Consider the following 55,548-nt stretch of genomic DNA (forward strand, 5'->3'; position numbering starts at 1 on the left):
CAGCCACGCGTCGGCGGTTCAATGCCACGGCCCCGGTTTGATCAGAGGACCCGTAACCGCAGTTCAACCCGGCGAAAATACCTGATGAGGCACCGCCACGTCGACAGAAGAACCCATGTCGGATGGGTGACAGCATGTCCGAAGTCAGAATTTCCAATGTCATGGCTCGAGTCCCGGTGGTGGCGCTGCATGTGACGGGTAGAGGCCCAGCACTTTGAACAGGTTTCCCATTTCATCGGGATGCGTCAACCGGCGATGTGCGGCGATCAGGTCTTCAAGCTCGGAACCGCTCAGAGACTTGGTCAATGCATGAGCCCGCGCGGTGATTCCCAGCCGCTCCAGAAACACACCCTGCTGTGTCAGACGTGTATGGGCGCATCCCGCTGCCCGGGTGGCGATTGCCAGAGGCTCAAAGTCCACATGCGCGGTTAAGTCAGCCTGACCCGGCGCTTCCAGCGGGCCAGAGCGCTCATGCGCCCGCAAGGCTTGGAACGTATCGCCCAACGAATGCCAGTCGCCGTAATCCACGATCAAAGCGGCCCCGCCGTGGGTGGCAATCCGCCCGGCAATGACCGTCAGAATTGGAATTGCTGCCGCGCACAGCTCGACCATGTCGTCATCTTTTGTGTCTGCCAGCCTGTCCTGTAGCGCGACTTGTGATGTATTTGGCCCTAGGCCAAAGGTCAGCGCTTGGCCTCCGTCGCCGATCAACCGCTCACGCCACCCGTCGCCATCTCGCAGGAACTGGCGAATGGGGAGGGCATCAAAGAACTCGTTGGCCACCAGAAACAACGGCAACTCGGGCAAGTCGGTCACGCTGTCGATCCATTGCGGGATGTGTCCGCTCAGGGCTTCGGCCTGTATCCCCTTCAATGCGGGTGATGCCTCCAGCAGGAAAATCTGTGCGGCATCATGAAACCCGGGAATGGTGTGCGTTGCGCGCAGCATGTCCGCCATCAACGTCCCACGCCCCGGCCCAAGCTCGGCCAAGGCAATCTGCGTAGGTCGTCCTTGAGTTATCCAGCTTTGCGCCAAGCATAGGCCGATCAACTCGCCGAACATCTGGCTGATTTCCGGGGCGGTGATGAAGTCCCCCTGCGCCCCAAGCGGGTCGCGGGTTGTGTAATACCCCAGCTTTGGGTGCAGCAGGCATTCGGTCATGTAATCAGCCACGCTCATCGGACCATCCTGACGGATGCGAGCAAGCAGGTGATCCCGCAGGTTCATGTCGCGCGCCGCGCGCGGACTGCAAACCAAAGACCAAGCGCAATCATGGGGAGTGACAGCAACTGTCCCATTGTCAGGCCATAACCGCCCATATGCCATGCCAGCCCCAACGGATTTCCGGGCGAGACGAACTGTGCGTCTGGCTGGCGGAAGAATTCAACGATAAACCGCGATGCGCCATAGCCCGCCAGAAACAGGCCCATGATCAAGCCCGGTGTACGAAAGGCCCTGCGGCGATAGACCAACCACAGCAGCAAGGTGCCGAGCAACACGCCTTCCAGTGCCGCCTCGTAGAGCTGCGAAGGGTGCCGCGCGCACATGCCCGCAACAACTCCGGGACAATCCTGCGCCGCCATGCCAGGGAAGATGACAGCCCAAGGCAGCTCGCTGGGTCTGCCCCACAGCTCGGCGTTCACGAAATTTGCCAACCGTCCCAGCAGCAAGCCGGGCGGGACGGTGTATGCAACCAGATCACCCAGCGACAGGGCAGGGATGTTGTGGCGTCTGGCAAACAGGTATGAGGCGAAAATGACGCCCAGTAGGCCACCGTGAAAGGCCATACCGCCTTGCCAGACTTTGATGACTTCCAACGGATGCGAAAGATAATAGGCAGGTTGATAGAACAGCACGAACCCCAATCGCCCACCCAGAATGACGCCCAGAATAATCCAGGTGACCAGATCCTCTAGTTGATCGGGCTTCATTGGGGGCGAATCGCCTGGCCACAAAACCGGACGCCGCAGCGCCATCGTGGCCAGTCGCCAGGCAATCAGGATACCGACGATATAGGCCAGCGCATACCACCTTAGGGCGAAATCCATCCCAAACAGTGAGATCGAGAATAAATCGGGCGACAGATCGGGGAAATTTAGAACAGCCTGCATGTGCGTCTCATTGCCCGGGGTTTGCGAGACAAGTCAACCTTGAGCCCGGGCCATTCTTTACCCATATAGAGACCAACCGCTATACCGGAGTAAAGACATGCAAACGCGTAACAAGATCCTGGATGACGTTTCCCAGTTGATGACCAACGCCATGGGCGTAGCGCAGGGCGCGAAAGACGAGGCCGAAAACGCGATGAAGTCGATGATCGACCGTTGGCTGGCCGACCGTGATTTTGTCACGCGTGAAGAGTTTGATGCCGTTCGTGCCATGGCGCAGAAAGCGCGGGAAGAAAACACAGCGCTTGAGGGCCGTATCGCGGCGCTTGAAGCTAAGTTGGACAAGTAACGCCTAGGCGTTTCGTGAAGATCCAATTTTTCAGGACAAGAGTAGCCGCCGCGCAATCCTGCGTGGGATTGTGCGTGCGGTGTAGTTTGACGCATCACAAAATTTAATCAAGACAAAGCTGCGCCTAGCGTCAATATTTTGGTCGTCGTTGCCATCTGTCCACAACTTATTGCTGTTATCCCCAAGAATAGGGGTTGCCACATCCTCACCCACACCGCACCATATTTAGTACAAGCCTACGGGGGAAGCCCGGCTTGTAGAGCAGGCAACTAGCGCTGGGGCGCTGTCAGCCCCAAAATGCTAGAGATTAGTGAGGTGGTACAATGGCCCTTTCCGAGCAGTTTCTCGAAGAAGACCTTCATCCAATCGATATTGTTGAACATCTGGCCGAACATCACGACTGGGACTTTGATCGTATTGGCGACGATCAGATCGCCATGGCCGTCGAAGGGCAATGGCGCACCTACTCGATCACTTTGGCCTGGTCCAATTATGACGAAACACTGCGGATGGTTTGCTCGTTTGAGATGGAGCCGCCAGCAGATCGCGAAACCGTGCTGTATGAACTTCTCAACAAAATGAACGACCAGTGCTGGGCCGGTGCTTTCACGTATTGGGCCAACCAAAAGCTGATGGTTTATCGCTATGGTCTGGTTCTCACAGGCGGTCAAATGGCCAGCCCGGAACAGATCGATACGATGATCACCGCGGCGGTTCTGAGCGCCGAGCGGTATTACCCCGCTATCCAGCTGGTAACTTGGGGCAACCGTACCCCCGAGAACGCAATGCAAGTCGCCATTGCAGAGGCCTACGGCCGGGCGTAAAGCTTTGCCTCGAACCGTTACGTCAGGGGAGGGGCAAACATGGATATGTCGCGTGTCGCCGAACAGGGGCTGGTGCTTCTGGGTTGTGGCAAAATGGGATCCGCGATGCTGGCCGGTTGGTTGGATCACGGCCTGCCCGCCGCCTCGGTTTGGGTGATTGATCCATACCCTTCAGACTGGCTCAAGGCGCAAGGCGTCAATATCAATACACCAGTGCCTGAGGCACCCGCCGTCGTGTTGGTGGCCGTCAAGCCGCAGATGATGGGCGCAGCCCTGCCTGCAATTCAGGCGCTGGGCGGGGGCGGTAGTCTGTTCATTTCTGTCGCTGCGGGCACTTCAATTGCAACATTCGAAGACGTTCTGGGTGCCGGCACTCCGATCGTGCGCGCCATGCCAAACACGCCTGCGGCCATCCGGCAGGGTATAACGGCGGTGATCGGGAACAGCCACACTTCGGATATCAATCTTGAATTGGCCGAGAATCTTCTGACGGCCATTGGCGAGACTGTTCGCTTGGAATCGGAATCCCAAATGGACGCAGTAACCGGTCTCAGTGGTTCGGGTCCGGCCTATGTCTTTCATTTGATCGAAACCCTTGCAGCCGCAGGTGAGGCACAGGGCTTGCCGCACGAACTTGCCATGAGGTTGGCCAAATCAACTGTGGCTGGGGCCGGAGCGTTGGCCATGGCTGCGGATGAAGACCCGTCGCAACTGCGCGTCAACGTGACCTCTCCCAATGGCACCACTCAGGCCGCGCTTGAGGTTCTGATGCATGCGGAGGAAGGCTTTCCCGACTTGCTACACCGCGCTGTCAAAGCTGCAGCTGATCGATCCAAGGAGTTGTCTCGTGAGTGAGATTACATTTGATGAGTTTCTCAAAGTTGATATCCGCGTGGGCGAAGTGACCCGCGCCGAACCTTATCCCGAGGCCCGCAAGCCTGCGATCAAGATGTGGATCGATTTTGGAGATGAGATTGGTGAACGAAGAACTTCCGCTCAGGCTACTGCGCATTACGATCCGTCCTCGCTGGTGGGGAAGCAGGTGATGGCGGTGGTCAACTTTCCGCCGCGCCAGATCGGCAAGTTCATGTCCGAAGTGCTGGTTCTCGGCCTGCCTGACGAAAACAACGAAATCGTGCTGATCGGACCTGATGGTAAAGTGCCACTAGGTGGGCGGATGCACTGATGAAGCTTTGGATCACCCGACCAATGACATCAGAGGTTGAGGCGCGCGCCCATGCGGATTTCGATGCTGAGATCCGCACGTCTACTTTACCGTTGAATTCTGGTGAACTCAGGCGCGCTCTGACCGACTTTGATCTGGTGGTTCCGACACTCGGGGATCAATTCTCGGCGCAGGTTCTTGCGGATGTGCCGATACCGCGCTGCAAATTGCTGGCCAATTTTGGTGTCGGCTACAACCACATCGATGTGCGCGCTGCGCAGGCGGCAGGGTTGCAGGTGACCAACACACCCGGGGCTGTCACAGACGCAACCGCAGACATTGCCATGACCCTGCTGCTGTCCACAGCCCGCCGCGCGGGAGAGGGCGAGCGTCTGGTTCGCGCAGGCAACTGGGAAGGATGGCACCCGACGCAGATGCTGGGGCATCACGTCACCGGAAAACGGGTCGGCATCGTGGGGATGGGGCGGATCGGTCAGGCGATAGCCGGGCGCTGTCACTTTGGATTTGGGATGCAGGTCGCCTATCTGGCGCGCGGCGCCAAACAGCTCGACTTTGACGCGGAGTATGTTCCGGATCTTCTGACCCTGGCGGCGGCCGTGGATTTTCTTGTTCTGGCTGTTCCCGGCGGGGCCGAGACCCGCCACCTCATCGACGCTCGGGTGCTGGGCGCGATGAAATCGTCGGCCATCTTGGTGAATATCGCGCGTGGTGAGGTCGTAGACGAAGCCGCGTTGATTGCTGGTTTGCAGGCCGGGGAAATTGCAGGGGCCGGGCTGGACGTCTATGAATTCGAGCCGACCGTGCCACATGTGCTGTGCGATATGGAAAACGTCACACTGTTCCCTCATCTGGGCACAGCGACCGAAGAAGTTCGAGCCAGCATGGGCCATATGGCACTGGATAATGTCGCAGCCTTTGTTGCGGGCCGTGCGGTGCCGAACCCGGTCTAGCCCCCGACAGCTTCGCGCCAATGCCTACGACAGAGTGAGACATACGTTTCGTTCCCGCCAATCTGGACCTGAGCGCCCTCGGTAATGGTTTGCCCCTTCTCATCCCGGCGAATCACCATGGTTGCCTTGCGACCGCATTCGCAGATTGTACGCACTTCGCGCATTTCATCCGCCAAGGCCAGAAGTGCGGCAGAACCGGGAAACAGTTTGCCCCGAAAGTCCACCCGCAAGCCGTAGGCCAACACCGGAACCTTCAGATCATCGACGGCACGGGCCAGTTGCCAGGCCTGATCTTCGGAAAGAAACTGCGCTTCGTCCACGAACACACAGGCGATTGTGCTGTTGGCCAACCGCTGTTCTATCATCGAATATACATCGTCATCAGGACGAAACGTATCCGCCGGTTCCGAAATCCCAATACGCGATGCGATCCGCCCGACACCTGCACGCCCGTCCATGGCCGCAGTCATCAGATAAGTCTCCATGCCCCGCTCGCGATAGTTGTGCGAGGCCTGTAGCAACACGGTCGATTTTCCCGCGTTCATGGTGGAATAATTGAAATACAGCTTTGCCATGGCGTGGGTCTAAAACGCTTCGACAAAACGAACAAGTCATCAATAGTCTGCAGGAAAGCGACGTCGCCATTGCAGTTGCAGAGGCCGAGCGCATGCTCTTTGGGGATGGAACCCCCACACTCACAACAGCGACGCCGTCGGCCATCATGTGGCCAAAACGTTGCGAGGCCAAAAAATAACGCCTCACGATCACTCATTACCGGCATGAACTGCCGCCACTCACTCACAAAATCCCCCGCATATCTGAGGGATAGCCAATGTATGGCATTTCAATTATGACTCGAGTATGGGAAATTTCCCCACCCTTTCCCCTAATCTGACAAGCGGGAGCGGGTGAGCAGGTAACAAAGGTAAGAAAATGGCAGATATCGGGGCCTATCTGAAGAAGCATACCGAAGCATTGGTTAAGGATGTCGGAATCGAAGCCGCGTGTGACATAACAGGAAAATCCAAGGCCACGCTGGGGCGATATTATTCCGACAATGCCGAGCATTGTGATCGGTTCATGCCGGTGGACGCGGTTGCCCGTCTTGAGAAGGCTGCGTCCTATCCGCACGTGACTTCGGCGTTGGCTGATCTGAAGAACATTACGTTGTCCTATGATGGCCGCAACACGGATACTCCGCGCACAGGTGGGGTGAATTCGGATGTCATCGCGCTCAGCCAGCGGTTTGCCATGTTGATGACCGAATACCAGGCCGCTATCGAAGACGGAATTATCACAATGAACGAGGCCAAGCGGCTGTTGAAGGAAACCAGCCTTCTGCAGCAGGTCCTAATCGAGATGAAGCTGCATCTGGAAGAGGAAAGTGTAAGCTGACGAACGTCACACCTGCGACAGTGATGGCCAGGCCGGATACGCCGCGAATTATGTGCGACATCCGATAATCACCAGACAATTTGGCTCGGCTAGAGGGTGGTGCATAAACCCACGCTGCTTTCTGAGTATGGTGCCTGACTTGTTGCAAGGTTCAAAAATAAGACAGCTGAGGGCAGGAAAAAATGCAAAGATTGCAGGGGTCGTACAGCATCCTGGCTGACAGGTTTGTATGCCGGTTGTTTGTAGCTGCGTTCTTGGTGCTTATCGCTCTGATCATGCTTGGCGGTTATGTCGAAGGTCCGGATGATACCATGCGATGGGTCACCGTAACGGACCTGCAAGAAGGGCAGGGGTGGTTTGATTCGTACCAGCACCGCCTGGGGCCGGGCGACGGAACTTTGATGCACTGGTCGCGTCTGGTTGATGCGCCGATATCTGCGATTCATTGGTTAAGCAGTGTGGTCCTGCCGCCAAAGACCGCGCTCGGGGTGACAGCATTTGTTTGGCCAATCTTGCTGGCGGGACTTACTCTATGGGCTTTTGCCGTCACCGGCGGTGGGCTGGGGGGGCGCGAAGGGGCGATCTCGGCTCTGGTCATTGGGGTATTTGCCCTAAAGAACTCGGGTAATTACGACCAGTACTCTTTCGATCACCATGGGCTGCAGATCATGTTATTTGCATCCGCCCTAAGTTTCTTTGTTCTTCGCAAGGACAGGGCGCATGCCGGGTGGTGGATGGGCGTGTGTCTTGCGGTGTCAGTGTCCATTGGTACGGAATCGCTGGTACAGATTGCCTTGATCGGGATCTTTTTCGCCCTGGATTGGATATTGTCTGGAAGCGGCAGCCGTCGCCGCACATTGGAATTCAGCGCCGCGATTTTTGTGACTTTGGTGTTGACGACCCTGGCAACGACAAGCCGCGATAGTTTCCTTTACCCCGGATGTGATGCCTTAACCATCAGCGTGGCCATGCCCACCGGGTTGGCCGCGCTCGGGCTATTTGGCGCTGCCTTTCTGGCCTCTGGCTGGTCCGTTTGGGCTCGTGCGGGTTGCTTTCTGGTCGTAGGGGCAATTGTTCTGGGGCTGGCGCACACCTATGCCCCATACTGTTTGGAAAATCCGATTGACCAAATGCCTGCTGCGATGCGCGCATTCTGGCTGAGTCAAATAACCGAAGCTCAGAATGTTACAGTGGTTATTCAAAGGCATACAGGCGAGGTTATCGCGCTGATTGGCATTGCTGTTTTTACGATACTTGCAGCGTCCGTGTTCCTCTGTGCCTCAGATAAAAAGGTAGAGTATCTGCTGCTTCTGTTGCTGGTAGCGGTAGGCCTGATCCTGTTTTTGTACCAATCCCGGATGAGGATATTCCTGAGTATGTCCATGGTGGCGGTGCAGGCTCAGGTATTGCGGGTGATGTTTCAAAAATACAAGGCTAACGGTAGCAGTCTGATGGGCGTTCTCATGATCGTGTTTGTCGCTCTTGTGTCACCGAAAACAGGTGCCAGTATCGAGAAGCGATATACCGCTCTGACCGCGCCCAAAGGCGGAAACGCTGCAAGCGAAACGCAAGAGCCGCGCCGTATAACTTCCTGTAATGCAGAGAATTCCTTTGAGCCGCTTCGTAATCTGGCTCCGGGAATGGTTGTCGTTGGTTTCGACTATGCACCCGACGTACTTCGTCACACGGATCACTCGGTTCTGGCTGGAAATTACCATCGAAACGAATCCGGGCTTCTGGCTCAGATTGATTTGTTCAGATCAGATGCGTCAGAAATAGGCCCGCGTCTTGCAGAGCTGGGTGTGGACTATATCGCGATCTGCAAGTTCAATCCCAGGTCCGAGTATTGGTCGTCTGTATCTGACGGCAAGGGGCTACCTGCCGAGCTTATTGCAGGGCCACTGCCAGAGTTTCTCGAAGAAATCGAAGGCGACGAAGACGCTGCGTTCCACATCTTTCGTGTCAGGAACGGTTAGACTGAATTGTGTATGCGGTTGAACATTTGAGCGCCTCAGGACTGTCGCTTTACGATGACCGAGCCGACTGAGTAGCCCGCTCCAAACGAACAGATCAGGCCGACATCACCGTCCTGCAGGTCGTCGGAGTATTTGGAAAACGCAATGATGGATCCGGCCGATGAGGTGTTGGCATAATCCTGCAGAATGTTGGGTTGCTCGCCGGTCTCGGGCTCTCGGCCCAGAACCTTCTTGCCGATGAAGTCATTCATCGTTTTGTTGGCCTGATGCAGCCACAGGCGCTTCAGATCGCTGGCTTCGACCCCTTCGGTATCCATGTGATCGCTGATATGTTTGCTGACCATCGGCAACACTTCCTTGAACACTTTCCGACCGTTTTGCATGAACTGCATGTCGCGCCGGTCAGTCACTCCGTCAGGGCGCGAGCGGCGCAGGAAGCCATTATTGTTGCGGATGTTGTTGGAAAATGCGGTAGCACAGCGTGTTGATAGAATTTCAAAATGAGGGCCCTGAGCGTCTTCAACACGCTCGATCAAAGTTGCAGTCGCCACATCCCCGAAGATAAAATGGCAATCGCGGTCGCGCCATTCCAGATGGCCCGAGCAGATTTCGGGGTTCACGACCAGTGCTGCCCGAACCGACCCCGACCGCACCATATCCGCCGCCGCCTGAATGCCGAACGTGGCCGAGGAACAAGCGACGTTCATGTCAAACCCGAACCCGTCGATGCCCAAAGCCTGCTGAATTTCGATGGCAATTGCCGGATAAGCGCGTTCATGATTTGAGGCCGCGCAGATCACCAGATCGACATCTGCCGCCGTGCGCCCGGCTTGCGCCAGCGCTGTGTTGCACGCATCCACTGCCATCTCGGTCATGATACCCGGTTCATCATCGCTGCGTTGACGAAGGGACGGATGCATGACGTCAGGATCTAAAACACCATCTTTGTCCATCACGAACCGGTTTTGGATACCAGATGCCTTGAGGATGAACTCTTCAGACGAGTGTTGCAGTGACTCCATCTGCCCAGCCGCAATCGCTTCGGCATTCTTTGCGTTCATCTTGTCGGCATAAGCATTGAAGGCCTGAACAAGTTCGGCATTCGTAATGACGTTCTTGGGCGTGAAAACACCGGTACCGGTGATGGCGGGCGTATACATGGCGGGTCCTGAGTGTTTTGGGTCTGCTCAAAATGCAGTCACAACAGGATTTGATCAAGTGATGTTGACCCAAGGGAATGCAGCGCGTCTGAATGGATTCAGCTTCATATCTTGAATAGTTCGGAAATTGAAGTATATGACCTCTCAGATTGGCGCGGAGAATCCAGATGCCTGACGACATCAGTACCCGGCTTGGTCGCCTCAGCCCCGAGATTCAGGCGATCATGGGCGTCTATGCCCTTTATTGGAAACTGGAAGAGACCTTTGACAGCATTGAAACAGATCTGAGTCATCAGGAATGCCACATGTTGATCAAGCTTGATCAACCCAAACGTATGGGCGTTTTGGCGGCTGACATGCTGAGCGTCCCCTCGACGATCACCGCGACGGCGGATGCATTGGAAAAGGCAGGGTATCTGATCCGTGAACGCGACCCCGAAGATCGTCGCGCCTGGCTGTTGGTTCTGACCACGCAGGGCCAGGACGCCCGCAACATGTTGGTGGCCGAAGCCGGTGATCTGTTTCACCGCGCCTCAGGTTTGAACACCGAGGAAACTGCCGAATTCGCGCGGATGGCGCGCAAGATTCGTGACAACATTCTAAAAACGGGAATTCCCGAGGGACTGAAAACATGCGACTCCTGACTTCTCTGGGCCTTGCTCTGGCCCTTCTGGCAACGCCGATGGCTGCGCAACACGCCCCCAAGCCGGTGAAATTGATGCAGGTGCACGAAACAGCGCCGGGGTTTTCACGCCAGTTCTTCGGACGTGTCGCTGCACGCCAGACTGTTGACCTGGCCTTTCAGGTGGCGGGACAGATTGTCGAGATGCCGGTAACCGAAGGGTTTGTCCTGCCCAAGGATGGGTTGATCGCCCGTCTCGATCAGGAGCCGTTCGAATTACGTCTAAGCCGGGCGCAATTGCAAAAGGAACAAGCCGACCGCACGGTAGCCCGCCTGTCGCGTCTGCGGGGTACAAGTGCCAGTCAAGTGACCGTAGACGACGCGGAAACCGAAGCCCAACTGGCCGCCATCGCGCTGCGGGATGCGGAATACGAATTGGAACATGCCACTCTGACCGCTCCGTTCGACGCGCTGGTTTCCAGCCGTGCGGTCGAGGCATTTACCACTGTCTCGGCTGGAACTCCCATTGTGCGGATTCACGACATGTCCGAACTGCGGATCGAGGTCGATGTGCCCGAAATCCTGTTCCAGCGGTCGGGGCAAAACGACGATATTACGATCACCGCCAAGTTCCCTGTCAGTGACGAGGTCTTTCCATTGGAAATCCGTGAATTTGACGCGGAAACTTCAAGCGTGGGTCAAACCTTTCGTATCCAGTTCGGTTTGACTCCGCCCGAGGGGGTGCAAATCCTTCCGGGATCGTCCGTCACCGTCAATGTTCAGGTACAGGATGAGCGTACGGGCATCGTTGTTCCTGCGACTGCCATCGTTGCGGATGCAAGCGGGGATCTTGGCATTATGGTCTTTTCACCGGTCGGCGCCGACGAAGGTGTTGTACGCCGTGTTGCTGTAACGATCGAGCCAACTCAAACCGGTGAGGTTCGTGTGCTGACCGGGTTGTCTGATGGCGATGAGATCGTCGTGGCGGGTGGTACTGCGCTGACCGATGGTCAGGATGTGCGCCGCTTCGCCGGTTTTGCGAACTGAGGCGCGGACAAATGAACATCGCACGCGCTTCAATCGACCGGCCGCTTTATACGTGGCTCATTATTCTGATCGCCCTGTTTGGTGGCGTTTGGGGGTTTCTATCGCTTGGGCGGCTTGAAGACCCGGCATTCACGATCAAAAACGCGGTCATCATCACCCAATACCCCGGTGCAACGGCAGAGCAGGTTGCACTGGAAGTCTCGGAGCCGCTTGAGTCTGCCATCCAGCAGATGGGTGAGGTGGACACGATTACTTCGGTCAACCAGCCAGGCCAGTCGCTGATCGAAGTGGAAATCAAATCCACTTACGATGGCAATGAACTGCCCGATATCTGGACCCGCCTGCGAGCCAAAATTGGCGATGCGGCCCGTGGTCTCCCGTCTGGCGTCAGTCAACCTTATGTCAATGACGGGTTCGGCGACGTATTCGGCCTGTTTTACGCCGTGGCGGCGGAGGGGTTCTCGGATGCGGAAAAACATGAATTGGCAACGTTCTTGCGTCGCGAATTGTTGACCGTTGACGGAATCGCCGATGTCGAGGTGCAGGGTCTGCCCGACGAGGCGATCTTTATCGAACCCGATCTTGCGATATCGGTGAATCAAAATGTGCCATTTCAGGCCATCAACGAGGCAATTGCCAATGCCGACTCGGTCAATTCCTCGGGGTCTGTGCGCTCGGATAATGATCGGACCACCATCCTGACTGCCGAAGGGTCTGACAGTGTCTCGGCTATCGCCGGACTGTCGGTCGGCTCACAAGGGCAGGTCATCAACCTCTTTGATATGTCCGATGTCTACCGCGCCCGGCAAACCGATCCTGATATCATAATCCGCTTCAATGGAGGCGAGGCCTTTACGCTGGGAATTGCCGGCCTTGCGACCGAAAATATTGTCGAAGTCGGCAAGCGGGCTGACGCAAAATTCGCTGAATTGGATGCAGACATCCCCTATGGTGTCGAAATCCTGCCCATTTATCAGCAACATGTGGTGGTCGAGCAGGCATCGAACGATTTCCTTGTGAATCTAGCGATGTCGGTGGCCATCGTGGTCACAGTTCTTGCGATCTTCATGGGGTGGCGTGCGGCAATTGTTGTGGGCTCCACTCTGCTGTTGACGGTTGTTGGGACGCTTTTGTTCATGTCGTTGTTTTCGATCGAGATGGAGCGGATCTCGCTTGGGGCATTGATCATCGCAATGGGCATGCTCGTGGACAATGCAATCGTGGTGGCAGAGGGCATGCAGATTTCCATGTTGCGTGGAAAACCTTCGCGCGATGCCGCCGAAGAGGTTGCGTCAAAAACGCAAACACCGCTGCTGGGTGCGACGGTGATCGGTATCATGGCGTTCGCCGGAATTGGTCTCAGCCCGGATGCAACAGGCGAATTCCTGTTTTCGCTCTTTGCGGTCATTGGTATTTCGCTGCTGCTCAGCTGGATTTTGGCAATTACGGTGACGCCGATGCTGGGGCACTATTTCTTCAAGCAGGGCAAGGAAGGTGAAGCGGATGCCTATAGCGGCACCCTTTTCCGGATCTACGGCGCCATCTTGAACTGGGCTTTGCGTTTCCGCTGGTTGGTCGTGGTCGGGTTGGTCGGGATCACGGTGGTTTGCTACGCGGGCTTCGGATTGATGAAGCAGCAGTTCTTCCCAGATTCGAACACACCATTGTTCTTCGTCCACTACAAACTGCCGCAAGGCACCCCCATCGCTAGAACAGGCGAAGACATGGCCGTGTTCGAGGACTGGTTGACCGCCCGTGATGATGTGGTTTCCGTGACCACTTTTGTAGGGCAGGGGGCGACCCGCTTCATGCTGACCTATTCGGCCGAAGATCCGAACCCAAGCTATGGGCACATGATTATCCGTACAGAGACCCTGGACGATATCCCAGCTTTGCAAGCCGATCTGGAAGCGTTTGGCTCTGCCCAATTCCCCGAAGGCGAGTTTCGAACAAAGCGTCTGGTGTTTGGTCCGGGTGGGGGCGATCCGATCCAGGCACGTTTTTCTGGCAGCGACCCGGTTGTGTTGCGACAGCTCGCCGATGAAGCGGTGCTGCGAATGGCAGAGGCGTCGCCAAACGTTTTGCAAGTTCATCATGACTGGCGTGAAAAGGAATTGGCGGTCCAGCCGATCTATGCCACCGAGCGGGCGCAAACTGCCGGAATCGCGCGCGAAGACATCGCGGCCACCCTTCAGTTTTCGACCGACGGTATCAACGCGGGCGTGTTGCGGGAGCGCGACCGTCTGATCCCCATCATCTTGCGACGCCCAGCAGATGGGGACTACTCGATCGTCGATCAGGTGGTGTATTCCGATCAATCCGAGCGGTTTGTCCCTATCGAGCAAATGGTGGACAGGTTTGAATACCAATCCCTCAACACGCTCGTTCACCGCCGCAATCGGGTTCTGACCATCACGGTTGGCGCTGATATTCCCCCGGGGCTGACCGCGGCGCAGGTTCACGCAGAGGTTCGTGAGGCGGTCGAAGCGATCGACCTGCCACCGGGTTACAAGATGGAATGGGGAGGAGAGTTTGAGAACTCGCGCGACGCCCAGGAAAGTCTGGGCAAGCAGCTACCGTTGAGTTTGCTGATCATGGTTCTGATTTCGGTGCTGTTGTTCAATGCTATCCGTCAGCCGATCATCATCTGGCTGTTGGTGCCGATGTCAGTGAATGGCGTGGTGATCGGCCTGCTGGGAACCGGTCTGCCGTTTACCTTTACGGCGCTTCTGGGGCTACTCAGCCTGTCGGGGATGTTGATCAAGAACGGCATCGTTCTGGTCGAGGAAATCGACCTCGTGCGTGCCACCGGCAAACCCCTGCGCGAGGCTATCGTCGAGGCCTCGGTCTCACGCTTGCGTCCGGTAATGCTGGCCGCGATCACGACGATCCTTGGTATGGCACCGCTGTTGACGGATGCATTTTTTGTCTCGATGGCGGTAACCATCATGGGCGGGTTGGCCTTTGCCACCGTCCTGACAATGGTCGCTGCACCGGTTTTCTATCTGATTTTCTTCGCGCGAGAAGAACAGAAGAAAGGTATTGCAGCTTAACCAAGGCAAATTCTAGCGTTTGTCTCATCCGGTGTTTCCTTGAGGCCGCACGGGTCTCAAGGAATATTGCGCAGTTTTCAGTCGAGTTAGATACTTTTGAATGCGCGCTTGAGCAGCTTTGCGCATCTCGGAGAGAGATGTCTGAGACTGCATCGACCAAAAGACCACGCGGTTCAGAAAGACGGCGAGAGCATATCCTTCAGGACCATGTTGGCTGTTTCTACGCTTTGCCCGCCAGTTACCGCAAAGAACTGTCGGGTAGGCAGGATAGGTGTCGTAGGTGGAGAAAAGCGGGCATCTGACCAGTCAAAATACTCTTCAATCCAGTCGCGCATTTCGTCTGAAATAATTGGTTGGGAAAAGATAACATGCTATTATAGCATGGAAATTCGGCCTTACTCGCGAAAATAAATAATCTGAAGAGCGTTGCCTTAAAAAGGAAAATTAAAAAGCCCCGCACCAATGTCGGGGCTTTCTTAATTGGTAAAGGGGAGAACGCTTACCCCTGCAGCGATTTCACCTCGACATCCCCTTCGGCCTGCGCCTTGATCGCCAGCGCAGCAGCATGGCTGGCAGCAGCGGTGGTGAAATAGGGGATTTTATCATACAACGCGATTGAGCGGATGGCCTTGCTGTCCTCAACCGCCTGCGCGCCTTCGGTGGTGTTCATCACCAGCTGCACCTGACCGTCTTTCAACATGTCCACCACATCCGGGCGACCCTCATAGACCTTGTTGACCAGATCACAGGCCACGCCCTGCTCTGCCAACCACGTCTGCGTACCCCGGGTTGCGACCAGCGTGAATCCCTGTCCGGCCAGTACCTGCGCCGCCTCCAGCATGGCGGGTGTCTTGTCGGCATCCTTGATCGAGATGAAGGCACGGCCCGAGGACGGCAGAACCATCCCTGCGCCCATCTGCGCCTTGAGGAAGGCGCGCGGGAAGTCACGGTCCCAGCCCATCACCTCACCGGTCGAGCGCATCTCGGGCCCCAAAATCGTGTCAACACCGGGGAAGCGGGCAAAGGGCAGCACAGCCTCTTTGACCGAGAACCAAGGCATGTCCGGGTCGGCCAGTGTCATCTGATCGGCGATCTTGGTGTCCTGCCCTTCTTGATAGGGAGGGCGCATCGGGAAGTTCGACAGCTTTTCACCGGCCATGACACGCGCGGCGATGGATGCAATCGCACTGTCAGTGGCTTTGGCGACGAAGGGCACGGTACGCGAGGCGCGCGGGTTGACCTCGATCAGATAAATCTCGTCATCCTTGATGGCGAATTGCACGTTCATCAGGCCGACGACATTTAGTGCCTTGGCCAGTTGAAATGCCTGCGCCTTGATCTGTTCGATGATCTCTTTTGACAGCGAATAAGGTGGCAACGAACAGGCGCTGTCACCCGAATGAACGCCTGCTTCTTCGATATGCTGCATGATGCCGGCAACATGCACATCGGTGCCATCGCACAGGGCATCCACGTCCAGCTCAACCGCACCGGCAAGATAGCTGTCCAGCAAAACCGGGCTGTCGCCCGAAACCACCACGGCCTCGTTGATATAGCGTTTTAACTGATCCATATCGCGCACGATCTCCATCGCGCGTCCACCCAGCACGTAAGATGGGCGGATCACCAGCGGGAAGCCGATCGTTTCGGCAATTTCCAGCGCCTGCGCGTCGGTCGAAGCGATTCCGTTCCGGGGCTGTTTAAGGCCCAGCTCGTTAACCAACGCCTGAAAGCGTTCTCGGTCTTCGGCCAGGTCAATCGCGTCCGGCGTGGTGCCAAGGATTGGAATGCCTTCGGCTTCCAATGCGTTGGCCAGCTTCAGCGGCGTCTGACCGCCATACTGAACGATCACACCATGCAGGGTGCCGTTTTCCTGTTCCTTGGTCAGGATTTCCATCACGTGTTCAAAGGTCAACGGCTCGAAATACAACCGGTCCGAGGTGTCGTAATCTGTCGAAACCGTCTCGGGATTGCAGTTGATCATGATGGTTTCATAACCGGCGTCGGTCAGCGCGTAACACGCGTGACAGCAGCAATAATCGAACTCGATCCCTTGCCCGATCCGGTTGGGGCCACCGCCGAGGATCACAACCTTCTTACGATCAGATGGACGTGCCTCGCATTCCACGTCACCCATCATCGGGGCCTCGTAGGTCGAGTACATGTAAGGCGTTTGCGCCTCGAATTCAGCGGCGCAGGTGTCGATGCGTTTGAATACCGCCGAAACGCCCAGATTGCGGCGGGCGCGGCGGACGTTGTTCTCGTCCCGGCCCGTCAGATTGCCCAAACGTGCGTCGGTGAAGCCCAGCATTTTCAGCTTGCGGATACCATCTTCGGTCACCGGCAGGCCGTCATTGCGCACCGTGCGCTCAGCTTCGATGATTTCGCGGATACGGGCGAGGAACCATGGATCGAATTTGGTGACACCAAAGATTTCGTCGTCGCTCAGGCCGTGCCGCATGGCTTGCGCGATAGTGCGCAGACGGTCGGGTGTCTGCTGGCTGATAGCCTTGATCACGGCCGCCTTATCGTCGGTCTCGTCCCAGACGCCTACGTTCAGGCCGGGAATCTCAATCTCATCAAAACCGGTCAGGCCGGATTCCATCGAGGCCAACGCCTTTTGCATCGATTCGTGGATGGTACGACCGATGGACATGGCCTCACCCACCGATTTCATCGCGGTGGTCAGGTAGGGCTCTGCGCCGGGGAACTTCTCAAAGGCGAATTTTGGAATCTTGGTGACGACATAATCGATGGTCGGCTCGAACGAGGCAGGCGTGACCTTGGTGATGTCGTTGTCCAGCTCGTCCAGAGTGTACCCTACCGCCAGTTTGGCCGCGATCTTGGCAATCGGGAAACCGGTCGCCTTGGATGCCAGAGCAGATGAGCGCGACACACGAGGGTTCATCTCGATCACGACCATGCGGCCGTCATCGGGGTTGATCGCCCACTGAACGTTTGACCCACCCGTCTCGACACCGATCTCACGCAGAACGGCAATCGAGCCGTTGCGCATGATCTGATATTCCTTGTCGGTCAGCGTCAGGGCGGGGGCCACGGTGATCGAGTCACCTGTATGCACACCCATCGGATCGATGTTCTCGATCGAACAGACAATGATGGCATTGTCCGCTTTGTCGCGGACAACCTCCATCTCGAACTCTTTCCAGCCCAGCAGCGATTCATCGACCAGGATTTGGTTCACCGGCGATGCGTCCATGCCAGTGCGGCAGAAATGGATGTAGTCCTCGCGGTTATAAGCCACGCCACCACCGGTACCGCCCATGGTGAAGGCGGGGCGAATGATGGCGGGCAGGCCGATATCTTCCAGATCGCCCAACGCGATCTGCACGCCCGCATCCAGATCGGTGCTGCCGTCGTCGCGCTTGGGGGCAGTGACGATTGTGGCCTTTGGGTTTTCGATGCCCAGCCGGTCCATCGCTTCGCGGAACAATTTGCGGTCTTCGGCCATTTCGATGGCGTCGCGGGTTGCACCGATCATCTCGACGCCGAATTCCTCCAGCACGCCCATCTCTTCCAGCGCCAACGAGGTGTTCAGGCCGGTCTGCCCGCCCATCGTGGGTAGCAGCGCGTCGGGGCGTTCCTTTGCGATGATCTTGGCGACAACCTCGGGCGTTATTGGTTCAATATAGGTGGCATCCGCCAGACCGGGGTCGGTCATAATCGTTGCCGGATTTGAATTTACAAGGATAACCCGGTACCCTTCCTCGCGCAGCGCCTTGCAGGCTTGTGCACCGGAGTAGTCAAATTCGCAGGCCTGACCGATGACAATGGGACCCGCCCCGATGATCATGATCGACTGGATGTCGGTTCTTCTCGGCATGGCCTTGTTCCTTTGATTGTCTGCGAGCCAGGGCACCGCCCAAGTGCCCAAATTGTTCTGCGTTATAGGGACCGCGCGAAAAGGTTCAAGAGGTATCGGAAACGGGGATGAAATTGCCGCTTTCCCCTCTTTCCCTTACCGCCGTATTCTCTATACCGCGCAGCACGGCAAATGAGGATGCAAGTGCGTATTCGTTTTGATCAGGGGCCTGCCGGGCCAGGGACCCACTTTGACCGGCCATCCCAGATGATCCGCGCTGACAGGGCGGAGGACGTGCCCCAGGCCTTGGCGGCGCTGGATGACGCGCGCGCACAGGGTGCCTGGCTGGCGGGGTATGCCAGTTACGAACTTGGTTACGTGCTGGAACCACGCCTGCTTGAGCGTTTGCCGAAGGACCGCCGCCTGCCGTTGCTGTGCTTTGGTGTTTACGATCACCCGACGCAAACTGACTTGCCGAAGGCCTCTGGTGGAATTGCTGAATTCCAGCCGCGTTGGGACGAGACGCGCTATGGCCGGGCCTTTAAAACCGTGCATGACGCCATTGGCGCAGGCGACATCTATCAGGCAAACCTGACCTTCCCGATTGACCTGATCTTCAACGGCGATAGCGCATCGCTGTATTCCGCTCTGACCGCTGGGCAGATCGTCGGTCACGGTGCGTTGGTCGAACAGGATGGCTTGCCTGATTTACTCAGCCGGTCGCCTGAATTGTTTTTCAGAACAGACACGTCCGGGCGTATCGAAACCCGCCCGATGAAAGGCACACAGCCACGCAGCGAAGATATGGCTGAGGACGCCCGGCGCCGAAACTTTCTGTCAGCAGATGCCAAGAACCGGGCCGAGAACCTGATGATTGTCGACCTTTTGCGCAACGATATCAGCCGGGTTGCGCTGCCCGGCTCGGTCCAGGTGCCCGAGCTGTTTAAGGTCGAAACCTATGCAACGGTACACCAGATGGTGTCGTTGGTGCGGGCGCAGCTGCAGGTGGGTGCCGGATTGTCGAACATCCTGACGGCCCTGTTTCCCTGTGGGTCGATCACTGGCGCCCCGAAAATCCGTGCGATGGAAATCCTGTCCGATCTGGAACCGTGGGCGCGGGACATTTATTGCGGCACCATCGGGTGGGCTGCTCCTGATGGGCGATCTGAGTTCAACGTGGCGATCCGCACCTTGATGGTTGAGGATGGCGAGGCCATTCTGAATGTCGGTGGCGGTGTGGTCTGGGACAGCACGGCCCCGTCGGAATATGAGGAAGCGCTATGGAAAGCCCGCTTTGTGCACCAATCGAAACTGGTTTCCGTCTGATTGAGACGCTGGCCTACCGGCCAGAGCAAGGGTTTGTGCGCCGTGACCGGCATCTGGGCCGCATGACCCGATCGGCGGATGCACTGGAATTGCCATTCTCTGAAGAGAGTGCATTGGTAACCTTGTCCGGGATTTCGGCTGACACGGCATTGCGGTGCAGGCTGACGATGGACGTATCCGGTCAATTCGGATTGACCACGGCTCCGCTGGAGCAGAACCCGTCTGTCTGGCGTTTGGCAATTGCGGATACGAGGGTGAATTCTTCTGACGTTTGGTTGCGCCACAAAACCACCCGGCGCGCTATCTATGACAACGCCCGGGCGTCCATGCCGGAAGGTGTCGACGAGCTGTTGTTCCTGAATGAACGCGATGAGCTTTGCGAGGGTTCAATCACCAACCTTTTCATTAAAACAGTGGGCGGCAGACTCCTTACCCCGACATTGTCTTGCGGTTTGCTGCCAGGTGTCCTGCGCGAAGACCTGCTGGAAAAAGAACACGTAACCGAGGCTACACTGGCCTTGAGCGACCTGAAGAAGGCACAAACTGTTTACATGGGGAATTCGTTGCGAGGACTGGTCCCGGTCGAGATGGTGAACCTGTGAGCGCTGAAAGCACGGTGATTGACCCGCCGGTCGCAAGAACCCGCCTGCAGTTCGAATTTGGCCTCTTCTATGTTGCGGCACCTCTTCTCATCGCAGTGCTTTTGCCGCCCAATTGGATGTTTCCGGCACTGTTTGGGTTTACCGGTCTTGGGATTGTCTTGCTGCACGGGACGTCGGGGTTCCAATGGTCAGAGTTACGTTATGATTGGGCAAACTGGTCCTGGCGCGAACTGGCCCTGTTTTTGGTTGTCATGTCGGTGTTCTGCGTGGCTCTAATTCAGGTCATCCGTCCCGACGCCGCCTTTTTCCTACTGCGACGCCAGCCTGAATTGTTGGTCGCGATCTGGATCGGCTACCCGCTGGCTTCGGCGCTGCCGCAGGAACTGCTGTTCCGGACGCTCTTTTTCCGCCGCTACCACGCTATTCTGCCCGGTGGACGCGGGGCCTATTTGCTGAACGCGGCTGTCTTTTCCTTTGCGCACCTGATGTATTGGAGTTGGATCGTTGCCGCGATGACATTTGCCGGCGGGTTGTTGTTCACTTGGGCCTACCGAAAGCGTGGCTCGTTCGTTTACGCCGTCATACTGCATGCGATTGCAGGCAACATCATCTTCGCCGTGGGGCTGGGTATCTATTTCTACTCTGGCAACGTCCAGCGACCCTTTTAGGCTCGTTGGCTGCATCTGAATTCGAATGGCAGCCGTAGGTGCTTGGCCGTCCCCATTGGTCTCCTGCGAACCATTTGGATAAGTCACACGCAGTGTTCTGCGCCCAACGAACCGCCGTAGTATGTGATCGAAAACAGCTTGCCACATAAGCCGAACATCTCCTCTCGAAATGACATGGCCCCCGCAGATCGGGATCAACTATTCAAGTTCACTGTTCCGCGAAGATCCCTCAAAATACGAATTTGTCTGCCTTTTGGGTCACAACACGCACGACAGGCCGCCGAACCCTTGACTTCCCGGGATGATCGCGGTGTATCGGCGCGACGAATTCTGCGCCCGAAGGGATATCATTCATGCACGCCTATCGCAGCCACACCTGCGCCGCTCTGACCGCCGCCAATGTTGGTGAAACCGTCCGCCTGTCCGGGTGGGTGCATCGGGTCCGAGATCACGGCGGCGTGCTTTTCATCGACCTGCGTGACCATTTTGGCGTGACGCAGGTTCTGTGCGACGGCGATAGTGCGGCTTTTGCCGAGCTGGAAAAAGTTCGCTCTGAGTGGTGCATCCGTATCGACGGCACTGTTAAGGCGCGTGCTGATGATCTGGTGAACCCGAAATTGCCCACCGGCGAGATCGAAGTGTATGTGCGCGATTTGGAAATCCTTGGGGCTGCCGACGAACTGCCTCTGATGGTGTTCGGCGATCAGGAATATCCAGAGGAAACCCGCCTGCGCTATCGCTATCTGGACCTGCGTCGCGAGGCGATGCAGAACAACATGACCCTGCGTTCGGACGTTGTGGCCTCGATGCGCCGCCGCATGTGGGATCAGAAGTTCCGCGAGTATCAGACACCGATCATCACAGCATCCTCTCCCGAAGGTGCGCGCGACTTTCTGGTGCCCTCGCGCCAACATCCGGGCAAGTTCTATGCTCTGCCACAGGCACCGCAACAGTTCAAACAGCTGATCATGGTGTCGGGCTTTGACAAGTATTTCCAGATCGCGCCGTGCTTCCGCGATGAAGATCCACGCGCCGATCGCTCGCCCACCGATTTCTACCAGCTCGACATCGAGATGTCGTTCGTTGAGCAGCAGGACGTGTTCGACACGATCCAGCCGGTTCTGACCGGGGTGTTCGAAGAGTTTGGCGGAGGTCGCAAGGTTGATCAGGACTGGCCGCAGATTTCCTACAAGGACGCGGCGCTGTGGTATGGCAGCGACAAGCCCGACTTGCGCAACCCGATCAAGATGCAGGTGGTTTCGGATCATTTCCGTGGCTCGGGCTTTGCGATCTTTGCCAAGCTGCTGGAGCAGGACGGCACCGAAATCCGCGCTATCCCTGCGCCCAAAGGTGGCAGCCGCAAGTTTTGTGACCGCATGAACGCCTTTGCTCAGAAAGAAGGTCTGCCCGGCATGGGCTACATCTTCTGGCGCGATCAGGGTGAAGGGATGGAGGCTGCAGGTCCGCTGGCCAAGAACATCGGCCCCGAGCGCACCGAGGCGATCCGCCAGCAACTGGGTCTGGGCGTCGGCGATGCCGCGTTCTTCCTGGGTGGCAAGCCCAAAGCCTTTGAGAAGGTTGCCGGTAAGGCGCGCGACGTGATCGGCGAGGAACTGGGTCTCACTGAAAAAGACCGTTTCGCATTTGCCTGGATCGTGGACTTCCCGATCTATGAGCAAGATGAGGAAACCGGTGCAATCGACTTTGAACACAACCCCTTCTCGATGCCGCAGGGCGGTATGGAAGCACTGCAAGGCAACCCGCTGGACGTGCGTGGCTATCAATACGATCTGGCTTGTAATGGCTATGAACTGGTCTCGGGCGCGATCCGGAACCACAAGCCCGAGATCATGCTGAAAGCCTTTGAACTGGCAGGCTATGGCGAGGATGAGGTCAAATCCCGATTTGGGGCGCTATTTAACGCGTTCCATTACGGCGCGCCGCCGCACGGCGGCTGTGCTGCGGGTATCGACCGGATCGTGATGTTGTTGGCCGATGAGGCCAACATCCGCGAAGTCATGATGTTCCCCATGAACCAGCGCGCCGAAGATTTGATGATGGACGCACCCTCTGATCCGACATCGGATCAGTTGATGGAGCTGGGGCTTCGGACTATCCCTCAAGACTAACCTAAAGCCGCCCGCCTCGCGCGGGCGGTTTACGTTTGAGGCGGTCTTGGGCCTCCTTCGCCCCATTCGAGCATCCGGATTGTATTCAGATTCGAATTTGGCCAAACGCGATTCTGCGCTTTTTAGGGACAGTTAATCCAATGGGTTTCCCAGCTCTCTACGTTTCCTCTAATGGTGCGTGCTGTCTGGCGTGTCTGTCGATACATCCACAGACACAGGACTGACGCGGTTATGAAGTAGGCGATGGCCATTTCAGATCGCCTCTCGCTGTTCCAGGCGGCTTTGAACAATACCAGCAACCTGCGCTGCCTGAGCGGTGATTGGTGATCCTTGCGCGCGCGACGTGGCAAGTTTGCGGGCAGCGTCCTCCAGAACCATATCATCGGCTTCACGCGCGACGCCGCGCAAAAACTGTGCTGCGTAATCCAGTGTGCGATGGTCGTTTGGCCCAGCCAGAACATCGGCAATATGCGCCATGTCATCCTGATAGGCCATGGGATCGGGGCAGATCACCTCGTCCCGAACGCTGTGAAGGTCACTGGGCCGGCGATCTTCGGGCAGACGTTCCAGAATGACGGTTTGAAAATAGGCCATTGATTTTATCGGTTTGGACAGAAATCCATCAGCCCCGGCCTTTAGCGCTGTGGCTTCGGTGCAATCGTCACCGGACATGCCCAGAATAACACTGATACGGGGGGTGACATCGGTCAGTTCTGCGATCAAATCGGCACCTGATCCATCCGGCAGCCCCATATCCACAAGAATGACCGACGGGCGATAAATTTGCAGATGGCGGCGTGCTGATTTCAGACAATCCGCTCGCCTGATTCTGGCGCCGCTGTGCAGGCACATCAAGCGTATCGCGTCGCAGGCGTATCGACTGTCCTCGACAACCAGAATGGTTTGTCCCAGCAGGGGCCGCGTTGCAGTCGGCGTGGCGACGGCGGTGGTGAAAGGACCCGAATCGTCCATGGCAGATCTCCTATCCAGCAGATGCCTTACGCTAGGAACTTCTGGCTAACACAGGGTTAACGGGCGATTTGGCGCACTTGTCCTTTGGTAGGTCAGCCCCCATAACCCACCCAACACAGGACAGAGGAGTTTGCCATGATTGGTCGCCTGAACCACGTCGCCATTGCCGTACCTGATCTTGAGGCGGCGTCCGAACAGTATCGCAATGCGCTGGGTGCCAAGGTCGGCGCGCCGCAAGACGAACCGGATCATGGCGTAACCGTCGTGTTCATCGAATTGCCGAATACCAAGATCGAATTGCTGTATCCGCTGGGTGATGACAGCCCGATCAACGGATTTCTGGAAAAGAACCCCGCCGGTGGCATCCATCATGTGTGTTACGAAGTTGATGATATCATCGCTGCCCGCGATCACCTGAAGGAAACCGGTGCACGCGTGTTGGGATCAGGCGATCCCAAGATCGGTGCGCATGGCAAACCGGTATTGTTCCTGCACCCCAAGGATTTCAATGGTTGCCTGGTCGAACTGGAACAGGTGTAACCCAAGCTCGGAGGGCCTGAAATGACCATCACAGCTGCCTTGGTTCTGTTTGCCGTCATCTGGTTCATGACGCTGCTTGTCATTTTGCCCATTCGCATCAAGACACAGGGCGATCTGGGGGACATCGTGCCGGGCACCCATGCAGGGGCTCCGGAAATCCACCATATGAAGAAAAAGATGTGGATCACCACAGGTGTATCCGTGGTTTTGTGGGCCATCATCGCCGGGATCATCTTGTCGGGCGTGATTTCGATCCGGGATTTTGACTGGCTGAACCAGTTGGAGCCCCGGGAATAGCTGTCAGGTGTTATTGTCTGACAGCTTGTGATAGATATGGGTGAAAGTGGCGGCTCCGATAATCGGAATCACCAGATTTACCAGCGGGACCGAGAGCGGAATCGCCATCAGCGTCCCGGCTACCCAGATCGTTGCTGAATGTTTGGCACGCAGTTTGCGCGCACCCTCGCGGCCCAATCGACGCATCGCTGCCAGGGTGAAGTATTCTCGTCCCAGCAAGAACCCGTTCATGGCCCAGAAGATGAATGGCGCAAACGGCGTGAATATCGCGTAAAGGATCAGGGCCAGCAGGTTGGCCATGATCAGCACACCCAAAAAGCTAAGCCCATCCTGCAAGGCTTCGGAAAAAGGGATTTTCGGGGCGGGCGGCAGGCTGGGATAGTGTTTGTCTTCGACGGCCTGTGCGACCTCTTCCAGAAAAATCGAGGTGATGGCTGAGGCCACAGGCACCATCAGGAACACCGGCAGGACAAGTACCAACAAGATGCCTGAATAGTTCAGGGCATCGTTCAACCACGGTACGACGCCGATGAACGGCAGGGAAATCTCGCTACCAGATAGCGAGTTTACGAACCAGATCGCACCGGCACACGCGATGACCAGCAGTAGGGTCGTCAAGCCAACGCCACGTAATAACACAGCGCGCAACTTGGGATCGCTAAGCTGGCCCAACGCGGCAAAAAACGCGTTCAGGATGATCATTCCGAAACCCATTCGGTCAACGCTTCCACGTCAGGGCGGGGACGCTCGGGCGGGGTGGCGCCTTCGGTCGCGATATGGATCAGCCCGGCGATGCGTTCATGTGCATCCAGTCCCAGAGCGTCTTTGCAGAAGTTGCGGTCATGCGTTTGCCACCCCGACAGCCAGTTCGCACCCCAGCCCGCCGCAAGCGCCGCATTCAACAGCGCCAGACAGACTGCCCCGGCGGAATAGGTCTGTTCAATCGCGGGAACCTTGTCCGAAGGTTTTTGAACCTCGACCACAGCAACCGCCAGATGCCCCATGTCGAATTGATTGCGGGCTTTGGCAATTTCCTCGGGTGTTTTGCCCAACGCTCGACCACGAATCTCGGTCAGTTCCGCAAGGCGTGGCATAGACTTCTTCTCAAGGACGACAAAGCGCCAGGGCTCCAATTTGCCATGATCCGGGCTGCGTGCGGCTGCAGTCAACAGCGGCAACAGTTGATCTCTGGTCGGGGCAGGTGCGATCAGTGTCTTGGCCGGACGCGAGCGGCGCGACAGTAAAAATTCCAGAGCGGCCGGATTCTTGAGGGACATATGTTAACCTTCTTTACATAAGCAGTTTCTATCTTGGTTGGCATCACCCCCGTTTCAAGGGTTGGCTGGGTTTTCGTGTGGATCAATTTCATTCCAGCACAAATCATGCAAGTGCTTGGGAGGACAAGGAAGACCAATGGCCAAATCCAAACTGCGCAATCTACCTGACCTAAGCGGCCTCGCGGTGCCCGGAGCGGTGATTCAAATCAAAGCGACGCCCAAGGCTGCCCAGGACCGGATTGTTCATGAGGGGGTGAAGGTGCGTATCTCTGTCACTGCGGCACCCGAAAACGGCAAGGCAAACCAGTCGGTTCGAACGATCCTTGCGCAGTGTATGGGGGTTGCTCCGTCTACTCTGATCCTGAAACAGGGCCAGACCAGCCGAGACAAGGTTTTTGTTTATGAGCCCTGAGGCGGGGTTTCGTGGATTTGATATACACCCTCAGGCAGGTCCAGCGCAGCAGCCAGATCGCGCACCTGCTCGGGCGACAGAGTTATCTTCTGTACCTGCTCGGTGCGTGGGTCCAGTTGCTCCAGTGTTACACATTCCGCGAAACTGTTGATTACAACGTCTTCCTGCAAAGGCTTTTCGCCTTCGTCCACCAGGGTAATGACTGTCGAGTCGAATTCATGCTCAATCGAAAACATGAGAGCAGAGTGCAGGTCGAAGCCGCGTATTGCAACCCGTGGCAGACTGATCCGAGTGTGGTCGCGCCTGATTGGCTGCGTTATGGTTCTCGTCCGGCATGAATGAGGAAATGTAATGCGTGTTGTGATCTTCTTACTGGTTTCTGTGCTGCTGGCGGCCTGCGAGACGCAAAGCCTGCGCCTGATGCCCGCTGCGGACTGGGATGCGCCTGCACCTGACGCACAGGTGACAGCGGCGACCTTTCGCGAAATCAGCCAGGCAATCGGGAAGGAGGCGCGCGGCGAATGTCTGCGTCAGAATGCAAATCAGAATTGCGATTTCAAGATCATGGTTGACCTGAACCCACGCGCGCCTGCCAATGCATTTCAAACTCTGGACGAAGATCGACAACCAGTGATTATTTTCACCCAAGCTATGATTGAATCTGCTGAGAACGCGGACGAGTTGGCGTTCGTCATGGGGCACGAGGCGGCCCATCACGTTCTCAGGCACATTGCCAGACAAACCGAAAATGCCAGCGAAAGCGCCGCGAAATTCGGAGATTTGGCGCGACTTTACGATTGGGATGATGCAGACATTGAAGAGGCGCAGAAATTGGGTGCGGAGGTTGCCGTGCAAGTCTATGTAAAGGACTTCGAGTTGGAGGCGGACCAATTGGGCACCATCATTACCCATAATGCAGGATATAACCCGCTGGTCGGGGCGGTGTACTTTGACCGTATCCCGGATCCGGGCGACAAGTTCCTGGGAACGCACCCGCCCAACGCCCAGCGTGTTCAGATTGTGCGCGACACGTCCAAACAGTTCGGCCTGCTGCGATGATTTCGGTGACGCGGTTGGGCGTGATCCTGACGGATCGTGGATCGAAATACGCGGTCTCGGGTGCCGGTGTCAGCACAAGGGCCGAAATTGATGCCGTGCTTGGTGATCTGAAGTCAGACAAAAGCTATGCCAAGGCCACGCATAACACATGGGCCGCAATTTTGCCGACAGGCGCTCTAAAGGCGGATGACGGCGAAAGCGGCGCCGGGATGGTGATCCTGCGCATGTTGGAGCGTGTAGGGCTGGAGAACCATGTGATCGTCGTCACCCGCTGGTATGGCGGGAAAAAGCTGGGCGGAGACCGTTTTCGCCGGGTGCAGGACGCCACGCGCGCCTATCTCGATCAGATCGTCACCTTACCTTGACCTGAGTCAAAGGTCTGGCCGCCCGGGCGCGCTACCCTCTTGCAAAGCGCGAAAGGGAAAGGACATAGCATGCCCAACCAAGAGACATTGCGACTTCATGCCGGTTTGGTGGACGATATGGCGAAGATGCTCGATGTTGATCTGGAGGAGGCTGCCATTGGCGGCGATGTGTCGTTCGACCAGATTTCCGATGCTGTTTTGCGTTGTGCTGCGTGCCCAAACCCTGAGCACTGCCGAAATATTCTGAAGCAGGCGCGGTCCTTACATCAAACTCCGGAATATTGCCGGAACCAGGAATTGCTTCACAAATTAATACCGTAAGTGGTGGGTTCCGATGTCACGCTTAGAGGAAATCATGACCCATCTCCACCTGGTGAGGCGGATGGGACAGGCGACCGGGACAGATATCGTCGCAGCGCATCGCGTCGGGCATCTGAGCCAACAGGATTGGGCGGACATGATTCAATTCTGTCGGGGCTGCGCATGGGCAATGGACTGCCCGAAATGGCTGGAAGAAAACGAAACCATCTCTGATGCCCCGAAAACTTGTCCGAATCGAGTGCGGTTCGCCACAGTGAAGGCAAGGCAATTGAGAGACGCCTGATGCCAAATGTTGACCTCGGAGACATTGAAAAGCACTTTTGGTTGACCAGATCTGTCGCCCGCTGTCTGGGCGTTTCTCTGACCGAGGCGATGGCGGAAGGTCAGCTGTCACCAGAGGGATATGCTGAACTGATCACGCGTTGCCGGGCCTCTCATTGCTGCGGGCAATGCGAGGTTTGGCTTGCAACACAGCAGGATCTGGCCGGTTCGGCACCTAATTTCTGCGCTAATGCCGATATTCTGAACGCACTCAGGCGCGGTTCAAAGTCGGGAATGTGATCCATCGCAAAGCGGTGGTTTTGCCGTTTGCTTGCACCCGCAAAAGAAGACTTTCTTGCTGGCGTCTGCGGTGTATTTCACGGGCTCCAGCCCGGTCCCCTTGTGCGACCCGTCACAAAATGGCTGTCGTTTGGACTTGCCGCATGCGCACCAGAAATAACTTTTCCCTTCGACCACCTCGACGGGAAAGGGAGAGGTCTGAGCAATGATAGGGGTATCTGACATGTGGCTACTCCGTATTTGGCTGACGTCGTTGCATGAGTTTAGGGCAACGTTGCAAAAAGAGTAGTGGAACCGCTACGCATGCCTTGGAAAACGAGATTTCAGGCATGGTTTCGCCTTCGATCACGGTGTTGTGTTTGATTCTGTTGCCAGATTGCCCTTCACGCCGTATTCTGACGTTGGCCCCGAAAAACTGGGCAATATCAGAAAAGTAATAGAGGAATGACGGACATGAAAATCAAACTCGCCGCCGTTGGCGCTTTTGCTCTGATCCTGACTGCATGCGCGCAGCAGGAAGAGCCAACTCCAGTATACGTTCAGCCTAGCTACGACAAAGCTGGCTCACCCAGCTGCTCGGCGGGATATGAACTGGCCACGACGGAAGCCGGCCAGACTGTTTGTAACCCCGTCACTCAATAAGCTTTTTAGCAGGCGGTCCAAGCGTGAACCGCCTGCTTTCCGCTTCTGATACAATCGGCATACCTACGATCCGTTTGCTATCTTGGAAACGAGATTTTGTGAGCGCATGAAAGTGGCTTGGTTGATTGGGCATAGGGTTTCGAGTGAAACGGGCCGTGCCGTTTGATTGCCAATACCTACTAATTCGTGCGATCAAATATGGAATTACCTCTAATTTTTTTGCCACTATGGCCCCCCCGATATTTGCCGTTCACATTGAAATGCGCGAGAATAAACAATCCTACTGCCCGTCTGATTTTGTTAGGTGACAAAACCAACAGGAAGATTGCGCAAGACGCCGGCTGGTAACACTTCTGTTTTTTGATTTCACAGGCGAGAAACTTGATAAATTTCTCGGGGTCTATCAGGAATTGCGCGGGCGGAACTTCAAATTTCAGAAAGGCGCACTGGACTGGCTGCGCTTTGTTTTTGAAAGATGGTTCTATATTGAAAACTTCGCGATTGCGCAGGGCATCAAAAGATTCTGGCATTTCGACTCGGATACAATGATCGTTCAGGATTTGCCCGAATGGCGTCAAAGGGTCGATGCTGGCGAGGGCAAGATCGCTTTCAGTGAAATGGCAGCCTTTTCCGAGTTCATGAAGTTGGACACATATTCAGGTGTCCACCTGATGAATTTTTCTAAATCCAAGGCTTTTGATGACGCGGTGGCGCTGGGTGCTGGATATGCAAAATCTAACCTTCGCAACGGGCAAGAAATAAAAGACCTGTTCTACCACAATGGGCGAATTAATGCTCGGCGCGGGGATCAATGTGTTGAGTTCGTAACTATGAACATGAGCTGGCTGCCGATTTGCATGTATTTTTGGGTTTTGCAGGGCGCGCAAACGAAAACTCCGCATATGCGGGATTTTTAGCTTGGGAAAGTCAGATGGAAATTCCAACTTTTGGCTGAGTTCGGGCCGTTGAAAGGTATCAGGTACCTGTTCCTGCATTAGTAGGCTGCTCTCGACACTGTTCGCCTTGAAGTTTGGTTGGGTTGTGTATTTTTTTCTTGCCTGTTTTGAGCTAGGGAACAATCTTCGTTGAACGGACAGCTCTCAAATCACCCGAGGATTCATGCGATACTTTTTTTCCCGCCTCAGGGACCGAACCCGTTGGAGCTGGCAAGGCCTGCTTTCAACCTGGCGAGACGAATACTCTTTTCGGGCGTGGGTCTGGGGGAATCTGATCTCGGGTGGGCTGGCTCTGTGGTTGCCGATTGGACCAGCAGAGCGCGCACTGATCTTGGTGCTGGGGATTTTGATCCTGGTGGCCGAGCTGTTTAACACTGCGATCGAGCGGGCCGTGGACCATACCTCAACCGATCATCATGAACTGGCGGGACAGGCCAAGGACGCGGCCAGCGCAGCTGTCGCACTTACGGCGCTTGCGGCTGGTGTGGCCTGGGGTGTGACGCTGGTTGGCTTGTTTTAACGCCAAGGGCGTGATCAATGCCTTTTGAAGCGATATCTGTGTTTGAATTTTAGCGACTTGTATCCGTGCCGTTTGAACGATTGGTGCGGGTAGTAACCAAACTTACGGTGTTTGAAGCCCGGGTGACGATGCGTTTTGACGGGTTTGCTATGCCGCTTTTTGTAGGGTTTGGCATGGTGTTTTGATTTTGGCGCCACATAGTACCGTTGTACTTTGTGTTTGCTGCGGTGGTGAAAGCTTAGCTTTTTGCCGCCAACCGCAATAAATGCCGACGTGCTGTTATACGTGTGCTGAGCTGCTGCCGGGATACTGACGAGATGCGCAGAGATAACGAGTACTGCACATTTCGAGGCAAATGGAATGACGCGAAACATGAAATCCTCCATATGGTTTCATGTCTATGATTGGCGCAGATGGAAAAATCCGCCAATAAACTCGCGTAACGCTTTGCCTATCCAGTTTGAGCTTGGGAGATCAAGGGTTTACCCGATTGGGATCAGGTAACTTTGCCCCACAAGTCGTATTCATCGGCCTCATCCACGGTAACTGTGACGATATCTCCGGGTTTGAGAGTCTCGAAAGCTTCATCAATGAACAGGTTGCCATCGATCTCGGGGGCGTCGGCCTTGGTGCGGCAGGTTGCGGCTTGATCGTCGACCTCGTCTACGATTACCTCAAGTGTATTCCCGACCTTGGCCTGCAACTTAGCCTCTGAAATCGCCTGAGCCTTTTCCATGAAGCGTTCCCAGCGGTCTTGCTTAACCTTGGCAGGCACGTGTTCGGGCAAGTCATTCGACCGCGCCCCATCCACGTTTTCGTATTGAAAACACCCAACGCGATCCAATTGAGCTTCGTCCATCCAATCCAGAAGGGTTTGAAATTCCGCCTCAGATTCGCCGGGGTATCCGACAATGAAGGTCGAGCGTAAGGTGATATCTGGGCAAGTGGCGCGCCATGCCGCTATTTCGTCCAGCGTCTTGGCTGCAGCAGCCGGGCGGGCCATGCGTTTCAGGACATCCGGATGGGCATGCTGGAACGGGATATCCAGATACGGCAATATATTGCACCCCGCATCCGCCATCAGCGGGATCAAGTCGCGCACATGCGGGTAGGGGTAGACATAATGCAGACGAACCCAGGCGTCTAGTTGCCCCAACTCACGCGCCAGATCGGTGATATGACTGCGGACTTCCCGATCTTTCCATGGGTTCACGTCGTATTTCCGGTCCAACCCATAGGCCGAGGTATCCTGTGAGATCACCAGCAATTCGCGCACACCGTTTTCGACCAGCTTTTCCGCCTCGCGCAGTACAGCATGGGCCGGACGGCTGGCCAGCTTGCCGCGCATGTCAGGGATAATGCAGAACTTACACTTGTGGTTACAGCCTTCAGAGATCTTGAGATAGCTGTAATGGCGCGGCGTCAGTTGGACGCTACTGGCGGGCAGCAGGTCCACGAACGGGTCCGGGTCGGGTGGCACGGCGACATGCACAGCGTCCAGCACCTGCTCGTACTGATGAGGCCCGGTGACGGCCATGATGCGAGGGTGGTGTTCGCGGATGTAATCTGGTTCCGCGCCCAGACAGCCGGTGACAATGACTTTTCCGTTCTCAACCAGCGCCTCGCCGATCGCATCCAGCGATTCCGCCTTGGCGCTATCAAGGAACCCGCAGGTATTCACGATCACGGCATCTGCCCCGGCATAATCTGGCGAGATGCCGTATCCTTCGGCACGCAGCCGGGTCAAAATACGCTCGCTGTCGACCAAGGCCTTGGGGCATCCCAGCGAAACCATACCGATAGTCGGCTGGTTGGAACGTGGCGTCTCGGTGATCCGGGCAGTGGGTGCCAGGTCGGGGCGGAGATTTGGCGGGTTCGTGGTCATTGCGCGGCGTATAGTGGGGAAAGCTTCCCCTTGCAAATGCCGCGGGTGGTTTGGATGATAAAACACAAGACAAAGCCAAAAAAGGCGGAGAGCAGAAAATGAAATGGCTGATGCGTATCCTGTTCACTCTGGCGGCCGTATTCGGGCTGGTGATCGTTGCTCTGTTGTTGATGCCGGGTGACAAACTGGGCGCGATCCTTGCGGAACAGGTCCGGGCGCAGACAGGGCGAGAACTGACATTGTCAGGTGACGTTAACCTGTCCTTCTGGCCGGTCCTGGGAATGGAGACGGGTCCGGTGACGTTCGGCAATGCCTCATGGGCGGGGCCTGAGCCGATGCTGAGCGCTGACAGCCTTGCGGTTGGCGTCGATGCCGCCGCATTGTTGGCTGGGGACTTGCGGATCAAACGTGTGTTTGCCGATAAGCCGGTTCTGCGGCTCGAACTGTCCGAGGGGCGCGGGAATTGGGTACTGAGCGCAGTTGCCACCGCTTCGTCTTCGGGTGGAGGAGGCAGCGAAGCCGCAACACCCGGTATCGGCACGGTGACTTTGGATCGTCTGGAATTGACGGGCGCGCGGCTGATTTATGTCGAAAACGGCGTGGCAAAGTTGGATTTTGCGGATGTGAACCTGTCCTCAAGCTGGCCGGATGTCACTGCCCCGATGGTGATGGAGGCCAGTATGGCCGTGCCCGGAGGCACGGTGCAGGTCGACTTGAAAATCCCTGATTTACCTGAATTTGCGTCCGGAAAGGTAACACCGCTGGAGTTGGCGCTAAAGGCTCCAGGTGGGCAGATCGACTTTGATGGGCGCGTGAACCTTGCCGGGGAAATGGATGGAAAAACGCAAATCACATCAAATGATACCGAGAAAATGCTAACTGCTTTCGGGCAGGCAGGGGTGACTGTTCCACAGGGGCTAGGTCGGGCGGCTAGCCTGTTGGGGCAGATGACCTACACCAAGGATGGTCGCATATCCTTGCGCGACATGACCGCAACGTTGGATGACAACAAAGTCACCGGTGAGGCGGATATCACTATTGCAGACCCGCCGCAGATCACTGCGCGTTTGGACGCCGGTGATCTCGATTTGTCCCGATTTGCAGACCCCGAACCAAGCGCGGGTGAGGCGGTGACCCCGTCTCTTTCGACTGATGACGGCTGGTCCACTGCGCCTCTCGATGCGTCTTCTCTGTCGCTGGCCAATGGCAGGATTCGTCTCAAGGCAAATTCCATTTCCGTGCCGGGAATGAAGTTTGGCCCGAGCGATTTGACACTCAGCCTCGACCGCGCGCGCGCCGTTCTGGAAATGCACCCGGCTTCGTTGTTTTCCGGGAAATTGACCGGACAAGTGGTGGCGAACAACCGGCAAGGCCTGTCCGTGGGCGGAAATCTGCAGGCCAGTGGGATCGACATTCAACAGGCGCTTACAACCCTGGCTGGGATCGAACGCCTGTCCGGAATCGGGTCGGGTGCTTTCGAGTTTCTGGGTGTCGGTCAGACCGAGGATCAGATCATGCGCTCGCTCAGCGGCAAGGGAAATCTGGATGTCGGCAAAGGCGTGATTTCTGGCTTTGATCTTGATCGCTTGATGGGCAGGGGCACGGGATCGGGTGGCACCACCGTGTTCAATAGCCTGACCGCCAGCTTTATTATCGACCAGGGTGTTCTGACCAACAACGATTTGCTGATGTCGCTGGATAACTTCCGAGCTGACGGTGCGGGTACAGTCGGTCTGGGCGCGCGTAACATCGACTACCTTTTCACGCCGGTCGCCTTACGGGCGAATTCAGGGCAGGGGATATCGGTCCCGGTTCGCATTGTTGGTCCATGGAGCAACCCATCAATCAAACCGGATTTGACCAAGGTCATCGAAGCCGCGGCAGAGGGTAAGGTCAAAGAGCTTGAAGGGGACGCCAAGAACAAGGTGTTGGATAAAGTCGGCAGCGAGTTGGACACAACAATCACCGACAGTGACCAGATCGAAGATGCCTTGAAGAAAAAGCTTGAAAAAGAAGCTCAGAAAGGACTGCTGAAGCTGTTTGGCGCCGACTGAGTGTCGGCGCCCTCAGGGCTTAGATGGTTTGATCGTAGTCGCCAACGCCCGGCTCGGTGCGGATAACGGCGTCGATATCAGCAAAGATGGCGCGCATTTCCTGTTCGCTTTCGCTGCTTTCACAGACCACAACCAGATTTGGCGTGTTCGAGGACGCCCGCACCAGACCCCAACTGCCGTTGTCCAGAATGACGCGCGCGCCATTGACTGTTACGACCTCTTTGATCGCACGGCCGGCAAAGCTATCCCCGGCCTCGGCTTTGGCAACCAGTTTGTCGACCAGCCGTTGTAGAATATCGTACTTCTCGGTGTCCGCCGCATAAGGCGACATCGTGGGAGTGGACCATGTCTTGGGCAGCGCTTTGCGTAAATCCGACATGCTCTGATCCGGGTTGCGATCCATCAGTTTACAGATCTCAACCGCCACGCGCATGCCGCAGTCGTAACCACGCCCGATCGGCTCGGCCAGAAAGTAATGACCGGATTTCTCGAACCCTGCCAGCGCGCCGATTTCCTTGACCCGCCGCTTCATATGGCTGTGTCCGGTTTTCCAGTAGTCGGCTTTGACACCCAAGGCCTGCAATTCCGGATCGCTGGCGAACAGACCGGTTGATTTTACATCCGCGACAAAGGTCGATCCCGGGTGCAATTTGGCTAGATCTCGCGCCATGATAACCCCGACCTTGTCGGCGAAAATCTCTTCACCTTCATCATCGACAACGCCACAACGGTCGCCATCCCCATCAAACCCGAGCGCAAAATCGGCACCACTTGATTTCACTGAGTCGGCCATGTCGTGTAACATTTCCATGGCTTCGGGGTTCGGGTTGTAGTGAGGGAACGTATAGTCCAGCCGGTTGTGGCTGGGGACGATTTCAACACCGATCCGCTCGAATACTTCGGGCGCAAAAGCAGATGCCGTTCCATTGCCCGTGGCGCAGACGACCTTGAGCGGGCGGGACATTTTGAAATCCCCGACCAGATCATCAATATAGGCTTCTTTCACGCCATCCACGAATTCATATGACCCACCTTCGTGGGTGAGGCCTTCGCCATTCAGAACGATATTGCGCAATTCGTTCATCTCATCCGGGCCATGGGTCAATGGGCGTTCAAAGCCCATCTTAACCCCGGTCCAACCGTTCGGGTTGTGACTGGCGGTCACCATGGCCACTGCCGGAACATCCAAGTGAAATTGCGCAAAATACGCCATGGGGCTGAGCGCGGGCCCAATGTCCATAACCTTGATCCCGGCCTGCATCAGGCCCAGCATCAGTGCGTTTTTGATGGACAAAGAGTAATCGCGATAGTCGTTGCCCACTGCAATAACGGGTTTAATCCCCCGTCGGCGCATCTGGGTTCCCAGACCTACACCAAGCGCGGTCATGCCGGGCAGGTTGATCTCTTCAGGGTATTTCCAGCGCGCATCATATTCCCGAAACCCGGTGGGTTTGATCATTGCGTCGCGCAGAAAAGTCCAAGTGTTGGGTGTCACCTCGGGGATTGGTTCGGTCATTACAAGTCTCAATCGTTAAATTTGAATAGGGTTCGCTTTGGCCAGCGCATCAAAGCGCATCAATGTGTCAATCAGTTGGCCCATTTGATCCAGTGGGATCATGTTTGGCCCATCTGACGGCGCTGTATCCGGATCCTGATGGGTTTCGATAAATACGGCGCCGATGCCCAAAGAAACGGCCGCCCGCGCCATGACCGGTGCAAATTCCCTTTGCCCACCAGATGATCCACCCTTGCCACCGGGCTGTTGCACCGAATGGGTTGCATCCATGACGACAGGATAGCCCGTCTTAGCCATCTGGGGCAGTCCGCGCATATCAGCCACAAGCGTGTTATACCCGAAGGACGTACCGCGTTCGGTCAACAGGATGTTCTGGTTGCCGGTGCTTTCCACCTTGGTGACAATGTTCGCCATTTCCCAAGGGGCAAGGAATTGGCCCTTCTTGACGTTCACGGCTATGCCGGTTTCGCCCGCGGCCAACAGCATGTCTGTCTGGCGGCACAAGAAGGCAGGAATTTGCAGCACGTCCACAGCCTGGGCGACGATGGCGCATTGTGCTTCGGTGTGGACGTCGGTCAGCACTGGGATACCCATTGTCTTGCGGATGCCGTCCAGCACCTTCAATCCGGCATCGATCCCCATGCCCCGTTTGCCGGACAAAGAAGTGCGATTGGCTTTGTCATACGAAGCCTTGAACACATATTGCGCCCCGGCTGCATCACAGGCTTCCTTCATGGTGCCTGCAATCATTTGGGCATGGTCCGCCGTTTCAAGCTGGCAGGGGCCAGCAATGATGGTCAGCGGAAGGTCGTTGCCGACCGTCAGGTCGGAGATTTTTACATGTTTCATATGTCTTACGAAGATACCTGTTCACGAAGGACCGACGCTGTAAGCGAGATCATCAGGTAGATACCAGCAAACAACAGGAAAGCCAAAATCGTATTTTCGAACTTGCGCGGATAGCTGGGTTCCTGGCTTGGTATGGGGTTTACCGAGACCGTCAGGTACCGCACTTTGCGGTTGGCTTCAGTTCGCGTGGATTCCATTTGTTGCATTGCGGTTTGCAGCATCATGTCCCGTGCCACCAGATCGGCCTGAGCCATCTGAATCCGCACGCTCAAACGGGCCAGCGAGTTTTCGCCAGCAGAGGCATCCAGCATCTCGGCATTCAATTCCTCAAGCACGGCTTCAAGGCGCGCGATATCTGCACTGACACCATCGACCTTGGCTTTATTAGGGCGCAGATTGTCGAGTAGGGCAGCCAGCTCAAGTTCTTTATCCTGCAACAGGATCTCGATTTCATTGATGCGGGCACGCAAGCTGACGATGACGTTTTCCGGGTCCAGAACCGCACCTTGCAATTGCAGTTCGATCAAGTCCTCTTGTGCCTGTCTGCGCGATTCCTGTGCTGCCTCAAAACTCTGCGAGGCTTCGCGCATCTGATCTTCACGCTTTTTCCCAGAGAGGGTGTTAACCCGATCTTCAGCATACGAGATCAGACGCTCGGAAAATTCGGCGGATGTCTGTGGATCTGGCGCCGCGACTTCCATTCGGATGATTCCGTCGGTCGGGTCGTAGCCGATCGTAATCATGTGTTTATAAAGCTTGTACGCGTCTTCCAGTGTCGCGTTGGGTTCCAGCCGTTGAATCGGGTCAATCCAATCTTGCTTGAAGACATCGGAAAACCCGGCATCACGATCCAGCAGCAACATTGCCTCTTTCGATTCCAGGAAGTCCTGGACCGAGATCGAATCCTGCGCAGTTGCGAATTGAGTACCAGACAGTAAACCTCCGATAGAGCCTGCCGCCCCATCAGCTTGTAGTATGGAAAATGAGGAATCACTGGCGTACATCGGCGTTGCCACGCGGTAGAAATAATAACCAACAACCAATGTCGGCAGCATCACGAAAGCGGCCAAACGCGCAAACAGAGTAAAAAGTTTTCGCCGACGCCTGCGGGCAATGTCTTTTTGAATCTGACCGATCTCATGGTCCCGGCGTTCAGACGGGCTCAGTTCCGGGCCAGGCAGGTTTTGCTGTTTGTTCTGGACGGTTTGCGGCAACTGGATCTTGATCTTGTCTTTTGCCGTAGGTTTCCGGTTTTCGTCGGTCTGTTTCGCCGCGGCCAGATCCAGCAGATTGGTTCGCTCAAACGGATCGATACCCTTCTTACGCAACAGGCGCACCGCGTCATAATCAGATGTCGCGGCCAGCCCGTGCTTCTGGGCCAGTCTTCGCGCGACGCGCAATTGGCGCCCGGTCAGCCCTTCGTGTTTGATTTCGCCCAGTTCGGTTCCGGGCTGCGGTTCGTTCGCAGCGGCAGGCGCTTGCGTTGCGTTGCGGATGCGCGAAATCGCGTCTGCCCGTGCGTCAGCCGAGCCCTCGCTCTGACGTTTGCGGCGCAAGTTGTATTTTCTAACCTTGGGTTTCGTAGTCATATAGCTGTTTAGCCTCTTCCAAGGTTTCAAACATGTGTACCTGCCCGTCCAAAAGAACTGCCGCCTGTTGCACGAATTTTTCCAGAGTGGAGGGGCTGTGCGACACAATCACCAAAGTTGTTGTGCGCAACCTTTCCTGCAAAATTGCACCTGCCTTCTTATTGAATTCGACATCTGTTGTGGCCGGCATGCCCTCGTCAATCAAATACATGTCGAAGTCCAGCGCCAGCATCAGTGAAAAGGTGAACCGGGCGCGCATTCCAGATGAATAGGTAGCGAGAGGCTGGTTGAAATATTCACCAAGACCGCACAGCCAATTGCAATAGGCCTCTACGTAATCGGGGTCCATGCCGTAGATCTTTGCGATATAGCGCGCATTTTCCAGCGCCGACATCTTGTTTGATACACCCCCAGTGAACCCCATTGGAAAAGAGATCCGGCATTCACGTCGGATGACCCCTTCGTCGGGTTTCTCCAGCCCGGCCATCATGTTGATCAGCGTGGTTTTGCCTGTCCCGTTGGGAGCAAGAATGCCCAAAGATTTGCCGATGTCGATTCGGAACGACACCCTGTCCAGGATCACCTTGCGGCGTGTCCCGGTCCAGAAGGATTTGCTGACGTTTTCGAACTCAAGCATTCGTGGCCTGCTGCTTTTTCCGCGTTGTTATCGGTCCATGTTGGCTACATTATGTCGAATTATGAAACAAATGATCAATGCATGCCGATTACGCCGTTGATCACGTGGTGTTTTGCGGTCTCGCACGGCCTAGTAGTTGGACTGCGGCTGCGCGACGACTATCTGTTCGTTGAGACATGAGCAGAAATTGTTTCAGGAACCCTAGCGATCAGATGAGTAGTTTAGCCCGGGAAATCAAATCTTGCCGCCTTTGCGCGGACATCTTTGCGCAAACGGAAACCGCGCATGAACCGCGACCCGTCGTCTGGTTCCAACCCAACACACCGATCCTGATCGCCGGGCAGGCGCCGGGCGCGCGGGTTCATGAGTCGGGTCGACCCTTTACAGATCCCTCCGGGGATCGCCTGCGCGACTGGCTGGGTATAGATCAAGCGGTCTTTTATGACCGGGCGCAGGTTTCAATCGTGCCGATGGCCTTCTGCTTTCCGGGATATGACGCACGCAACGCGGATTTGCCGCCGCCTGTGATTTGTCGAAAAACCTGGCACGACCGGGTGATGCAGGATCTGGGGCAGGTGCCATTGACAGTTCTGGTCGGCGGCCACGCACACAAATACCATCTTGGCGTTCGCACCTCGGTCACCGAAACTGTACGGAGCTGGCAGGACCATGCGCCGCGGGTCTTTGCCTTGCCTCATCCGTCCTGGCGCAATACGGGATGGTTGAAGAAAAATCCGTGGTTCGAGGCCGACTTGCTGCCGGTTCTGCGCGCACGGGTGCAAGAGGTGCTGAATGACTGAAACGACGGCGTTGGATGCCGCCCATGCCGCAATGCAGACTGACCCGCAGGATGATGCCGCCAGATTAAGGTTCTTCGAACGGCTGGCCGATAGCGAGCTGTTTTTGATGCTGACTGAAGAAGCACGGGGCGAGAACATATCTCCGGAATTGTTTGACGTCGCGGATGGGCGATTTGTGCTGGCGTTTGATCGCGAAGATCGGCTGGCACAATTCGCCGGGCGGCCTGTGCCGTATGTGGCGCTTTCGGGTCGGGTGTTGTCGTCGATGCTGGCGGGGCAAGGCGTCGGGCTGGGCCTGAACCTTGAAACCGCTCCGTCCTCGATGCTGATCCCTGCCGAGGCGCTGGGCTGGCTGGCAACCACTCTGCAACATGGACCGCAAGAGGTTCAGGCAAGATTGGCGGAATTTCTACCCCCTTCGGGCCTGCCGGATAGTCTGTTGATCGCCTTGGACGCCAAACTGGCAACAGCCGGAGGGTTGGCGCAGGCTGCATTTCTGGTCGCAACAAAATCACAAGAGGGCGCCATGGGGCACCTGTTAGGCTTCGTGGGCGCGATTGAGGGAGCGGAGCCTGCATTAGCCAAGGCGGCGTCCGAGGCTTTGACTTTTTCGGGGGTTGAGGCAGGCGCGATGGATGTCGGATTTTTTGCACCCGATGACATAGCGGCCAAACTAATGGCAAAAACCGGCCTTCGTTTCGATCTGCCACAGCCAGACCTCGTCAGCCTGGTACGAGAGGCTCCCGGAAGCAATCCGGAGAAACCTCCGATTCTCAGATAGATATGAAATAAGCGGTTGAGACACGCGGCGTATTCACCACCGCATGTCTCGGTTGCGCCAGAACTACTCTGCCGCCGCTTCCAGCTTGTCTTGTGTGCGTGTGTCGAAATCGCCGGCATCGTGGCGTTCGTGCAGCTGCGTATGTGGCTCGCCAAACGGGCGGTTGACCATGCGGCCACGCTGTACCGCCGGGCGCGCGTCGATCATCTTGGCCCAACGCATGACGTGCTTGTACGATTCCACATCAAGGAATTCCGCTGCGCTGTAGAGACGGCCCAGAACCAGCTGGCCATACCAAGGCCATATCGCCATGTCGGCAATCGTATAGTCTTCACCTGCGATATAGGTTTTGTCCGCCAGTTCCCGGTCCAGAACGTCCAGCTGCCGCTTGGTTTCCATGGCGAAACGGTCGATTGGGTACTCCCATTTTTCAGGCGCATAGGCGTAAAAATGCCCGAACCCACCACCCAGATAAGGCGCGCTGCCCATCTGCCAGAACACCCAGTTCATGACCTCGCTCCGCTCCGGGCCGGATTTGGGCAGGAATTCATCAAACTTCTCGGCCAGATGGAACAGGATCGAGGCGCTTTCGAAGACACGTAGGGGTTTTTCACCCGACCGGTCCCAAAGGGCAGGGATCTTTGAATTGGGATTGGCCCCGACAAAGCCCGAGCTGAACTGATCGCCTTCGCCGATATTGACAAGCCAGGCATTGTATTCGGCGCCTTCGTGACCAAGCGCCAAAAGTTCCTCAAGCATGACGGTCACTTTGACACCATTGGGAGTGGCCAGCGAATACAACTGCATCGGGTGGCGTCCGATTGGCAGGTCCTTATCGTGAGTCGCACCTGCAATCGGGCGATTGATATTGGCGAATTGCCCGCCGCTTTCGCTGTCCCATGTCCAGACCGTTGGGGGAGTGTAAGTGGATTGATCGCTCATTTCTTGCCTTTCATACCAATGCCGGGGCCGCGAGCCCGATCCCATACAGCTAATGTTGCAGAATCCAGAGTCCAACCCCGCCAATCTGTGTGGCCTTGTAATAATTGCCGTCAATCCTCTCACGTTTTCCCGTCCAAGGTCACAGCGGCGCGAGTGGGACTACGAAGTGCAAGGGAATCGCTTATTGTCATGTCAGTCCCGCCAACACGGCGCCCCGGATACATATGACACGAAAAGGATTGACCACATGAAACGCTTTGTCCTGACCTTCGCCGCGGCCATGGCTTTGGCAGTTCCGGCTTTTGCCGGCCCGCAATATGTTGACGGCACCGGTTTCGCCGTCTCGGGTTACGATGTCGTTGCCTATCGCAGCCTGGATCAGGTTGCGGTTGGCCAGACCCAGTCTGAAGGTGTGCGCGGCAACGCCGACATCACAGCAGACTACAACGGAGCCACCTGGGCTTTCGCAACCGAGGAAAACCGCGACAAATTCTTGGAAAACCCCGCGTATTATGCGCCGCAATATGACGGTCACTGCGCCTATGGCGTTTCGCGCGGCGGTAAGGTTCCGGCGAACCCGAACCTGTGGCGGGTCGTTGATGATAAACTGTACTTGAACATCACGGATGTCGTTGTCGGCTTCTTTGAAGAAGATATTCCCGGCAACATCAACCTAGCCGAAGGCAACTGGCCCGGTATCGAGCCGTCGGACGCGTCAGGCAGTGTCATTCCGAAGTTCACCTCGGAAGGTCCTGTCGCCAACTAAGTTGAGTTAAAGTTGATAACGAGTGCAGCCCGGTTCCCGCGAACCGGGCTTTTTCACGACGGTTTAACCGGTCAATCCGAATTCGTCGCGGATGTCTTGATCGGCCTCAAATCTGATCCGAACGCTTTTCGCACCGGGGAACTTTCGCTCCCGGATGGGTTCGGGAACGACGACCTCACCCGCACCAGTGTCTTTTGACTGGAAACTCAGAACTTCAGTTTCCGTGTGACGAGCGCTGGTCAGAACCGAAGTGGGCAAGGCCACACGGTTCGCTCCTTCGCATACCGGAGTGGCCACGAAATACGTCAGGTGACGTCCGTAACAGCCCACCGCATCCGGAACATGATCGGATGTCGAACACGGTGCCGTATCCGATTGGGTATCACCCGTGACCGGCATATGCGGCAGCGCCCGATCCGGGTTCAACATGGCCTTGCAGGTTGCGATGTCTTCTTGCGGCAACTCAATGATGCGTTTTTTCACGCGTGGACGCCGGGGCATTCGCTGGCCTGAATGGGTCGGACCCTTTGCGGTCAGCCCTTCCTTGCGCAGAAAATCATAGGCCATCTTGGCACGTGAAAAGTTGGCACATTCGCCGCCGGTGTGGTCCGGATGCGCATGAAAGGCGATACGCCGCCATGCGTCCCGAATGTCGTCTGAACCGGCACATTGGTCCAACCCAAGGTCAGCCAATGCGTCAGCGCGTGCCTTGATCTTGTCGACAGGCTCCATACTCAAATCACTCTTTAAACTACACAGCCTCAGTTTCGCTAAGGTCCTGTTTTTGTCAAATTATTCGCGGGTTTGGGGTGTTGGGTGGGGACAATGGCGCGGCCGTCAGGGGATTGTCGTTAATCCGACTGAGCCATTGGCAGAGCTGCGAAGGCGGTCACACGTGCCGTTTGAACAAAATAACCCGGGCCGTAGCACGACCCGGGTGTGAAATGCGTATCAACTGCGATCAGGCGACGTTTTGCAGCTCGGCCTTCGGTGTGATCCCAAGCGCAAAACAAACGTCGCGGGTCAGTTCGGGACGATTGAGCGTATAGAAATGCAGTTTGTCCACACCCTCGTCGATCAGATCCGAACACAGCTCGGTGCAGATCGCGGTGGCCAGCAAATCTTCGCGGTCATCTCGCATGGCTTTTTCAAAGGCCTGCTCAATCCATGGCGGAATATATGCGCCACAGCGCTGGGCAAAACTGCGCGCGCCCTTCCAGTTCTCGATTGGCAGAATTCCAGGAACGATCGGCTTGTCGATCCCCGCCTTGGCGCATGCATCACGGAAGCGAAAGAAGGTCTCGGCTTCGAAAAAGAACTGCGTCAGGGCTTCATCCGCGCCGGCATCCAACTTGGCTTTGAGCCAGTCTATATCGGCTGCAAAATCCTTGGCTTCGGGATGTTTGTCGGGGTAGGCACCGACACGGATGCTGAACATCTCTGTCTCGGCCAGCGCTGCAATCAGCTCGACCGAGTTCGCAAACCCGTCGGGATGCGGCACGAAGTGGTCCTGACCTTTTGGGGGATCGCCGCGCAATGCCACGATGTCCTGAACGCCCGCGCGCGCAAACGTATCAGCAATGTCCAACGTCTCCTGCCGCGAGGCATCGACACATGTCAGATGGGCAGCTACCGCAAGGCCGGACGACTTGTGCAAGGTCGACACGGCATCCCGTGTCAGCTCGCGCGTTGTGCCGCCTGCGCCATATGTGACCGAGACAAAACGCGGTTCCAGCGGGGCCAGCGTTTGCACCGTGTCCCACAGGCGGAATGAGGCTTCCAAAGTTTTTGGAGGAAAGAACTCAAATGAAATGTCAGGTTTGGTCATCGTGGCCTCACTGGATGTGTTAGTGCACTTGTGCCATGTGACGCATTGTGAGACAAACTCATATTATTCAACAACAACATGAGCGCAGTGAGATATGCATATTGAATTCCGGCACCTGCGGACGATCAAGGCGATCCACGAATGTGGGGGGCTGGCGCGTGCTGCGGATCAGTTGAACATCACGCAATCTGCGCTGAGCCATCAGATCAAGGGGCTTGAGGATCAGGCGGGGGTCGAGCTGTTTCTGCGTCGTTCCAAGCCCATGAAGCTGTCCGCGGCCGGGTTGCGTTTGTTACGTTTGGCCGAGCAAATTCTGCCGCAAATTGAAGCCGCGCAAGAAGAGTTTTCCTCGTTACGGGATGGTCGCACGGGTCGGATGCACATTGCGATTGAATGCCACGCCTGTTTCGAATGGCTGTTCCCGGTGCTCGAGGCGTTCCGAAAATCCTGGAGTGACGTGGATGTGGATATCCGTCCGGGTCTGGCGTTTGACGCATTGCCTGCCTTGCAAAAGGAAGAGGTCGATCTGGTGGTGTCTTCGGATCCCGAAAGTCTGCCAGGTGTCGAGTTCGTTGAATTGTTCGACTACAATGCTGTTTTCGTCGCCGCCTCAACGCACCCGTTGGCTAAAAAGGACTTCATCGAGGCCGAGGATTTCCGTGGTCAGACCCTGATTACCTATCCGGTCGAACGAACGCGGCTTGATGTGTTCAGTCAGTTGCTGATCCCCGCGCGGGTTGAACCGGCTTCGATCCGGCAAGTGGAACTGACCGCAGTAATCTTGCTGTTGGTGGCCTCCAACCGGGGGATTTCAGTCTTGCCGGACTGGGTCGTGCGTGAGGTCAAGTACAACTCGGACTACGTTACGCGCCCCCTCACGAAAGAGGGAATTACGCGGCGTCTATATGCGGCGGTCAGGTCGGAAGATTTGGAGAAACCCTTTGTGCAGGAACTGGTGAAACTGGCGCGGGACGAGGCGCGCAAGCTGCAGGCGCAATAGGCTGAAGGTAAGGCGTGGAATGCGACACAGCTATGCGCATCATTCCTCTTGGCAATACCACTTTGCATCAGTATACGCGCGGTTTGACCGGACAGGAGCCTCAGGACAATGGTTGGCAGTGCAAATCTCAACATCATGATCAAGGCCGCGCGCAAAGCGGGGCGTTCGTTGGTCAAGGATTTTCGCGAAGTCGAGAACCTGCAGGTGTCGATGAAAGGCGCGGGCGACTTCGTCTCCAAAGCCGACATCGCGGCCGAGGCGATCCTGAAAGAGGAACTGCTGACCGCACGTCCGACCTATGGCTGGCTGGCCGAAGAAGGTGGCGTGATCGAAGGCGAAGATCCGACCCGCCGCTGGATTGTCGATCCGCTGGATGGCACCACGAACTTCCTGCACGGTCTGCCGCATTGGGCGATTTCAATAGCGCTGGAGCACAAAGGCAAGATCGTTGCCGGTGTGATCTATGACGCCGCCAAGGACGAGATGTTCTTTGCTGAAAAAGGCGAGGGCGCCTGGATGAACGACATGCGCATTCGCGTGTCGGGCCGTCATCGCATGATCGAGTCGGTCTTCTCGACCGGCCTGCCTTTTGGTGGTCGTTCCGATTTGCCCGCGACATTGCAGGACCTAGCCCGTTTGATGCCCGCGTGCGCCGGTGTGCGTCGCTGGGGTGCGGCTGCGCTGGATATGGCCTATGTGGCCGCTGGACGCTACGAAGGGTTCTGGGAGCGTCGTCTGAATGCTTGGGATCTGGCTGCCGGGATCATCATCGTGAAAGAGGCGGGCGGCTTTGTTCAACCGCTAAATCCGGAAGGCAGCGTACTCGCCGATGGTGAAGTGATTTGCGCCAACGAGCCGATCTTTGACACCTTTGCCAAGGTGATCCGGGGCTGAGCTCGGGCCCTAACAAGTAAGCCGGACAAGCGGAAACAGCGTCATTTGGTCATCCTTCTTCATCAGAAGGGTGATTTACTCCATCGTTCCACGGGATCGGTCCCTGTGCGCGCGGGTTGCCACCTTCGATGCAAGCGAGATTGACGCCGCATTCATCTGGATCGGACCGGCGCTGGTGATACATGTAAATGCCACAGGTCTTGCAAAAATAGTGTTTGGCCGTGTGCGTACCCCAAGAATAAAGGGTCAGCGCATCAGAGCCCCTCAGGACCTTCAGGCTTTCCGTTGTTGCAGTAACAGCTGCGGCCCCACGACGTAGGCAAAAAAGAACAATCACAGCGCGCTGCCGAGTTCAAACCTTGCGGAAACTCCGCCTCGATCTCGACTGCTCTGCAGTGGCATGTTGCCGTCATCAAGGTCATCTGCGCGGTATCCTTGGAATGCGGGATTGAGTCCGTTTGTATGTGTGTTCAGGATGGGGTGGGTGCCCATGTGTCCGGTTCCAGTAACCGGGGCCGCCGCGTTTCAGCCACAAGGGGATGCACAGAATCAGGCCCACAACGAAGCCACCTGTATGGGCCCAGTAGGCGACGCCACCTTGGTCTGGGTTGCTGGTCAGGCTACCAAAGAATTGCATACCCAACCAGACACCAAGCATCACAAAGGCGGGTATGGTGAACACGCGGAAATAGATGATCAGGATCAACAGGATATCCACTCGTGCCTTGGGGAACAGCAAAAGGTAACCCCCCATGACACCTGCAATCGCACCAGACGCTCCGATTGTCGGGACGACCGACCCGGGCGCGGTGATCACGTGGATCAAACCTGCCCCGATGCCTGCGACGAGGTAGAACAGCAGAAATGGCACGTGCCCCATCTCATCCTCGAGGTTGTCGCCAAAGATCCACAGAAACAGCATGTTCCCGGCCAAGTGCATCCAGCCGCCGTGCAGGAACATTGAGGTGACGAAGGTCTCGTAGGCGACTCCGTCGCTGATCCGGGCAGGTATGATCGCGTAGTCAAAATAGAACCGATTGATCAGCGGTGTGTCATTCATGATCCCGACATAGCTGATAAAAATCAGTATGTTTGCGGCCATCAGCGCATAGACGACATAGGGTGTGCGCCCCGAAGGGTTATGATCACGAATTGGAAACATGGCGCGACGCTGGGCTTTTCCCGGCCCAGCGTCAAGATATGCTTATGCCGCACCGCCCAGCAACGCGGCATTCCCTCCTGCGGCAGTGGTATCGACGCAGACATGGCGCTCAGCCAGAACGCGCGCGCGATCCGGGTGGCCGGGAACCAGCGGCACTATGGGACCGTCCCGATGAGCAAGATGCTGTTCGATCTGCCGGGCGGTGTCACGGTCGCCCCACCATAAGACCCCAGAGATGTCAGGCAGGTTTTCCAGCTTGTGCAAATCCAGCATACCGGTCGCCTGAATGGCTGTTCCCCCCAGCGCCTGCACGGCCTCCGCCTGCGCGCGGGCTGCGGTTTCGCCGGGGCCCATGCACAACAGGGGTGGGCGGGGAAATTCGCTCAGGCGGTTTGATTCGCCGGTCGGGCCGGGCAGCGAGCGGGTGATGGTTGGCGCGGGTTGGCCTTGTGGTTCAGGCAGGTCTGCCGTCGCGGTCCAGACGTCCTTTGCGGATTGGCGGTCCGGTGCACAGAACCGCGCCATGTAGTTCGGTCCGCCAGCTTTCGGACCGGTTCCCGATAGCCCTTCGCCGCCAAACGGTTGCGAGCCGACAATGGCCCCGATCTGATTGCGGTTCACGTAGATGTTGCCGGCGTGAATCGCCTCGGTCACGTGCTGTACCCGGTCATCAATCCGCGTGTGCAGGCCAAAGGTCAGCCCATACCCTGTCGCGTTAATGTCTGCGATAATTGTATCAATCTCTTGCGCCTTGAAACGGGCAACATGCAAGACAGGGCCAAAAATCTCGCGTTCCAGCGCGGCGATGCCGGATATCTCGATCAATGTAGGGGTGACAAAGGTACCTTCGGGTGGGGTGCCAAGCTCCTTAAGCACACGACCTTCGCCGCGGGCTTTGGACACATGATCAGCGATACCCTGCAACGCTTGTTCGTCAATCACCGGGCCGCAATCGGTCGAGATCAGCCATGGGTCTCCAACTTGCAACGCATCCATTGCCCCTTTGAGCATGGTCAGTACATCGTCGGCGATATCCTCTTGCAGATACAGACAGCGCAGGGCCGAGCATCGCTGACCGGCAGACTGAAAGGCGCTTTCGATGATGGATTGAACGGCCTGTTCCGGCAACGCGGTACTATCAACGATCATCGCATTCAGGCCACCGGTTTCAGCGATCAGTGGCGTTCCCGGACGCATGTTTTCAGCCATGGCTGTCCGAATCTTCAGCGCCGTTGCAGTCGATCCGGTAAAGGCCACACCGGACACGCGTGCATCCGACGTCAGGGCCCCACCGACCGCCGGTCCGCCCGGCAACAGTTGCAGCGCATCGCGAGGAACACCTGCGTCGTGCAACAATTGAATGGCGCGATGGGCGATCAGGGGTGTTTGTGGTGCCGGTTTCGCCAGAACTGCATTGCCTGTGGCCAAAGCCGCTGAAATCTGGCCGGTGAAAATGGCCAGCGGAAAGTTCCACGGACTGATGCAAGTGAATATCCCCGCCGGTTTGGCGTCAGGTATATTGGCCGCATAATAGCGAAGGAAATCGACTGCTTCGCGGAGTTCACCAAGCGCGTCGGGCAAAGATTTGCCAGCCTCGCGCGCCAGAAGGGCAAAGAGCTCGCCGTAATGCGCTTCGTACAAGTCGGCAGCAGCGTTCAGGACGCGGCTGCGCTGGGCTGCCGGTGCCTGCCACGGACTGGCCGACGCCAGTGCCAGTTCGACATCAGCAGCACTGGCGGGCGCGACTGAGCCGGGTTTGTCCTGCAGCTGCGCCGGGTTTACAACCGGCTCATCCAGTTCCGGATGCGCAGCATCCGAGAGCAGCGGCTGCGCATACCAATGGTGCGCACGGAACCGATCGCGCGCGGCGTCGAGTGTGTCGAGCGTCGGTGTGTGACGCAGGTCAAATCCTTTTGAGTTGCGACGTTCTGGCTGAAACAGCTCTGGGCCCGTTGGTAACGGCGCAGGCGGTGTTTCCACTGCTGCGAATGGGTCCGCAGCGACGTCCTCAGGCGGCACGTCCTCATCTACGATTTGGTTAACGAAGGACGAATTCGCCCCGTTTTCCAGTAACCGCCGCACGAGATAGGCCAACAGATCGCGATGCGCACCAACCGGCGCGTAAATGCGGCAGCGTGTGTTGTGTTTGTCCATCACGATCTGATGCATGGTCTCGCCCATGCCATGCAGGCGCTGAAACTCATAAGGCTGATCGTCGGCCATATGCAGAATGGCGCTGACCGTGTTTGCATTATGCGTCGCGAATTGCGGATAGATCCGGTCGGTCATGCCCAAAAGTTTGCGCGCATTGGCGATATAGGACACATCGGTCGCTGCCTTGTGGGTGAACACCGGAAAGCCATCCACGCCTTCGACTTGGGCTTGCTTGATTTCAGTGTCCCAATAGGCGCCCTTGACCAGCCGGACCATCAGCTTGCGCTCATGCCGCTGGGCCATTTCATAGAGTGTGTCCAGAACCAACCCGGCACGCGGTCCATAGGCCTGAACGACGATGCCGAATCCATCCCATCCGGCCAGTGCCGGTTCGCCCATCACCGCGTCGATCACCTGCAAGGACAGCGACAGGCGATCCGCTTCTTCCGCGTCGATGTTCAGACCCATACCGGCGGCTTTGGCCAGTAACGCCAAAGCCCGCAGGCGCGGGACCAGTTCATCCATCACCCGCGCTTCCTGCGCCAGTTCATATCGCGGGTGCAGAGCTGACAGCTTGACCGAAATGCCGGGATTGGCGCGAATGTCGTCATGAACGCACGCCTCAGCAATCGCAGCAATGGCGCGAGAATAGGACAGATGATACCGCGCGGCATCCGCCTCGGTGCGGGCGGCTTCACCCAGCATGTCGTAGGAATAAGTGTAGCCCTTGGCCTCCATCCCGCTGGCGCGATCCATGGCCGACTGGATGGTTTCGCCAAGCACGAACTGGCGCCCCATCTCTTTCATCGCGCGGCTGACCGCTGTGCGAATGACCGGCTCGCCCAACCGCTTGATCGCCCCGCGCAGAGCGCCAACAGGCGAGGTCTTGCCTTCGTCCAGAACCTTACCCGTCAGCATCAGTGCCCAGGTTGAAGCATTGACCAGCGAGGATGAAGACCGACCCAGATGCTTCCCCCAGTCCGAAGGCGCGATTTTGTCCTCGATCAACGCGTCGATCGTGTCGGCATCTGGCACACGCAACAGCGCCTCTGCCAGACACATCAGTGCCACGCCTTCGTCGGTGGATAGACCATATTCAGCTAGAAAAACCTCCATCATTCCGGGTGACGTGCTAGAGCGGATGTCACGTACAAGCTGCGCAGCCGCGTCGCAAATGGCGCGACGGTCAGCCTCGGTCAGAGTGGCTTGATCGATCAGAGTCTCAAGAATGACCGACTGATCAGTGTAGGTCTGAGTGTCGATAAGGGTGCGCAGTCTGTGTGACATGATATCTCCGGGTCTTTTTGTTAATATAATTGCAATAAGGCAGGACAACGGACCGAAATATGACGTACAGAGGTTCAATCGACCTATTATTGGGTGATATGAGATGCAAAAAGGTTTTCCTGACCTGGATCGGTTCGACCGATCAATCCTAAAGGTGCTCGCCGAAGATGGGCGCATTTCAGTTGCGGACCTTGCCCGACAGATCGGACTGTCCAAATCACCAACGCAGGCCCGTCTAAAACGTCTTGAGGCAGACGGGGTCATCACTGGCTATCGTGCGATGCTGGATCCGATCCGTCTGGGATTGGATTACGTCGCCTTTGTCGAGGTGCGCATGACCGATACACGGGAAAAGGCATTGGCCGAGTTCAACGCTGCAGTCAGAAAGATTGCCGAGATTGAACAAGCACATATGATCGCGTCAAACTTCGACTACTTGCTCAAGGTACGAACCGCGTCGATGTCGGAATATCGAACAGTGCTGGCCGAAAAGATTTCGGCCCTTCCACATGTGGCCAATACCTCCACATTTGTTGCGATGGAGGCTGTGAAAGAGACCGGTATGTTGGGAACGTTAGATCACCCGGCTTGACGGATTCGGATTGAGCGCCATCCTTGGGATATGAGACGGTTATCATATGCCTGTGCCCTGCTTGTTGTTTTCGCTGCTTCAGCAGGGGCGCAAACATGCCCCGCAGCACCTGATCATTCGCAAAGCGTTGACGCGTTGATCGCGCAGGTGCAGCAGGCACAGTCCGAAAGCGATGCGCGCGTCATTTCAAACCAGATGTGGGAGTTTTGGACAGATGCGCCGGACGTGAGGTCTCAGGCGCTGCTTGATCGGGGAATGAGGCGGCGTGAGGCTTGGGACCTGCTCGGCGCTCTGGATGAACTAAACCAACTTGTCACCTATTGTCCGAACTATGCAGAAGGGTACAACCAACGCGCTTTCGTCAATTTCCTGCGCCAAGACTTTGCTGCGGCCTTAAAAGACTTGGATGCAGCGATCGAGTTGTCCCCAAACCATATCGCAGCGCTAAGCGGACGCGCATTGTCACTACTCGGGTTGAAGCGGGTGGAAGACGCTCGTTTGGCTTTGTCGAAAGCCCTTAAGTTGAACCCATGGCTGTCAGAACGCGCGCTGATGGACCCCGGTGGGGCGTTAGAATTGCCAGGTGAGGATATCTGAGAGGTTGTCCCACTGAAATTATGGCTGAGCCAAAGGAAATGCCCGAAGGTGCGATTTCGGTTCTTGACGACCCCAGATGCATGGATTACTCAGCCAAAACGCTGAGCGGGTATAGCTTAATGGTAAAGCCCCTGCCTTCCAAGCAGATTATGTCGGTTCGATTCCGTCTACCCGCTCCACCTCAGCCCTGAAATTTCTGCGTCAAATAGCCCTTTCAATAGGCCAATTCGTGTTGTGCAGCTTGACCCCGCGTGCCGCTGCGGCCAAGAAGCGTTCACTTAGAACCGTTCAGGATACAAGGGCCCGACATGGCTAGAAAGACTGCCGCCAGTCCAGAAAATGCATCAGCGCCGGGGGCCAGCGAAGAACGAGCGGGCTCGAAGAAGCTGGGTGTATTGGCATCGCTTTGGCCTTTTATGAAGCCCTACAAGCTGCTGATGTTCGGCGCGACCCTTGCTTTGATGCTGACGGCGAGCATGACGCTGACCCTGCCTCTGGCGGTGCGTCGTGTTGTTGACAATTTCCGTATTCAGGACGGCGAACTGCTGGATTGGTATTTCCTGGCCGCACTGGGCATTGCCGCCATTTTGGCCGTGGGCACCGGCATCCGCTATGCGCTGGTCACCCGGCTGGGTGAGCGTGTGGTGGCCGATATCCGTAGGGCTGTATTTGACCGCGTGATCGGTATGAGCCCTGAGTTTTATGAGCGCATCATGACCGGCGAGGTTCTGAGCCGTATCACGACCGATACCACGCTGATCCAGTCCGTACTGGGATCGTCGGTTTCCATTGCCCTGCGCAATATGTTGATGTTCATCGGCGGGCTGATTTTGATGCTGCTCACCTCGGCCAAGCTGACTGGCCTTGTGCTGCTGCTGATCCCGGCGGTGATTGTTCCGATTCTGGTGCTGGGCCGCCGTCTGCGAGTGATCAGCCGCGAGAACCAGGACTGGATCGCTGCCTCTTCCGGCAATGCAGGCGAAGCTTTGGGGGCCGTACAAACGGTACAGGCCTTCACGCATGAGCAGGCCAGCCGCAAGCAGTTTGGCGACATGACCGAGACATCTTATGTGGTGTCTCTGCGGCGCATTCAGACGCGGGCCGTGTTGACGGTGATTGTGATCTTTTTGGTCTTCACGGGCATCGTCGGAGTGCTGTGGATGGGGGCCAATGACGTCCGAAACGGTGTCATGACCGAGGGCGTTCTGATTCAGTTTGTGATCTATTCGATCATCATGGCAGGCTCGGTCGCCGCCCTGTCTGAGATCTGGAGTGAGCTTCAACGCGCCGCAGGTGCCACGGAACGGCTGATCGAATTGCTGAACGCCGAGGACACGGTATCCGATCCGACGCGGGCCAAGGCGCTGTCGCAGCCTGTCCGTGGTGAGATCCGGTTTGACAACGTGACCTTCCGCTATCCTGCGCGCCCGGATGTGGTGGCGCTGGATCACCTCTCGTTGCAGGTGGAGCCGGGTGAAACGGTGGCTTTTGTTGGCCCTTCGGGCGCAGGCAAGACGACCGTGATCCAGATGATCCAGCGTTTCTACGATCCAAATGCGGGGCGGGTCATGCTGGACGGCGAAGATCTGCGTGAGATGGACCGGGCTGATTTCCGGTCGCACATGGCACTGGTTCCTCAGGACCCGGTCATCTTTGCCACCTCGGCCCGTGAAAACATCCGCTTCGGTCGCTTGGACGCCACCGACGCCGAAGTCGAGACTGCCGCCCGCGCCGCTGCCGCCCATGAATTTATAGCGGCTTTGCCCGAAGGCTATGACAGTTTTGTCGGAGAGCGCGGTGTGATGTTGTCGGGTGGTCAGAAACAGCGTATCGCCATTGCGCGCGCAATTCTGCGCGACGCGCCGGTGTTACTGTTGGACGAGGCAACCTCGGCTCTGGATGCAGAAAGCGAGCGCGCCGTGCAGGGTGCGGTGGATCAGATGCGTGCCGGACGCACGACCCTGATCGTGGCGCATCGACTGGCGACGGTGAAAAAGGCGGACCGGATTGTGGTGATGGACGCCGGGGGGATCGTTGCGCAGGGCACCCATGATGACCTGGTGGCACAGGACGGTCTGTATGCGCGTCTGGCCCGTTTGCAATTCACCGATGGTGTTGCAGCTGAATAAAGTGACGTACGGACAGTCCACCTTCCGCCGCAGCGTCATTCTACATTTTCCGACTTTCCGCCGCTAAGCCCTTGCTTGCGCGACCAAGGATGTGGTCCCCTCTGTGGAGGGATCAATAAACCTGTGCTGCGCGCGGGAGAAAAATAAGGGGAGGAGCCACATGGCCTTTGTGGGTCTTGAAGACAGAGCACGGATCGAGCAGGAATCGTCGTGGGAGGATCGTGACCTACCAGTCACGTTTCATCAGTTGTTGTCGCGAACGGCAGAAAAATTTCCAGATCACAAGGCGATCAGTTTTCAGCTGTTCTCGGGCCCGACCGATAAGGCCGAAACCCTGACGTGGTCCGATCTGCTGGGCAAAGTCAATCAGGCGGCGAACCTGTTCCGCTCGCTTGGGGTGGGCGAAAAGGATGTGGTGGCCTATGTGCTGCCCAACTGCAATGAAACACTGGTTACAATGATGGGTGGCGCGGTGGCCGGGATCGTGAACCCGATCAACCCATTGCTGGAACCCGAACAGATTGCGGCCATTCTGCGGGAAACCCATGCCAAGGTTGTGGTGACGCTGAAATCCTTCCCGAAAACGGATGTGGCACAGAAGGTGGAAGAGGCGGTTCGTCATGCCCCCAATGTGCACACCATTTTGGAAATCGACCTGAACCGGTATCTGACGCCGCCTAAATCCTGGCTGGTGCCATTCCTGCGCCCTAAAATGGGAGACAAAGAACACCTGGCTCATGCCGATTACAAGAATTTCAATCAGGAACTGGCCAAACAGCCGACGACGCTGAGCTTTGAAGACAGTAAGGAAGATCGCGTCGCGTGCTACTTCCACACTGGCGGCACGACCGGAATGCCCAAGGTCGCGCAGCACAAGTATTCTGGCTTGATCTACAACGGTTGGCTGGGCAACACTCTGCTGTTTGACGAAAATGACGTCATCATG

57 protein-coding genes, 1 tRNA gene and 1 pseudogene (2 of these 59 only partly in view) are annotated in these 55,548 nt (G+C 56.6%); 36 read left to right on the top strand and 23 right to left on the bottom strand.

The genetic code is table 11. The features are described 5' to 3' along the window. The 3 genes in view from pgeF to lgt are tightly spaced (each overlapping or abutting the next) and all read right to left on the bottom strand, a layout consistent with a single transcriptional unit that may run on beyond the window. Window positions 1-163, bottom strand: partial view of a peptidoglycan editing factor PgeF gene (gene pgeF, locus HW561_RS01145; protein ID WP_176861389.1) — the 5' portion only. 596 nt of this gene lie to the left of the window's left edge; 163 of the gene's 759 nt are visible here — the first part of the coding sequence; its start codon is at window positions 161-163; its stop codon lies off the left edge, out of view. Next, window positions 160-1,227: a class I SAM-dependent methyltransferase gene (locus HW561_RS01150; protein ID WP_176861390.1), complete on the bottom strand. Its 1,068-nt coding sequence runs from the start codon at window positions 1,225-1,227 to the stop codon at window positions 160-162. Before HW561_RS01150 ends, pgeF begins: the two co-directional genes overlap by 4 nt. Beyond that, window positions 1,224-2,111, bottom strand: a complete 888-nt coding sequence (gene lgt, locus HW561_RS01155; RefSeq protein WP_176861391.1) for a prolipoprotein diacylglyceryl transferase — start codon at window positions 2,109-2,111, stop codon at window positions 1,224-1,226. The genes HW561_RS01150 and lgt overlap by 4 nt, the downstream gene beginning before the upstream one ends. A 97-nt stretch (window positions 2,112-2,208) precedes the next feature. Between lgt and HW561_RS01160 the strand changes: the two genes are divergently transcribed. The 5 genes from HW561_RS01160 to HW561_RS01180 all read left to right on the top strand — a co-directional run bounded on the left by HW561_RS01160 (window position 2,209) and on the right by HW561_RS01180 (window position 5,417). Further along, window positions 2,209-2,457 (top strand): accessory factor UbiK family protein, encoded by a 249-nt coding sequence (locus tag HW561_RS01160; RefSeq protein WP_176861392.1) that lies wholly within the window; start codon window positions 2,209-2,211, stop codon window positions 2,455-2,457. A gap of 323 nt (window positions 2,458-2,780) precedes the next feature. Continuing rightward, window positions 2,781-3,281, top strand: coding sequence for a type III secretion system chaperone family protein (locus HW561_RS01165; protein ID WP_176861393.1), 501 nt, complete (start codon window positions 2,781-2,783; stop codon window positions 3,279-3,281). Window positions 3,282-3,320: 39 nt separating this feature from the next. Next, a complete protein-coding gene (proC, locus tag HW561_RS01170; protein ID WP_176861394.1) occupies window positions 3,321-4,136 on the top strand; it encodes a pyrroline-5-carboxylate reductase in 816 nt (271 codons plus the stop codon). Next, a complete protein-coding gene (locus tag HW561_RS01175) occupies window positions 4,129-4,467 on the top strand; it encodes a tRNA-binding protein (RefSeq protein WP_176861395.1) in 339 nt (112 codons plus the stop codon). Before proC ends, HW561_RS01175 begins: the two co-directional genes overlap by 8 nt. Beyond that, window positions 4,467-5,417, top strand: a complete 951-nt coding sequence (locus HW561_RS01180; protein WP_176861396.1) for a 2-hydroxyacid dehydrogenase — start codon at window positions 4,467-4,469, stop codon at window positions 5,415-5,417. Before HW561_RS01175 ends, HW561_RS01180 begins: the two co-directional genes overlap by 1 nt. On the opposite strand, the gene HW561_RS01185 is transcribed toward HW561_RS01180, so the two are convergent. After that, window positions 5,414-5,992, bottom strand: coding sequence for a thymidine kinase (locus tag HW561_RS01185; RefSeq protein ID WP_176861397.1), 579 nt, complete (start codon window positions 5,990-5,992; stop codon window positions 5,414-5,416). The genes HW561_RS01180 and HW561_RS01185 overlap by 4 nt on opposite strands. 358 nt (window positions 5,993-6,350) lie before the next feature. Between HW561_RS01185 and HW561_RS01190 the strand changes: the two genes are divergently transcribed. Then, window positions 6,351-6,812: a hypothetical protein gene (locus tag HW561_RS01190; protein ID WP_176861398.1), complete on the top strand. Its 462-nt coding sequence runs from the start codon at window positions 6,351-6,353 to the stop codon at window positions 6,810-6,812. A gap of 182 nt (window positions 6,813-6,994) precedes the next feature. Then, window positions 6,995-8,788, top strand: coding sequence for a hypothetical protein (locus tag HW561_RS01195; RefSeq protein WP_176861399.1), 1,794 nt, complete (start codon window positions 6,995-6,997; stop codon window positions 8,786-8,788). 35 nt (window positions 8,789-8,823) lie between these two features. On the opposite strand, the gene HW561_RS01200 is transcribed toward HW561_RS01195, so the two are convergent. Next, complete coding sequence (locus HW561_RS01200; RefSeq protein WP_176861400.1) at window positions 8,824-9,948, bottom strand: beta-ketoacyl-ACP synthase III; 1,125 nt, start codon at window positions 9,946-9,948, stop codon at window positions 8,824-8,826. 167 nt (window positions 9,949-10,115) lie between these two features. Between HW561_RS01200 and HW561_RS01205 the strand changes: the two genes are divergently transcribed. Genes HW561_RS01205 through HW561_RS01215 form a run of 3 tightly spaced genes read left to right on the top strand, consistent with a single transcriptional unit; the run spans window position 10,116 to window position 14,670 of the window. Further along, window positions 10,116-10,592, top strand: a complete 477-nt coding sequence (locus HW561_RS01205; protein ID WP_176861401.1) for a MarR family winged helix-turn-helix transcriptional regulator — start codon at window positions 10,116-10,118, stop codon at window positions 10,590-10,592. Next, window positions 10,580-11,617 (top strand): efflux RND transporter periplasmic adaptor subunit, encoded by a 1,038-nt coding sequence (locus tag HW561_RS01210; RefSeq protein WP_176861402.1) that lies wholly within the window; start codon window positions 10,580-10,582, stop codon window positions 11,615-11,617. The genes HW561_RS01205 and HW561_RS01210 overlap by 13 nt, the downstream gene beginning before the upstream one ends. A gap of 11 nt (window positions 11,618-11,628) precedes the next feature. Next, window positions 11,629-14,670 (top strand): efflux RND transporter permease subunit, encoded by a 3,042-nt coding sequence (locus HW561_RS01215; RefSeq protein ID WP_176861403.1) that lies wholly within the window; start codon window positions 11,629-11,631, stop codon window positions 14,668-14,670. Window positions 14,671-15,169: 499 nt separating this feature from the next. Here HW561_RS01215 and carB read toward each other — a convergent pair whose 3' ends face one another. Further along, window positions 15,170-18,514, bottom strand: coding sequence for a carbamoyl-phosphate synthase large subunit (gene carB, locus HW561_RS01220; protein ID WP_176861404.1), 3,345 nt, complete (start codon window positions 18,512-18,514; stop codon window positions 15,170-15,172). A gap of 177 nt (window positions 18,515-18,691) precedes the next feature. Between carB and HW561_RS01225 the strand changes: the two genes are divergently transcribed. From HW561_RS01225 to aspS, 4 genes are all read left to right on the top strand, one after another. After that, complete coding sequence (locus tag HW561_RS01225) at window positions 18,692-19,819, top strand: aminodeoxychorismate synthase component I (RefSeq protein ID WP_176861405.1); 1,128 nt, start codon at window positions 18,692-18,694, stop codon at window positions 19,817-19,819. Beyond that, window positions 19,774-20,421, top strand: a complete 648-nt coding sequence (locus HW561_RS01230) for an aminotransferase class IV family protein (protein WP_176861406.1) — start codon at window positions 19,774-19,776, stop codon at window positions 20,419-20,421. Before HW561_RS01225 ends, HW561_RS01230 begins: the two co-directional genes overlap by 46 nt. After that, window positions 20,418-21,089 (top strand): CPBP family intramembrane glutamic endopeptidase, encoded by a 672-nt coding sequence (locus tag HW561_RS01235; RefSeq protein ID WP_328803218.1) that lies wholly within the window; start codon window positions 20,418-20,420, stop codon window positions 21,087-21,089. Before HW561_RS01230 ends, HW561_RS01235 begins: the two co-directional genes overlap by 4 nt. Window positions 21,090-21,442: 353 nt before the next feature. After that, window positions 21,443-23,218 carry an aspartate--tRNA ligase gene (gene aspS / locus HW561_RS01240; RefSeq protein ID WP_176861407.1) on the top strand — a complete coding sequence of 592 codons (1,776 nt, stop codon included), beginning with the start codon at window positions 21,443-21,445 and terminating at the stop codon, window positions 23,216-23,218. 252 nt (window positions 23,219-23,470) lie between these two features. On the opposite strand, the gene HW561_RS01245 is transcribed toward aspS, so the two are convergent. Next, the gene (locus HW561_RS01245; protein ID WP_176861408.1) at window positions 23,471-24,190 is read right to left on the bottom strand and encodes a response regulator; all 720 of its coding nucleotides are present in this window, start codon (window positions 24,188-24,190) and stop codon (window positions 23,471-23,473) included. Window positions 24,191-24,325: 135 nt separating this feature from the next. On the opposite strand from HW561_RS01245, the gene mce reads away from it, so the two are divergent. Both mce and HW561_RS01255 read left to right on the top strand, forming a co-directional pair. Beyond that, window positions 24,326-24,730 (top strand): methylmalonyl-CoA epimerase, encoded by a 405-nt coding sequence (gene mce / locus HW561_RS01250; protein WP_176861409.1) that lies wholly within the window; start codon window positions 24,326-24,328, stop codon window positions 24,728-24,730. 21 nt (window positions 24,731-24,751) lie between these two features. Then, window positions 24,752-25,027 carry a DUF1467 family protein gene (locus HW561_RS01255; RefSeq protein WP_176861410.1) on the top strand — a complete coding sequence of 92 codons (276 nt, stop codon included), beginning with the start codon at window positions 24,752-24,754 and terminating at the stop codon, window positions 25,025-25,027. Window positions 25,028-25,030: 3 nt separating this feature from the next. Here HW561_RS01255 and HW561_RS01260 read toward each other — a convergent pair whose 3' ends face one another. Beyond that, window positions 25,031-25,729: an EI24 domain-containing protein gene (locus tag HW561_RS01260; RefSeq protein ID WP_176861411.1), complete on the bottom strand. Its 699-nt coding sequence runs from the start codon at window positions 25,727-25,729 to the stop codon at window positions 25,031-25,033. Beyond that, window positions 25,726-26,304: a nitroreductase family protein gene (locus tag HW561_RS01265; protein ID WP_176861412.1), complete on the bottom strand. Its 579-nt coding sequence runs from the start codon at window positions 26,302-26,304 to the stop codon at window positions 25,726-25,728. Before HW561_RS01265 ends, HW561_RS01260 begins: the two co-directional genes overlap by 4 nt. Before the next feature lie 136 nt (window positions 26,305-26,440). On the opposite strand from HW561_RS01265, the gene HW561_RS01270 reads away from it, so the two are divergent. Next, window positions 26,441-26,716: a DUF167 domain-containing protein gene (locus tag HW561_RS01270; protein WP_176861413.1), complete on the top strand. Its 276-nt coding sequence runs from the start codon at window positions 26,441-26,443 to the stop codon at window positions 26,714-26,716. Here the strand turns inward: HW561_RS01270 and HW561_RS01275 are convergent. Then, complete coding sequence (locus HW561_RS01275) at window positions 26,704-26,952, bottom strand: hypothetical protein (protein WP_176861414.1); 249 nt, start codon at window positions 26,950-26,952, stop codon at window positions 26,704-26,706. The genes HW561_RS01270 and HW561_RS01275 overlap by 13 nt on opposite strands. 115 nt (window positions 26,953-27,067) lie before the next feature. On the opposite strand from HW561_RS01275, the gene HW561_RS01280 reads away from it, so the two are divergent. The 5 genes from HW561_RS01280 (at window position 27,068) to HW561_RS01300 (ending at window position 29,022) form a co-directional block, all read left to right on the top strand. Further along, window positions 27,068-27,775 (top strand): M48 family metallopeptidase, encoded by a 708-nt coding sequence (locus HW561_RS01280; protein WP_176861415.1) that lies wholly within the window; start codon window positions 27,068-27,070, stop codon window positions 27,773-27,775. Next, window positions 27,772-28,140, top strand: a complete 369-nt coding sequence (locus HW561_RS01285) for a YigZ family protein (protein ID WP_176861416.1) — start codon at window positions 27,772-27,774, stop codon at window positions 28,138-28,140. Before HW561_RS01280 ends, HW561_RS01285 begins: the two co-directional genes overlap by 4 nt. A 69-nt stretch (window positions 28,141-28,209) precedes the next feature. Then, window positions 28,210-28,461: a DUF6455 family protein gene (locus HW561_RS01290; RefSeq protein ID WP_176861417.1), complete on the top strand. Its 252-nt coding sequence runs from the start codon at window positions 28,210-28,212 to the stop codon at window positions 28,459-28,461. Between the two features lie 13 nt (window positions 28,462-28,474). Continuing rightward, entirely contained in the window at window positions 28,475-28,744 is a 270-nt protein-coding gene (locus HW561_RS01295) for a DUF6455 family protein (protein ID WP_268952710.1), read from the top strand. Continuing rightward, a complete protein-coding gene (locus tag HW561_RS01300) occupies window positions 28,744-29,022 on the top strand; it encodes a DUF6455 family protein (RefSeq protein ID WP_176861419.1) in 279 nt (92 codons plus the stop codon). Before HW561_RS01295 ends, HW561_RS01300 begins: the two co-directional genes overlap by 1 nt. On the opposite strand, the gene HW561_RS01305 is transcribed toward HW561_RS01300, so the two are convergent. Then, complete coding sequence (locus HW561_RS01305; protein WP_176861420.1) at window positions 29,005-29,247, bottom strand: CDGSH iron-sulfur domain-containing protein; 243 nt, start codon at window positions 29,245-29,247, stop codon at window positions 29,005-29,007. The genes HW561_RS01300 and HW561_RS01305 overlap by 18 nt on opposite strands. A gap of 228 nt (window positions 29,248-29,475) precedes the next feature. Here HW561_RS01305 and HW561_RS01310 point away from each other — a divergent pair, with 228 nt between their 5' ends. The 3 genes from HW561_RS01310 (at window position 29,476) to HW561_RS01320 (ending at window position 31,140) form a co-directional block, all read left to right on the top strand. Next, window positions 29,476-29,664: a hypothetical protein gene (locus HW561_RS01310; RefSeq protein ID WP_176861421.1), complete on the top strand. Its 189-nt coding sequence runs from the start codon at window positions 29,476-29,478 to the stop codon at window positions 29,662-29,664. A 545-nt stretch (window positions 29,665-30,209) separates the two neighbouring features. Continuing rightward, window positions 30,210-30,581 carry a hypothetical protein gene (locus HW561_RS01315; protein ID WP_176861422.1) on the top strand — a complete coding sequence of 124 codons (372 nt, stop codon included), beginning with the start codon at window positions 30,210-30,212 and terminating at the stop codon, window positions 30,579-30,581. 202 nt (window positions 30,582-30,783) lie between these two features. Next, on the top strand, window positions 30,784-31,140 hold the full coding sequence (locus HW561_RS01320; protein WP_176861423.1) for a diacylglycerol kinase: 357 nt from the start codon (window positions 30,784-30,786) through the stop codon (window positions 31,138-31,140). 14 nt (window positions 31,141-31,154) lie between these two features. On the opposite strand, the gene HW561_RS01325 is transcribed toward HW561_RS01320, so the two are convergent. Both HW561_RS01325 and rimO read right to left on the bottom strand, forming a co-directional pair. After that, window positions 31,155-31,514, bottom strand: a complete 360-nt coding sequence (locus HW561_RS01325) for a hypothetical protein (protein ID WP_176861424.1) — start codon at window positions 31,512-31,514, stop codon at window positions 31,155-31,157. Between the two features lie 122 nt (window positions 31,515-31,636). After that, complete coding sequence (gene rimO, locus HW561_RS01330) at window positions 31,637-33,025, bottom strand: 30S ribosomal protein S12 methylthiotransferase RimO (protein ID WP_176861425.1); 1,389 nt, start codon at window positions 33,023-33,025, stop codon at window positions 31,637-31,639. Window positions 33,026-33,123: 98 nt separating this feature from the next. Here rimO and HW561_RS01335 point away from each other — a divergent pair, with 98 nt between their 5' ends. Then, on the top strand, window positions 33,124-35,079 hold the full coding sequence (locus HW561_RS01335; RefSeq protein ID WP_176861426.1) for an AsmA family protein: 1,956 nt from the start codon (window positions 33,124-33,126) through the stop codon (window positions 35,077-35,079). 19 nt (window positions 35,080-35,098) lie between these two features. On the opposite strand, the gene HW561_RS01340 is transcribed toward HW561_RS01335, so the two are convergent. Genes HW561_RS01340 through HW561_RS01355 form a run of 4 tightly spaced genes read right to left on the bottom strand, consistent with a single transcriptional unit; the run spans window position 35,099 to window position 39,670 of the window. Further along, entirely contained in the window at window positions 35,099-36,595 is a 1,497-nt protein-coding gene (locus HW561_RS01340; RefSeq protein ID WP_176861427.1) for a phosphomannomutase/phosphoglucomutase, read from the bottom strand. Window positions 36,596-36,610: 15 nt separating this feature from the next. Next, window positions 36,611-37,444 carry a 3-deoxy-8-phosphooctulonate synthase gene (gene kdsA / locus HW561_RS01345; RefSeq protein WP_176861428.1) on the bottom strand — a complete coding sequence of 278 codons (834 nt, stop codon included), beginning with the start codon at window positions 37,442-37,444 and terminating at the stop codon, window positions 36,611-36,613. A 5-nt stretch (window positions 37,445-37,449) separates the two neighbouring features. Continuing rightward, window positions 37,450-39,033 carry a capsule biosynthesis protein gene (locus tag HW561_RS01350; RefSeq protein WP_176861429.1) on the bottom strand — a complete coding sequence of 528 codons (1,584 nt, stop codon included), beginning with the start codon at window positions 39,031-39,033 and terminating at the stop codon, window positions 37,450-37,452. Then, the gene (locus HW561_RS01355; protein ID WP_176861430.1) at window positions 39,011-39,670 is read right to left on the bottom strand and encodes an ABC transporter ATP-binding protein; all 660 of its coding nucleotides are present in this window, start codon (window positions 39,668-39,670) and stop codon (window positions 39,011-39,013) included. The genes HW561_RS01350 and HW561_RS01355 overlap by 23 nt, the downstream gene beginning before the upstream one ends. A gap of 212 nt (window positions 39,671-39,882) precedes the next feature. On the opposite strand from HW561_RS01355, the gene HW561_RS01360 reads away from it, so the two are divergent. After that, entirely contained in the window at window positions 39,883-40,470 is a 588-nt protein-coding gene (locus HW561_RS01360; RefSeq protein ID WP_176861431.1) for a uracil-DNA glycosylase family protein, read from the top strand. Then, a complete protein-coding gene (locus HW561_RS01365; protein WP_176861432.1) occupies window positions 40,463-41,251 on the top strand; it encodes an SseB family protein in 789 nt (262 codons plus the stop codon). The genes HW561_RS01360 and HW561_RS01365 overlap by 8 nt, the downstream gene beginning before the upstream one ends. A gap of 63 nt (window positions 41,252-41,314) precedes the next feature. Here the strand turns inward: HW561_RS01365 and yghU are convergent, their stop codons facing one another. Next, a complete protein-coding gene (gene yghU / locus HW561_RS01370; protein ID WP_176861433.1) occupies window positions 41,315-42,193 on the bottom strand; it encodes a glutathione-dependent disulfide-bond oxidoreductase in 879 nt (292 codons plus the stop codon). Between the two features lie 247 nt (window positions 42,194-42,440). Here yghU and HW561_RS01375 point away from each other — a divergent pair, with 247 nt between their 5' ends. Next, window positions 42,441-42,959: a YHS domain-containing (seleno)protein gene (locus HW561_RS01375; protein ID WP_176861434.1), complete on the top strand. Its 519-nt coding sequence runs from the start codon at window positions 42,441-42,443 to the stop codon at window positions 42,957-42,959. 63 nt (window positions 42,960-43,022) lie between these two features. Here the strand turns inward: HW561_RS01375 and HW561_RS01380 are convergent, their stop codons facing one another. Both HW561_RS01380 and metF read right to left on the bottom strand, forming a co-directional pair. Further along, the gene (locus HW561_RS01380) at window positions 43,023-43,691 is read right to left on the bottom strand and encodes a J domain-containing protein (protein ID WP_176861435.1); all 669 of its coding nucleotides are present in this window, start codon (window positions 43,689-43,691) and stop codon (window positions 43,023-43,025) included. Window positions 43,692-43,920: 229 nt separating this feature from the next. Beyond that, a complete protein-coding gene (gene metF / locus HW561_RS01385; protein WP_176861436.1) occupies window positions 43,921-44,787 on the bottom strand; it encodes a methylenetetrahydrofolate reductase [NAD(P)H] in 867 nt (288 codons plus the stop codon). 94 nt (window positions 44,788-44,881) lie between these two features. On the opposite strand from metF, the gene HW561_RS01390 reads away from it, so the two are divergent. Both HW561_RS01390 and HW561_RS01395 read left to right on the top strand, forming a co-directional pair. Then, window positions 44,882-45,787: a LysR family transcriptional regulator gene (locus tag HW561_RS01390; protein WP_176861437.1), complete on the top strand. Its 906-nt coding sequence runs from the start codon at window positions 44,882-44,884 to the stop codon at window positions 45,785-45,787. Window positions 45,788-45,895: 108 nt separating this feature from the next. After that, window positions 45,896-46,681: an inositol monophosphatase family protein gene (locus HW561_RS01395; RefSeq protein WP_176861438.1), complete on the top strand. Its 786-nt coding sequence runs from the start codon at window positions 45,896-45,898 to the stop codon at window positions 46,679-46,681. Window positions 46,682-46,730: 49 nt separating this feature from the next. On the opposite strand, the pseudogene HW561_RS01400 reads toward HW561_RS01395, so the two are convergent. The 3 genes and pseudogenes from HW561_RS01400 to putA form a co-directional block, all read right to left on the bottom strand. Then, window positions 46,731-47,103: pseudogene (locus tag HW561_RS01400) on the bottom strand (GFA family protein). Then, entirely contained in the window at window positions 47,100-47,843 is a 744-nt protein-coding gene (locus HW561_RS01405; RefSeq protein ID WP_176861439.1) for a rhomboid family intramembrane serine protease, read from the bottom strand. Before HW561_RS01405 ends, HW561_RS01400 begins: the two are co-directional and overlap by 4 nt. Before the next feature lie 42 nt (window positions 47,844-47,885). Beyond that, window positions 47,886-51,284 (bottom strand): bifunctional proline dehydrogenase/L-glutamate gamma-semialdehyde dehydrogenase PutA, encoded by a 3,399-nt coding sequence (gene putA, locus HW561_RS01410; protein WP_176861440.1) that lies wholly within the window; start codon window positions 51,282-51,284, stop codon window positions 47,886-47,888. A 103-nt stretch (window positions 51,285-51,387) separates the two neighbouring features. Here putA and HW561_RS01415 point away from each other — a divergent pair, with 103 nt between their 5' ends. The 5 genes from HW561_RS01415 to HW561_RS01435 form a co-directional block, all read left to right on the top strand. Continuing rightward, entirely contained in the window at window positions 51,388-51,876 is a 489-nt protein-coding gene (locus tag HW561_RS01415; protein WP_176861441.1) for an Lrp/AsnC family transcriptional regulator, read from the top strand. A gap of 30 nt (window positions 51,877-51,906) precedes the next feature. Further along, the gene (locus tag HW561_RS01420) at window positions 51,907-52,473 is read left to right on the top strand and encodes a tetratricopeptide repeat protein (RefSeq protein WP_176861442.1); all 567 of its coding nucleotides are present in this window, start codon (window positions 51,907-51,909) and stop codon (window positions 52,471-52,473) included. Between the two features lie 105 nt (window positions 52,474-52,578). Then, window positions 52,579-52,652, top strand: a tRNA-Gly gene (locus HW561_RS01425). Window positions 52,653-52,781: 129 nt separating this feature from the next. Further along, window positions 52,782-54,602 (top strand): ABC transporter transmembrane domain-containing protein, encoded by a 1,821-nt coding sequence (locus HW561_RS01430; RefSeq protein WP_176861443.1) that lies wholly within the window; start codon window positions 52,782-52,784, stop codon window positions 54,600-54,602. Between the two features lie 160 nt (window positions 54,603-54,762). Next, window positions 54,763-55,548 carry the start of an acyl-CoA synthetase gene (locus HW561_RS01435; RefSeq protein ID WP_176861444.1) on the top strand. It continues 1,104 nt past the right edge of the window, so 786 of the gene's 1,890 nt are visible here — the first part of the coding sequence; the start codon lies at window positions 54,763-54,765; the stop codon falls past the right edge of the window.

It is taken from the genome of Ruegeria haliotis (genome assembly GCF_013377785.1).
GTDB classification, from domain to species: domain Bacteria; phylum Pseudomonadota; class Alphaproteobacteria; order Rhodobacterales; family Rhodobacteraceae; genus Ruegeria; species Ruegeria haliotis.

Coding starts and splice junctions, on each gene's coding strand:
- HW561_RS01150 (WP_176861390.1), bottom strand. CDS start 1,227: ATGAACCTGCGGGATCACCTGCTTGCTCGCATCCGTCAGGATGGTCCG.
- lgt (WP_176861391.1), bottom strand. CDS start 2,111: ATGCAGGCTGTTCTAAATTTCCCCGATCTGTCGCCCGATTTATTCTCG.
- HW561_RS01160 (WP_176861392.1), top strand. CDS start 2,209: ATGCAAACGCGTAACAAGATCCTGGATGACGTTTCCCAGTTGATGACC.
- HW561_RS01165 (WP_176861393.1), top strand. CDS start 2,781: ATGGCCCTTTCCGAGCAGTTTCTCGAAGAAGACCTTCATCCAATCGAT.
- proC (WP_176861394.1), top strand. CDS start 3,321: ATGGATATGTCGCGTGTCGCCGAACAGGGGCTGGTGCTTCTGGGTTGT.
- HW561_RS01180 (WP_176861396.1), top strand. CDS start 4,467: ATGAAGCTTTGGATCACCCGACCAATGACATCAGAGGTTGAGGCGCGC.
- HW561_RS01185 (WP_176861397.1), bottom strand. CDS start 5,992: ATGGCAAAGCTGTATTTCAATTATTCCACCATGAACGCGGGAAAATCG.
- HW561_RS01190 (WP_176861398.1), top strand. CDS start 6,351: ATGGCAGATATCGGGGCCTATCTGAAGAAGCATACCGAAGCATTGGTT.
- HW561_RS01195 (WP_176861399.1), top strand. CDS start 6,995: ATGCAAAGATTGCAGGGGTCGTACAGCATCCTGGCTGACAGGTTTGTA.
- HW561_RS01200 (WP_176861400.1), bottom strand. CDS start 9,948: ATGTATACGCCCGCCATCACCGGTACCGGTGTTTTCACGCCCAAGAAC.
- HW561_RS01205 (WP_176861401.1), top strand. CDS start 10,116: ATGCCTGACGACATCAGTACCCGGCTTGGTCGCCTCAGCCCCGAGATT.
- HW561_RS01210 (WP_176861402.1), top strand. CDS start 10,580: ATGCGACTCCTGACTTCTCTGGGCCTTGCTCTGGCCCTTCTGGCAACG.
- HW561_RS01215 (WP_176861403.1), top strand. CDS start 11,629: ATGAACATCGCACGCGCTTCAATCGACCGGCCGCTTTATACGTGGCTC.
- carB (WP_176861404.1), bottom strand. CDS start 18,514: ATGCCGAGAAGAACCGACATCCAGTCGATCATGATCATCGGGGCGGGT.
- HW561_RS01225 (WP_176861405.1), top strand. CDS start 18,692: ATGCAAGTGCGTATTCGTTTTGATCAGGGGCCTGCCGGGCCAGGGACC.
- HW561_RS01230 (WP_176861406.1), top strand. CDS start 19,774: ATGGAAAGCCCGCTTTGTGCACCAATCGAAACTGGTTTCCGTCTGATT.
- aspS (WP_176861407.1), top strand. CDS start 21,443: ATGCACGCCTATCGCAGCCACACCTGCGCCGCTCTGACCGCCGCCAAT.
- HW561_RS01245 (WP_176861408.1), bottom strand. CDS start 24,190: ATGGACGATTCGGGTCCTTTCACCACCGCCGTCGCCACGCCGACTGCA.
- mce (WP_176861409.1), top strand. CDS start 24,326: ATGATTGGTCGCCTGAACCACGTCGCCATTGCCGTACCTGATCTTGAG.
- HW561_RS01255 (WP_176861410.1), top strand. CDS start 24,752: ATGACCATCACAGCTGCCTTGGTTCTGTTTGCCGTCATCTGGTTCATG.
- HW561_RS01260 (WP_176861411.1), bottom strand. CDS start 25,729: ATGATCATCCTGAACGCGTTTTTTGCCGCGTTGGGCCAGCTTAGCGAT.
- HW561_RS01265 (WP_176861412.1), bottom strand. CDS start 26,304: ATGTCCCTCAAGAATCCGGCCGCTCTGGAATTTTTACTGTCGCGCCGC.
- HW561_RS01270 (WP_176861413.1), top strand. CDS start 26,441: ATGGCCAAATCCAAACTGCGCAATCTACCTGACCTAAGCGGCCTCGCG.
- HW561_RS01275 (WP_176861414.1), bottom strand. CDS start 26,952: ATGTTTTCGATTGAGCATGAATTCGACTCGACAGTCATTACCCTGGTG.
- HW561_RS01280 (WP_176861415.1), top strand. CDS start 27,068: ATGCGTGTTGTGATCTTCTTACTGGTTTCTGTGCTGCTGGCGGCCTGC.
- HW561_RS01285 (WP_176861416.1), top strand. CDS start 27,772: ATGATTTCGGTGACGCGGTTGGGCGTGATCCTGACGGATCGTGGATCG.
- HW561_RS01290 (WP_176861417.1), top strand. CDS start 28,210: ATGCCCAACCAAGAGACATTGCGACTTCATGCCGGTTTGGTGGACGAT.
- HW561_RS01295 (WP_268952710.1), top strand. CDS start 28,475: ATGTCACGCTTAGAGGAAATCATGACCCATCTCCACCTGGTGAGGCGG.
- HW561_RS01300 (WP_176861419.1), top strand. CDS start 28,744: ATGCCAAATGTTGACCTCGGAGACATTGAAAAGCACTTTTGGTTGACC.
- HW561_RS01305 (WP_176861420.1), bottom strand. CDS start 29,247: ATGTCAGATACCCCTATCATTGCTCAGACCTCTCCCTTTCCCGTCGAG.
- HW561_RS01310 (WP_176861421.1), top strand. CDS start 29,476: ATGAAAATCAAACTCGCCGCCGTTGGCGCTTTTGCTCTGATCCTGACT.
- HW561_RS01315 (WP_176861422.1), top strand. CDS start 30,210: ATGATCGTTCAGGATTTGCCCGAATGGCGTCAAAGGGTCGATGCTGGC.
- HW561_RS01320 (WP_176861423.1), top strand. CDS start 30,784: ATGCGATACTTTTTTTCCCGCCTCAGGGACCGAACCCGTTGGAGCTGG.
- HW561_RS01325 (WP_176861424.1), bottom strand. CDS start 31,514: ATGTTTCGCGTCATTCCATTTGCCTCGAAATGTGCAGTACTCGTTATC.
- rimO (WP_176861425.1), bottom strand. CDS start 33,025: ATGACCACGAACCCGCCAAATCTCCGCCCCGACCTGGCACCCACTGCC.
- HW561_RS01335 (WP_176861426.1), top strand. CDS start 33,124: ATGAAATGGCTGATGCGTATCCTGTTCACTCTGGCGGCCGTATTCGGG.
- HW561_RS01340 (WP_176861427.1), bottom strand. CDS start 36,595: ATGACCGAACCAATCCCCGAGGTGACACCCAACACTTGGACTTTTCTG.
- kdsA (WP_176861428.1), bottom strand. CDS start 37,444: ATGAAACATGTAAAAATCTCCGACCTGACGGTCGGCAACGACCTTCCG.
- HW561_RS01350 (WP_176861429.1), bottom strand. CDS start 39,033: ATGACTACGAAACCCAAGGTTAGAAAATACAACTTGCGCCGCAAACGT.
- HW561_RS01355 (WP_176861430.1), bottom strand. CDS start 39,670: ATGCTTGAGTTCGAAAACGTCAGCAAATCCTTCTGGACCGGGACACGC.
- HW561_RS01360 (WP_176861431.1), top strand. CDS start 39,883: ATGAGTAGTTTAGCCCGGGAAATCAAATCTTGCCGCCTTTGCGCGGAC.
- HW561_RS01365 (WP_176861432.1), top strand. CDS start 40,463: ATGACTGAAACGACGGCGTTGGATGCCGCCCATGCCGCAATGCAGACT.
- yghU (WP_176861433.1), bottom strand. CDS start 42,193: ATGAGCGATCAATCCACTTACACTCCCCCAACGGTCTGGACATGGGAC.
- HW561_RS01375 (WP_176861434.1), top strand. CDS start 42,441: ATGAAACGCTTTGTCCTGACCTTCGCCGCGGCCATGGCTTTGGCAGTT.
- HW561_RS01380 (WP_176861435.1), bottom strand. CDS start 43,691: ATGGAGCCTGTCGACAAGATCAAGGCACGCGCTGACGCATTGGCTGAC.
- metF (WP_176861436.1), bottom strand. CDS start 44,787: ATGACCAAACCTGACATTTCATTTGAGTTCTTTCCTCCAAAAACTTTG.
- HW561_RS01390 (WP_176861437.1), top strand. CDS start 44,882: ATGCATATTGAATTCCGGCACCTGCGGACGATCAAGGCGATCCACGAA.
- HW561_RS01395 (WP_176861438.1), top strand. CDS start 45,896: ATGGTTGGCAGTGCAAATCTCAACATCATGATCAAGGCCGCGCGCAAA.
- HW561_RS01405 (WP_176861439.1), bottom strand. CDS start 47,843: ATGTTTCCAATTCGTGATCATAACCCTTCGGGGCGCACACCCTATGTC.
- putA (WP_176861440.1), bottom strand. CDS start 51,284: ATGTCACACAGACTGCGCACCCTTATCGACACTCAGACCTACACTGAT.
- HW561_RS01415 (WP_176861441.1), top strand. CDS start 51,388: ATGCAAAAAGGTTTTCCTGACCTGGATCGGTTCGACCGATCAATCCTA.
- HW561_RS01420 (WP_176861442.1), top strand. CDS start 51,907: ATGAGACGGTTATCATATGCCTGTGCCCTGCTTGTTGTTTTCGCTGCT.
- HW561_RS01430 (WP_176861443.1), top strand. CDS start 52,782: ATGGCTAGAAAGACTGCCGCCAGTCCAGAAAATGCATCAGCGCCGGGG.